General features: G+C 66.3%; 43 protein-coding genes, 6 pseudogenes and 1 other annotated feature (1 of these 50 running past the window's edge). Of the genes and pseudogenes, 23 read left to right on the top strand and 26 right to left on the bottom strand.

Annotated features, from left to right (window positions below; genetic code table 11):
• The 5 genes in view from AC07U4_RS22595 to leuD are tightly spaced (at most 50 nt apart) and all read left to right on the top strand, a layout consistent with a single transcriptional unit that may run on beyond the window.
• On the top strand, positions 1-557 hold the end of the coding sequence (locus AC07U4_RS22595) for an aldehyde dehydrogenase family protein (RefSeq protein ID WP_495197202.1). 937 nt of this gene lie to the left of the window's left edge; 557 of the gene's 1,494 nt are visible here — the last part of the coding sequence; its start codon lies off the left edge, out of view; the stop codon is at positions 555-557.
• Positions 558-601: 44 nt separating this feature from the next.
• Positions 602-1,816, top strand: coding sequence for a CaiB/BaiF CoA transferase family protein (locus AC07U4_RS22590; RefSeq protein ID WP_495197201.1), 1,215 nt, complete (start codon positions 602-604; stop codon positions 1,814-1,816).
• Positions 1,817-1,866: 50 nt separating this feature from the next.
• Positions 1,867-2,403, top strand: coding sequence for a carboxymuconolactone decarboxylase family protein (locus AC07U4_RS22585; protein ID WP_495197200.1), 537 nt, complete (start codon positions 1,867-1,869; stop codon positions 2,401-2,403).
• Positions 2,393-3,799 (top strand): 3-isopropylmalate dehydratase large subunit, encoded by a 1,407-nt coding sequence (locus AC07U4_RS22580; RefSeq protein WP_495197199.1) that lies wholly within the window; start codon positions 2,393-2,395, stop codon positions 3,797-3,799. The genes AC07U4_RS22585 and AC07U4_RS22580 overlap by 11 nt, the downstream gene beginning before the upstream one ends.
• Before the next feature lies 1 nt (position 3,800).
• On the top strand, positions 3,801-4,421 hold the full coding sequence (gene leuD / locus AC07U4_RS22575; RefSeq protein WP_495197198.1) for a 3-isopropylmalate dehydratase small subunit: 621 nt from the start codon (positions 3,801-3,803) through the stop codon (positions 4,419-4,421).
• 21 nt (positions 4,422-4,442) lie between these two features.
• On the opposite strand, the gene AC07U4_RS22570 is transcribed toward leuD, so the two are convergent.
• The 4 genes from AC07U4_RS22570 to AC07U4_RS22555 are packed head-to-tail and all read right to left on the bottom strand — an operon-like array spanning position 4,443 to position 9,072.
• Positions 4,443-4,817, bottom strand: coding sequence for a carboxymuconolactone decarboxylase family protein (locus AC07U4_RS22570; protein ID WP_495197197.1), 375 nt, complete (start codon positions 4,815-4,817; stop codon positions 4,443-4,445).
• A 4-nt stretch (positions 4,818-4,821) separates the two neighbouring features.
• Complete coding sequence (locus tag AC07U4_RS22565; protein WP_495197196.1) at positions 4,822-5,727, bottom strand: NAD(P)-dependent oxidoreductase; 906 nt, start codon at positions 5,725-5,727, stop codon at positions 4,822-4,824.
• Positions 5,727-7,352 (bottom strand): GMC family oxidoreductase, encoded by a 1,626-nt coding sequence (locus AC07U4_RS22560; RefSeq protein ID WP_495197195.1) that lies wholly within the window; start codon positions 7,350-7,352, stop codon positions 5,727-5,729. Before AC07U4_RS22560 ends, AC07U4_RS22565 begins: the two co-directional genes overlap by 1 nt.
• 25 nt (positions 7,353-7,377) lie before the next feature.
• On the bottom strand, positions 7,378-9,072 hold the full coding sequence (locus AC07U4_RS22555) for an MFS transporter (RefSeq protein WP_495197194.1): 1,695 nt from the start codon (positions 9,070-9,072) through the stop codon (positions 7,378-7,380).
• 120 nt (positions 9,073-9,192) lie between these two features.
• On the opposite strand from AC07U4_RS22555, the gene AC07U4_RS22550 reads away from it, so the two are divergent.
• On the top strand, positions 9,193-10,269 hold the full coding sequence (locus AC07U4_RS22550) for an NAD(P)-dependent oxidoreductase (protein WP_495197193.1): 1,077 nt from the start codon (positions 9,193-9,195) through the stop codon (positions 10,267-10,269).
• A gap of 283 nt (positions 10,270-10,552) precedes the next feature.
• Positions 10,553-12,535, top strand: a complete 1,983-nt coding sequence (locus tag AC07U4_RS22545) for a glycoside hydrolase family 3 protein (RefSeq protein ID WP_495197192.1) — start codon at positions 10,553-10,555, stop codon at positions 12,533-12,535.
• A 156-nt stretch (positions 12,536-12,691) separates the two neighbouring features.
• On the opposite strand, the gene AC07U4_RS22540 is transcribed toward AC07U4_RS22545, so the two are convergent.
• From AC07U4_RS22540 to AC07U4_RS22490, 11 genes are all read right to left on the bottom strand, one after another.
• Positions 12,692-15,736, bottom strand: a complete 3,045-nt coding sequence (locus AC07U4_RS22540; protein WP_495197191.1) for a TonB-dependent receptor domain-containing protein — start codon at positions 15,734-15,736, stop codon at positions 12,692-12,694.
• 246 nt (positions 15,737-15,982) lie between these two features.
• Positions 15,983-17,011 carry an amidohydrolase family protein gene (locus AC07U4_RS22535; RefSeq protein WP_495197190.1) on the bottom strand — a complete coding sequence of 343 codons (1,029 nt, stop codon included), beginning with the start codon at positions 17,009-17,011 and terminating at the stop codon, positions 15,983-15,985.
• Between the two features lie 19 nt (positions 17,012-17,030).
• On the bottom strand, positions 17,031-18,509 hold the full coding sequence (locus AC07U4_RS22530; protein WP_495197189.1) for an NAD-dependent succinate-semialdehyde dehydrogenase: 1,479 nt from the start codon (positions 18,507-18,509) through the stop codon (positions 17,031-17,033).
• A gap of 7 nt (positions 18,510-18,516) precedes the next feature.
• Positions 18,517-20,034, bottom strand: coding sequence for a 3-hydroxyacyl-CoA dehydrogenase NAD-binding domain-containing protein (locus AC07U4_RS22525; protein WP_495197188.1), 1,518 nt, complete (start codon positions 20,032-20,034; stop codon positions 18,517-18,519).
• Positions 20,031-21,542: a 3-hydroxyacyl-CoA dehydrogenase family protein gene (locus AC07U4_RS22520; protein WP_495197187.1), complete on the bottom strand. Its 1,512-nt coding sequence runs from the start codon at positions 21,540-21,542 to the stop codon at positions 20,031-20,033. Before AC07U4_RS22520 ends, AC07U4_RS22525 begins: the two co-directional genes overlap by 4 nt.
• Positions 21,539-22,705: an acyl-CoA dehydrogenase family protein gene (locus tag AC07U4_RS22515; RefSeq protein ID WP_495197186.1), complete on the bottom strand. Its 1,167-nt coding sequence runs from the start codon at positions 22,703-22,705 to the stop codon at positions 21,539-21,541. The genes AC07U4_RS22520 and AC07U4_RS22515 overlap by 4 nt, the downstream gene beginning before the upstream one ends.
• On the bottom strand, positions 22,705-23,412 hold the full coding sequence (locus AC07U4_RS22510) for an SDR family NAD(P)-dependent oxidoreductase (RefSeq protein ID WP_495197185.1): 708 nt from the start codon (positions 23,410-23,412) through the stop codon (positions 22,705-22,707). The genes AC07U4_RS22515 and AC07U4_RS22510 overlap by 1 nt, the downstream gene beginning before the upstream one ends.
• Positions 23,405-24,175, bottom strand: coding sequence for an enoyl-CoA hydratase/isomerase family protein (locus AC07U4_RS22505; RefSeq protein ID WP_495197184.1), 771 nt, complete (start codon positions 24,173-24,175; stop codon positions 23,405-23,407). The genes AC07U4_RS22510 and AC07U4_RS22505 overlap by 8 nt, the downstream gene beginning before the upstream one ends.
• A complete protein-coding gene (locus AC07U4_RS22500) occupies positions 24,165-25,796 on the bottom strand; it encodes a class I adenylate-forming enzyme family protein (protein ID WP_495197183.1) in 1,632 nt (543 codons plus the stop codon). The genes AC07U4_RS22505 and AC07U4_RS22500 overlap by 11 nt, the downstream gene beginning before the upstream one ends.
• 8 nt (positions 25,797-25,804) lie before the next feature.
• Entirely contained in the window at positions 25,805-26,584 is a 780-nt protein-coding gene (locus tag AC07U4_RS22495) for an enoyl-CoA hydratase-related protein (RefSeq protein ID WP_495197182.1), read from the bottom strand.
• A complete protein-coding gene (locus AC07U4_RS22490) occupies positions 26,581-27,825 on the bottom strand; it encodes a CaiB/BaiF CoA transferase family protein (protein ID WP_495197181.1) in 1,245 nt (414 codons plus the stop codon). The genes AC07U4_RS22495 and AC07U4_RS22490 overlap by 4 nt, the downstream gene beginning before the upstream one ends.
• A 322-nt stretch (positions 27,826-28,147) precedes the next feature.
• On the opposite strand from AC07U4_RS22490, the gene AC07U4_RS22485 reads away from it, so the two are divergent.
• From AC07U4_RS22485 to pcaF, 5 genes are read left to right on the top strand one after another with little or no spacing between them, the layout of a single operon-like run.
• On the top strand, positions 28,148-28,969 hold the full coding sequence (locus AC07U4_RS22485) for an SDR family oxidoreductase (protein ID WP_495197180.1): 822 nt from the start codon (positions 28,148-28,150) through the stop codon (positions 28,967-28,969).
• Positions 28,966-29,817 carry an enoyl-CoA hydratase/isomerase family protein gene (locus AC07U4_RS22480; protein ID WP_495197179.1) on the top strand — a complete coding sequence of 284 codons (852 nt, stop codon included), beginning with the start codon at positions 28,966-28,968 and terminating at the stop codon, positions 29,815-29,817. The genes AC07U4_RS22485 and AC07U4_RS22480 overlap by 4 nt, the downstream gene beginning before the upstream one ends.
• Positions 29,814-30,980 carry a thiolase C-terminal domain-containing protein gene (locus AC07U4_RS22475; RefSeq protein ID WP_495197178.1) on the top strand — a complete coding sequence of 389 codons (1,167 nt, stop codon included), beginning with the start codon at positions 29,814-29,816 and terminating at the stop codon, positions 30,978-30,980. Before AC07U4_RS22480 ends, AC07U4_RS22475 begins: the two co-directional genes overlap by 4 nt.
• Positions 30,981-30,990: 10 nt before the next feature.
• On the top strand, positions 30,991-31,455 hold the full coding sequence (locus AC07U4_RS22470; protein WP_495197177.1) for a MaoC/PaaZ C-terminal domain-containing protein: 465 nt from the start codon (positions 30,991-30,993) through the stop codon (positions 31,453-31,455).
• A gap of 16 nt (positions 31,456-31,471) precedes the next feature.
• A complete protein-coding gene (gene pcaF, locus AC07U4_RS22465; RefSeq protein WP_495197176.1) occupies positions 31,472-32,671 on the top strand; it encodes a 3-oxoadipyl-CoA thiolase in 1,200 nt (399 codons plus the stop codon).
• A 43-nt stretch (positions 32,672-32,714) separates the two neighbouring features.
• On the opposite strand, the gene tcuA is transcribed toward pcaF, so the two are convergent.
• The gene (gene tcuA, locus AC07U4_RS22460; protein ID WP_495197175.1) at positions 32,715-34,214 is read right to left on the bottom strand and encodes an FAD-dependent tricarballylate dehydrogenase TcuA; all 1,500 of its coding nucleotides are present in this window, start codon (positions 34,212-34,214) and stop codon (positions 32,715-32,717) included.
• 109 nt (positions 34,215-34,323) lie between these two features.
• Positions 34,324-34,980, bottom strand: coding sequence for a Zn-ribbon domain-containing OB-fold protein (locus AC07U4_RS22455; protein WP_495197174.1), 657 nt, complete (start codon positions 34,978-34,980; stop codon positions 34,324-34,326).
• Here AC07U4_RS22455 and AC07U4_RS22450 point away from each other — a divergent pair.
• The 5 genes from AC07U4_RS22450 to AC07U4_RS22430 all read left to right on the top strand — a co-directional run bounded on the left by AC07U4_RS22450 (position 34,909) and on the right by AC07U4_RS22430 (position 43,607).
• Positions 34,909-36,585 (top strand): sigma-54 interaction domain-containing protein, encoded by a 1,677-nt coding sequence (locus AC07U4_RS22450; RefSeq protein WP_495197173.1) that lies wholly within the window; start codon positions 34,909-34,911, stop codon positions 36,583-36,585. The two genes, AC07U4_RS22455 and AC07U4_RS22450, sit on opposite strands and share 72 nt — an antisense overlap.
• 186 nt (positions 36,586-36,771) lie before the next feature.
• A complete protein-coding gene (locus AC07U4_RS22445; RefSeq protein ID WP_495197172.1) occupies positions 36,772-38,154 on the top strand; it encodes an MFS transporter in 1,383 nt (460 codons plus the stop codon).
• Between the two features lie 205 nt (positions 38,155-38,359).
• On the top strand, positions 38,360-40,666 hold the full coding sequence (locus AC07U4_RS22440; RefSeq protein WP_495197171.1) for a TonB-dependent receptor: 2,307 nt from the start codon (positions 38,360-38,362) through the stop codon (positions 40,664-40,666).
• Positions 40,667-40,833: 167 nt separating this feature from the next.
• Positions 40,834-43,227 carry a membrane-bound PQQ-dependent dehydrogenase, glucose/quinate/shikimate family gene (locus AC07U4_RS22435; RefSeq protein ID WP_495197170.1) on the top strand — a complete coding sequence of 798 codons (2,394 nt, stop codon included), beginning with the start codon at positions 40,834-40,836 and terminating at the stop codon, positions 43,225-43,227.
• 17 nt (positions 43,228-43,244) lie between these two features.
• Positions 43,245-43,607 carry a (R)-mandelonitrile lyase gene (locus AC07U4_RS22430; RefSeq protein WP_495197169.1) on the top strand — a complete coding sequence of 121 codons (363 nt, stop codon included), beginning with the start codon at positions 43,245-43,247 and terminating at the stop codon, positions 43,605-43,607.
• A 7-nt stretch (positions 43,608-43,614) separates the two neighbouring features.
• Here the strand turns inward: AC07U4_RS22430 and AC07U4_RS22425 are convergent.
• Together AC07U4_RS22425 and AC07U4_RS22420 are read right to left on the bottom strand one after the other, a co-directional pair.
• Positions 43,615-44,405 (bottom strand): annotated as a pseudogene (locus AC07U4_RS22425) (Tn3 family transposase); the annotation flags it as partial.
• A pseudogene (locus AC07U4_RS22420) lies at positions 44,394-45,102 on the bottom strand (IS3 family transposase); the annotation flags it as partial. The pseudogenes AC07U4_RS22425 and AC07U4_RS22420, both read right to left, overlap by 12 nt.
• Positions 44,649-44,821, bottom strand: a sequence feature (AL1L pseudoknot). Its footprint overlaps the pseudogene before it by 173 nt.
• Before the next feature lie 244 nt (positions 45,103-45,346).
• Between AC07U4_RS22420 and AC07U4_RS22415 the strand changes: the two are divergent.
• Positions 45,347-45,865, top strand: a pseudogene (locus AC07U4_RS22415) (transposase); the annotation flags it as partial.
• 329 nt (positions 45,866-46,194) lie between these two features.
• On the opposite strand, the gene AC07U4_RS22410 reads toward AC07U4_RS22415, so the two are convergent.
• Genes AC07U4_RS22410 through AC07U4_RS22400 form a run of 3 tightly spaced genes read right to left on the bottom strand, consistent with a single transcriptional unit; the run spans position 46,195 to position 52,157 of the window.
• On the bottom strand, positions 46,195-48,267 hold the full coding sequence (locus tag AC07U4_RS22410) for an MGH1-like glycoside hydrolase domain-containing protein (RefSeq protein WP_495197168.1): 2,073 nt from the start codon (positions 48,265-48,267) through the stop codon (positions 46,195-46,197).
• A complete protein-coding gene (locus AC07U4_RS22405) occupies positions 48,264-49,280 on the bottom strand; it encodes a glycoside hydrolase family 43 protein (RefSeq protein ID WP_495197167.1) in 1,017 nt (338 codons plus the stop codon). Before AC07U4_RS22405 ends, AC07U4_RS22410 begins: the two co-directional genes overlap by 4 nt.
• A 30-nt stretch (positions 49,281-49,310) precedes the next feature.
• Positions 49,311-52,157: a TonB-dependent receptor gene (locus tag AC07U4_RS22400; RefSeq protein WP_495197166.1), complete on the bottom strand. Its 2,847-nt coding sequence runs from the start codon at positions 52,155-52,157 to the stop codon at positions 49,311-49,313.
• Positions 52,158-52,358: 201 nt separating this feature from the next.
• Here AC07U4_RS22400 and AC07U4_RS22395 point away from each other — a divergent pair, with 201 nt between their 5' ends.
• The gene (locus AC07U4_RS22395) at positions 52,359-53,291 is read left to right on the top strand and encodes a ferritin-like domain-containing protein (protein ID WP_495197165.1); all 933 of its coding nucleotides are present in this window, start codon (positions 52,359-52,361) and stop codon (positions 53,289-53,291) included.
• 26 nt (positions 53,292-53,317) lie between these two features.
• Positions 53,318-54,310, top strand: a complete 993-nt coding sequence (locus AC07U4_RS22390) for a ferritin-like domain-containing protein (RefSeq protein ID WP_495197164.1) — start codon at positions 53,318-53,320, stop codon at positions 54,308-54,310.
• Between the two features lie 65 nt (positions 54,311-54,375).
• On the opposite strand, the pseudogene AC07U4_RS22385 reads toward AC07U4_RS22390, so the two are convergent.
• The 4 genes and pseudogenes from AC07U4_RS22385 to AC07U4_RS22370 form a co-directional block, all read right to left on the bottom strand.
• Positions 54,376-54,666: pseudogene (locus tag AC07U4_RS22385) on the bottom strand (hypothetical protein); the annotation flags it as partial.
• Between the two features lie 285 nt (positions 54,667-54,951).
• Positions 54,952-55,314 carry a hypothetical protein gene (locus AC07U4_RS22380; RefSeq protein ID WP_495197163.1) on the bottom strand — a complete coding sequence of 121 codons (363 nt, stop codon included), beginning with the start codon at positions 55,312-55,314 and terminating at the stop codon, positions 54,952-54,954.
• A complete protein-coding gene (locus tag AC07U4_RS22375; RefSeq protein ID WP_495197162.1) occupies positions 55,311-55,583 on the bottom strand; it encodes a hypothetical protein in 273 nt (90 codons plus the stop codon). The genes AC07U4_RS22380 and AC07U4_RS22375 overlap by 4 nt, the downstream gene beginning before the upstream one ends.
• Positions 55,584-55,635: 52 nt before the next feature.
• Positions 55,636-55,875: pseudogene (locus AC07U4_RS22370) on the bottom strand (DUF4158 domain-containing protein); the annotation flags it as partial.
• A 137-nt stretch (positions 55,876-56,012) separates the two neighbouring features.
• Between AC07U4_RS22370 and AC07U4_RS22365 the strand changes: the two are divergent.
• The 3 genes and pseudogenes from AC07U4_RS22365 to AC07U4_RS22355 form a co-directional block, all read left to right on the top strand.
• Positions 56,013-56,602: pseudogene (locus AC07U4_RS22365) on the top strand (recombinase family protein).
• On the top strand, positions 56,599-56,868 hold the full coding sequence (locus tag AC07U4_RS22360; RefSeq protein ID WP_495197161.1) for a hypothetical protein: 270 nt from the start codon (positions 56,599-56,601) through the stop codon (positions 56,866-56,868). The pseudogene AC07U4_RS22365 and the gene AC07U4_RS22360 overlap by 4 nt, the downstream one beginning before the upstream one ends.
• Positions 56,869-56,876: 8 nt before the next feature.
• Positions 56,877-57,671 (top strand): AAA family ATPase (locus tag AC07U4_RS22355; RefSeq protein WP_495197160.1); only part of this gene is annotated, 795 nt, incomplete at its 3' end.

Genomic DNA, 57,671 nt, shown 5'->3' with positions numbered 1-57,671 from the left:
ACAGGGACCTCGTCGAGGAGGTGACCGAGCGCGTCGCCGCCGCGGCGACCGGCTGGAAGATGGGGTCGCCCCTCGATCCGGACGTCCAGCTCGGTCCCGTCATCTCCGACAAGCAGATGGCAAGCGTGCTTTCCTACGTGGACGTCGGCCGCGACGAGGGCGCCGAGCTGCGGCTTGGCGGCAATCGCGTCGGCGACGTGGGATATTTCGTGGCGCCGACCGTGTTCGGCGGCGTCTCCAACGGCATGCGCATCGCGCAGGAGGAGATATTCGGCCCCGTCCTGGTCGTCATCCCATTCGACGACGAGGCGGATGCGGTGAAACAGGCTAACGCGTCGATCTACGGCCTGGCGGCGGCGGTGTGGACGCGGGATGTCGGCCGCGCACACCGCGTCGCCCGTGCGCTTCAGTCGGGGCGGGTGTGGATCAACACCTATGCGGAGGTCGATGCCGCGATGTCGATGGGCGGCTACAAGCAGTCGGGCATCGGCCGCGAGATGGGCGCCGAGTCGATCGAGGCCTATACCCAGTCCAAGTCCGTGCTGATGCGGCTGTGAACGGAACCGAGCGCGCATCGGCGCGGACAACCGAGGGATTATCGATGGAAAGCACGTCTCCGCGCAGGAGCGGACCGCTGGCGGGGATCAAGGTGGTCGACCTGACCGCGGTCGTGATGGGTCCCTATGCCACCCAGATCATGGCCGACCTCGGTGCGGAGGTCATCAAGGTCGAATCGCCCGAAGGCGACATCATGCGCTGGGTCGGTCGGGACGGATCGAGGGGGATGGGGCCGATCCACCTCAACCTGAACCGCGGCAAGGAGCATGTCGCCCTCGACCTCAAGCGGCCCGAGGCGCTCGCGCTTCTCCTCGACCTCGTCCGCGATGCCGACGTGTTCGTGCATGCGATGCGGCCGAAGGCGATCGAGCGTCTCGGCCTCGGCTACGACGCAGTCCGCTCGGTGAAGCCCGACATCGTCTATTGCGGCGCCTATGGCTACGGCGCCGACGGGCCCTATGGCGACGATCCGGCTTATGACGACCTCATCCAGGGATTGTCCGGCTTCGCGGCGCTGGGAACCCAGCTTGCGGGCGAGCCGCGCTTCTTTCCCACCCTGGTCGCCGACAAGGTATGTGGGCTGACGCTCGCCTACGCGGTGCTGGCGGCGCTGCTGCATCGCGAACGCTCGGGAGAGGGGCAGAAGGTCGAGGTCCCGATGCTGGAGACCATGGTGCAGTTCATGATGATCGAGCATCTCGGCGACCGCACGTTCGGCCCGCAGTTTCCGGTCGGTTACGCGCGCGTCATGTCGCAGCTACGCAAGCCGCACCGTACGAAGGACGGCTTCGTCTGCGCGCTGCCCTATCACAACAGAAACTGGCGCGACTTCTTCGCGATCGTGGGCCGACCGGAACTGATCGACGACGAGCGTTTCTGCAGCCAGAGCGCGCGGAGCCAGAATTACGAGGTGCTCTACCGGATGCTCGGGGAGTTCATCGGCGAGGAGACGACTGCTTACTGGCTGGAGAAGCTGAAGGCGGCGCACATCCCCGTCGCGCCCGTAACGCCGCTCGACGAATTGCAGGCCGATCCCCATCTGGCCGCGGTCGGCCTGTTCAGCCAGGTGCCGCACCACGACGCCGGCGAGATCACGGCCATCCGCTCGCCGATCGGCTTCTCCGCGACGCCGGCGGCGATGGGCAAGCCGGCGGCGCCGGTCGGCAGCGATACGACCGCGGTGCTGCGGCGGCACGGACTGACCGAGGAGCAGATCGCGGACCTCGTCGCGGACGGCGTCGTCGTCGCCGCGGCCTGAGCGGAAAACCGAGAGACCAAGAGGAGGCAGCCTTGCCGTTCTTCCCTTCGATGCCGGACGACGCGGGACCCCGGACCGTCTTCAAGAGCCGTCCCGACATCTATCGGCACTGGTCCGAGATGAGCCAGGCGCTGATGAAGGGTGACAGTCCGCTCAGCGACGCCGAGCGCGAGCTAGTTCTCGCCTACGCCGCGGGCGTGGCGGAGTGCGAGTTCGTCGCCGGCGCGCACGCCCAGGTCGCCTACCAGCTCGGTATCGAGGAAGGACTTGTCGAGCGGGCGGTCGACGACCTGGAGGCCGCACCGGTGTCCGCGAAGCTGCGTCCGCTCCTCGCCTTTGTTCGCCGTCTGATGCTCGAACCCGGCACCGTCTCGCAGGCGGATGCCGACGCGGTGTTTGCCGCGGGATGGAACGAGACCGCGCTGCACGACGCGATCGCCGTCACCGCGCGCGCCGCCTTCATGCAGCGGATCGTCCAGGGCCACGGTTTCGTGCCGCTGTCAAAGGAGGAGGCGGAACATCGGGCAAAGGAGCGGGCGGCGCTCGGCTACGTCAAGATCTTCCCGGAGTTCGGCAATGGCGGCTGACGGCGGTCCGAGGACGATCGTCGAGAAGATACTGGACGCGCATACCGTCCATGAGGAGGGCGGCCGGCGCCTGATCTACATCGACCGCCTGCTCGTCGCCGACACCGCGCTCTCCGCCTTCCGTGCCCTGGCAGCGAGGGGCGAGACCATGCGGCGGCCCGGCCAGGCGCTGCTCGTCCCCGACCATTATGTGCCGAGCGGGTCGGACACGGCGGATCGGCTGGACGCGGGCGCCAGACGGCAGCTCGAGGACGTTCAGGACGCAGGCGAGAAGCTCGGTGTCGGCGTCGTCCGGCTCGGCGATCCGCGGCGCGGCATCCAGCACGTCACCGCCGCCGAGCAGGCGTTCGCGCAGCCGGGCATCGTGCTCGCGGCGGTCGATTCGCATACCACGACGCAAGGCGCGCTCGGCGCGTTCGCCTTCAGCCTGGGCACCGACCTGCCGCATGCGCTCGCCACTCAGTGCGCGTGGCTGAAGCCGCCGCGCATGATGCTGGTACGGCTGGAGGGCCGGCTTCGTCCCGGCGTCGTCGCCAAGGACGTCGCCCTCGCCCTGGTGGCGATGCTGGGTGCCGGCGGGGCGACGGGTCACGCCGTCGAGTTCGGCGGAACCGCGATCGCCGACATGTCGCCAGAGGCGCGCGCCACGATCTGCAACATGTCGGTGGAGATGGGAGCCGCCGTCGGCATCGTCGCCCCCGACGCGCGCACGGAGGCCTATCTGAAGGGCAGGCCGATGGCGCCCAATGGAGCCGACTGGGATCGCGCGACGGCGCAGTGGCGGACGCTGCCGTCGGACGAGGGCGCCTCCTACGACATCGTACACGTGCTCGACGTCGGCGACGTGGCGCCGATGGTTACCTGGGGCAACAGCGCGGACACGGCGCTGCCCGTCACCGGTCGAGTCCCCGATCCAGCCGACGAGCCGATCGAGGAACGACGCGTGTCGATGCTGCGATCGCTCGCCTATATGGGTCTTGCGGCGGGCGCCCCCCTCGACGGCATGCCGGTCGATCAGGTGTTCATCGGGTCCTGTACCAACGCCCGGATCGAGGATCTGCGCGCGGCCGCGTCGGTCCTGCGCGGCCGGCGCGTCGCGGTGCCGACACTGGTCGTGCCCGGATCGGGCCTCGTGCGCGAGGCGGCGGAGCGGGAGGGCATCGCCGATGTCTTCCTTTCGGCGGGTGCGCGCTGGGGCGAAGCGGGCTGCTCGATGTGCGTCTCGATGAACGGCGACATCGTCGCGCCCGGTGCCAGGTGCGCGTCGACGTCGAACCGGAACCACATGGGGCGTCAGGGCAGGGGCAGCCGCACGCACCTCGTGTCGCCGCCCATGGCGGCGGCGGCCGCCGTCGCGGGTCGCATCGTTGACGTGCGCACCGTGTCGGCAGCCTGACATGGAGCCGTTCGGCCGTCTCGACGCCGTCGCCGCGCCGCTCGGCGTCGACGATCTCGACACCGACCAAGTGTTTCCCGCGCGCTTCTTCAGTCGCGATCGACGGGACGGCGGCTATGGCCAATACTTTCTGCACGATCTGCGGTTCGATCGGGAAGGAAGGAAGCAGGCGGACTTCGTCCTCAATGACCCGAATTACGCCGGCACCCGCATCCTGGTGGCGGCGGCCAATTATGGCTGCGGGTCGGGCCGACCGGGCGCGGTGTTCTCGCATCTCGACTTCGGGATCAGGGCGGTCGTCGCGGAGAGCTTCGGGCCGGTGTTCTCGGCGGTCGCCTACAAGTCCGGCCTGCTCGCGATCGCTCTCGATCACGACGTGGTCGCCGCGCTGAGGGACGAGGTGGAAACGGCGCCCGGCTCCCGGCTGACGATCGACCTGCCGGCGCAACGCATCGCCAGTCCCGGCGGCATCGACGTCCGCTTCCAGGTCGATCCCTTCGTCAAGCGCATCGTCGCCGACGGCGTCACCGAGGTCGAACTGACCCTTGGCATGGCCGACGCCATCGCGACGATGGAGGCCAGACGCCGCGCCGAGGCGCCCTGGCTGTTCGGCCGGGACTGACGACCCGGCCGAGGCCGGATCCTAGATGCCGTCCTCCTCGAAGACCTTCTTGGCGACCCTGAAGCAGCCAAACGCCGCCGGCACGCCGAGATAGATCGCCACCTGCAGGAAGCATTCCCGCAGCTCGACCTTGGAGACGCCGTTCTTCAGGGCGCCGCGGATATGCGCGGCGAGCTCGTCCGGCCGGTTCGCGCCGGCCAGCATGCCGATGTTGAGGAGGCTGCGGCTGCGTCGATCGAGCTCGTCGCGGCTCCAGATCGTGCCCCAGCAATATTCGGTCACCAGCTCCTGCATCGGCATGGTGAAGTCGTCGGCGTTCTTGACGAGGTCGAGGACGTGGTCGCCCACCACCTCGCGCCGCACCTGCATGCCCTTGTCGAAGAGTTCCTTGTTCATGTCGTTATACTCCCTTGCTGACGGGCCGGGCGTGCAGGTCGATGCCCGCCTGCCTGCCGATCACGTTCACGATGTCGTCCAAATTGGCCTCCGGCCCCTCCTCGTTGAGGGCGGTCTGCAGCATGCCGCGCGTGAGTTGGCCGAACGCGAGCGGAACGCCGCTCTCGATTGCGAGCGTGTTCGCGAGGTTCACATCCTTCAGCATAAGCGCGAGCGCGAACCGCGCGTGGACCTCGCCGCGGACCAGGGCGGGCAGCATGTTCTCGCTGGTCCGCGTTCGGGCGCCGCCGGCATTCAGCACGTCCGTGATGACGGCGAGATCGAGACCGTTGCGCATGCCCAGCGCCGCCGCCTCGAGCGTCGCGAAGCGCGCGCCCATGGTCACGGTGTTGTTGACGAGCTTCATGACCTGGCCCGAGCCGAGCGGGCCGCAGCGGAAGATGTTGGGGCTAATCGCGCGCAGGATCGGCTCCGCCACCTCCAGGTCGTGATCCGAACCGCCCGTCATGATCGCAATGGTGCCGGCGGCGGCGCCGCCGGGCCCCCCGGACACCGGCGCGTCGACCATCGCCGCGCCGCGCTCCCGAAGCTCGGCGGCCATCAGGCGGGTTTCGCGGGGGTCGCCGCTGGTCTGGTCGATCAAGAGGGCGCCGGATCGGAGCGCGTCGGCGACGCCGCCCCCGTCCAGCAACACCGACCGCACGTCGGCCGACCGCGGCAGGCAGATCATGACGACGTCGCATTCCGCCGCGAGCGCCACCGCCGAGGAGGCGACGGTGGCGCCCAGCTCCGCGAGCGCATGGCAGGCGCCGTCGCTCCGATCGTAGACCAGCAGGGGGTGCGACGTCAGCAGGCGTCCGGCGAGCGCACCGCCCATCGCGCCGAGACCGATATAGCCGACCCGCGGCATTAGCGCAGGGCCTCGTCCGGGCGCGCCGGCATCGCGTCCTCGATGACCATGGCGGCTCCCTTCTCGCCGATCATCACCGTCGGGGCGGCGGTGTTGCCCGAGGTGACGACGGGCATGATCGAGGCGTCGATCACGCGCAGGCGCCGCATGCCGCGCACGCGCAGGCGCTCGTCGACCACCGCCATGTCGTCCGTGCCCATCTTGCAGCTTCCGGCAGGATGAAAGGCACAGTTGCCCTCCCGCTCCATATAGTCGACGAGTTGGGCGTCCGTGGTCGCGTTCGCTCCGGGCACGATCTCGCCGGTCAAGGTCGAGGCCAGCGGCTCACTGGCCATGATCCTGCGCAGGGTCCGCACGCCGGAGAGACTGGCTTCGATATCCTCCGGATCGCTGAGGAAGTTCGGCTGGAATGCGGGCGCCTCCAGCGGGTCGGGCGTGCGCAGCGTCACGGTACCGCGCGACTTGGGGCGAACGCGGTAGACCGAGGCGCTGACCGCGTCGAAGGCGTCGATCGCGGGCTCGCCGGATTGCGTGAAGCCGAAGGTCATCGGGCGGAAGCTGATCTCGAGGTCCGCATAGGCCATGGCCGCGCTGCTCTTCACAAATGCCGCAGCGGTCGACGATCCCAGCGTCAGGTAGCCGCGCCGCATGAACAGATATTGCGCGCCTTGCCAATATTTGCGCAGGCCCGACAGCGAGCGGTTGTAGGAGGCGCTGCGGGTGGACTTCGACTGCACGCGCACGACGAAGTGATCCTGCAGGTTGCGGCCAACGCCGGGCAGATGCGCAACCGTCGGGACACCCATGCGCCTCAGCGCATCGCCATCGCCTATGCCGGACAGGAGAAGGATGTGGGGCGAGCTCAGCGCCCCGCCCGCGATGATGACCTCCCGCCTTGCGCCAAGACGGGTCGCGGCGGCGTCGGCCAGTTCCACACCGGTCGCCTCGTTGCCGTCGAAGGTCACGCGGGCGACGTGCGCGCCGGTCCGGATGACGAGATTGGGCCGGTGGCGGATCGGCGCGACGAAGGCGTCGAAGGCGGTCTGGCGCCGGCCGCCGCGGATGTTGAACTGGAGCAGCCCCACCCCGTCCTGATCGCCGCCGTTCAGGTCGTCGACATGGGGCAGACCGATCGTTTCGGCGGCCTTCACGAATCGGCGGATCGAGGGATGGATCACGACCGGGTCGCTCACCGTCATGGGTCCGTCGCGTCCGTGCAGCGCGTCGGTACCGCGCGCGTTGCTTTCGGAGCGGATGAAATAGGGAAGGACGTCGTTCCAGCTCCAGCCGGGATTGCCGAGTTCGGCCCAGTGGTCGAAATCGCGGCGATCGCCGCGGATGTAGACCATGCCGTTGATCGCGCTGCTGCCGCCCAGCACCTTGCCGCGCGGCCAGTAGAGCCGCCGGTCGCGCAGCGCCGGCACCGGCTCCGTGGTGAAGTTCCAGTTGAACCGCTCGTGGCGGAACATGCGCGCCATCCCCGCGGGCGCGCGGATCCAGAAGTCCTTCGCCTCGGGTCCCGCCTCGATGAGGAGGACGCGCGTGCCCGCATCCTCGGTTAGCCGACGCGCCAGCACGCAACCCGCCGAGCCCGCTCCCACGATGATATAGTCGTAGCTGTCCATGTCTCTCCTGACGCGCCGTGCCGCGCTACGCCGATATGTCGCGGCGGAAGGTCTCCGGCAGGAGCAGGAGGCCGATGATCGCAGCACCTCCCGCGACGACCACGGCGTACCAGAGCCCGAAATAGATGTTGCCCGTCGCCGCGACCATGGCGAATGCCGTCGGCGGGAAGAAGCCGCCGATCCAGCCGTTACCGACATGGTAGGGCAGGGACATGGACGAATAGCGGATGCGGGCCGGGAAGAGTTCGACCAGCAGCGCCGCCAGCGGCCCGAACGCGGCCGCGACGAAAAGGCCGAGGGTCCACAGGATCAGAACGACCATCGGTTTGTTCATCGCGGCAGGGTCGGCCCGCTCGGGGTAGCCGGCGGCGAGCGCCGCGGCGTGAAATCGCTCGCCGAACGCCGCCGCGGCTGCCTTGCGAGCCGGGGCGTCGAGGCCGGAAAGCGGCGGCGTCGACAGCCTGACGCCGCCCACGCTCACCGTCGCCGCGGTGCCAGCGGGAGCGTCGACATTGTCATATGGCACACCCGCCCTGGCGAGCACGGTCTTGGCCACGTCGCAGCCGGTCTCGTCGAAGGTCTTGCGACCGATCGGATCGAATTGGAACGAGCACTCCCGGGGGTCCGCGACGACGACGACGCGCGACGATTGCTGCGCGCGCGCCAGCGCCGGGTTCGCCGCGGCGGTGAGTGCATGGTAGAGCGGGAAGTAGCTGATCGACGCCAGCGCGCAGGCGGTGACGATGATCGGCTTGCGGCCGATGCGGTCGGAGAGCCAGCCGAAGAACGCCATGAACGGTACGGCCAGCGAGAAGCCGATCGTGAACAGGAGGTTCGTGGTCTCGCCGTCCACCTTCAGCGTCTTTTCGAGGAAGAAGATCGCGTAGACCTGCCCGGTATAGCCGATCACCGCCTGCCCCGCGACGGCGCCGAACAGCACGATCAGCACCCATTTGAGGTTGCGCCACTGGCCGAACGATTCCGAGATGGGCGCCTTGGACGTTGTACCCTCGGCCTTCATGCGACGGAAAACCGGGCTTTCGTTCAGTTGCAGGCGGACCCACAGCGACAATGCGAGCATCGCGAGCGAGAGCAGGAAGGGGATGCGCCAGCCCCAGGCGGCGAAGCTCGCCTCGCCGAGCGTGAACCGCACGGAGATGGTGATCACCAGCGACAGGATGAAGCCTAGCGATGCGGTGATCTGGATGAATCCGGTGTAGAGGCCGCGCCGGTTGGCCGGCGCATATTCCGCCACATAGGTCGTGGCGCCGCCATACTCGCCGCCGACCGCCAGCCCCTGCAGCAGGCGCAGGAGCACGAGGATCACCGGTGAGGCGATCCCGATGTTCGCATAGGACGGCAGGATGCCGACGGCGAACGTCGCGATGCCGATGATCGACATCGTCACCAGAAAGGTGTGCTTGCGCCCGACGACATCGCCGATGCGCCCGAAGACGAGGGCGCCGAAGGGTCGGATCGCGAAGCCGGCCGAGAAGGTGGCGAGCGCGAGGATAAAGGCGGTCGTCTCGTTGACGCCGGAGAAGAACGACGCCGAGATGTAGGTGGCGAGCAGGCCGAACAGGTAGAAATCGTAGAATTCCAGCGCCGTGCCGAGCGAGGCGGCGGCGATGACGAGGCGCTGGCTCTGGACGACGTCGACGGATGACGGTTCATCGGCGGCCGCCGTCCGGATCAATGCGTCTTCGCTCGTCGTGGCCATCTTCCCTCCCGCGCGACGTTCCGCCGTCTGCTCCGTCCGACATACGCAAGCACCGTGCCACGCCTGCACGGACGGGCATACGCAGCCGGGGCCGATGAGCCGGCGACGTCGTTCCACCGGATGGTGTGTGCGGCGGGCACCTCGTGTCCATCCGGTGGACAGCAGAGGTCGCATGACGATCGATCGCCCCACCACCGCATCGATGGCATGTCTCTTGCGACACGGCCCTGTAGAAAGCGCCCCGGTCATGGTCCGCGGCCTCAAGGGAGATCGCGGATGCGGACGGGCTTTGTCGGACTTGGCAGGATGGGGGCCGGCATGGCGATGCGTCTGGTCGACGCGGGGATCGAGCTCGACGTGTTCGATCTCGACCAGGCGGCCGCCCAGCCTTTCGTCGAGCGGGGTGCGCGCCTGGCGGCCGACATTCCCGCGCTGGTGCGCGCATGCGACGTGGTGTTCACCTCGCTGCCGGGACCCGCGCAGGTAGAGGCGGTCGCGATGGGTCCAGGCGGGATACTGGAGCATGCGCGCGAGGGCTTCTGCCTGTTCGACCTGTCGACCAGCTCGCGATCGTTGGCGATCCGCATCGCCGCGGCGTTCGCCGAGCGCGGGGCGACCATGCTCGATGCGCCGGTGAGCGGCGGGCCGGCTGGAGCAGCCTCCGGCGAGCTGGTGATCTGGGTCGGCGGCGACCGCGCCGCCTATGACCGGCATCTCCACCTGCTTCGCGCGATCGCGCGGGATCCGGTCCATGTCGGGGACGTCGGCGCCGGGACGGTGATCAAGCTCGCCCACAACCTGCTCGGCTATTCGATCATGCTCGCCGAGGCCGAGGTCTTCTCGATGGCCGTGAAGGCGGGCGTGGACGCGCTCGACCTGTGGCAGGCGCTGCGGCTCGGCGTCGTCGGCCGCCAGTCCCCGCTCGACATGCTCGTCCGCCAGTTCCTGCCGGGCGACTACGACACGCCGGCGTTCGCGCTGAAGCTGGCGCGCAAGGACGTCGTGCTCGCGACCGAGCTGGCGCGCGAGCTGGAGGTGCCGATGCGCGTCGGTGGGCTGACGCTTGCCGAGATGACCGAGGCGATCGCATCCGGCATGTCGGAACGGGACTCGCGCGCCTATCTCGAGTTGCAGCTGAAGAGGTCGGGCGTGACCATCGCCGTCGAGCCCGCGCGCATAGCCGCCGCTGTCGCATAGACCCCAGGCGAAGCCGATCGGGCGAAGGTCGATCGGACGATCGTCACCGCGCGTCCGGCAGTTGGGGCTAGGCCGGGGCCGTCACGGCGGATTCAAGGCATTGCGAGCGGTCCACGCTGCACCCCGAAGACAAGCAGAGAGCTGGCATAAGGCTTGCTGTTCGAGGAAAACGTCTCGGGAAAGAGGGCCGCCGCCTTGGGTCGGCGGTCCGGGACGGTCGTGCTCTTGGTTCGGGAAGGAAGATGGCGGAATGACGATGACGTGCACGCGCAGGCGGGTGGGTATGATCTCGCTTGCGGCCATGGTCGTCGCGCAAGCGCCGATGACTCCGGCATTCGCGCGAACGCCGCGCATCGTCCAGCCCGTCCTCGGCAGCCGCGGCGTGCCCGTGATCGTGGTCGACGGGCTGAAATTCCGCGACCTGGACCGGGACGGCCGTCTGACCCCCTATGAGGATTGGCGGCGTAGCCCCGAGGCACGCGCGCAGGATCTAGTGTCGCGCATGACCCTGGCCGAGAAGGCCGGTGCGACGATGCACGAGAACCTGCCGGGGCTCGGCGGCGAGCGCGGCGTGTCGAGCGTGGGCTACGATCCCGATCGGGCGCCGCCGCTGATCCTCGACAAGGCGATCACCAGCTTCATCACCCGCTTAGCCGTGACTCCGTTCGTCATGGCCGAGCAGAACAACGCGATGCAGGAGCTGGCCGAGCGGGGACGGCTGGGCATCCCGATCACCTTCAGCTCCGATCCGCGGCATCACTTCCTCATGGTGCAGGGACAGAGCGTCAGCACCGTGGGCTATTCGCGCTGGCCCGAATCGCTCGGCTTCGCCGCCCTGCGCGACCCCGCCCTCATGCGTCGGTTCGCCGACATCGCCCGCCGCGAATACCGAGCGACCGGCATCCAGCAGGCGCTGTCGCCGCAGGCCGATCTGTTCACCGATCCGCGCTGGGCGCGTGGCTATGGCGGCTTCGGGGCCGACGCCGCGCTCTCCCGCGCCATGACGGAGGCCTATGTCGCCGGCTTCCAGGGCGGCACGGACGGGCTCCGATCTGACGGCGTGCTCGCCACCGTTAAGCATTGGGTGGCGTATGGCGCGTCCATCAATGGCCTGGACGGCCACAATTACTATGGCCGCCTGGCGAAGGTGGACGCGCGCTCGTTCCGGCAGCATATCGAGCCCTTCACGGGGGCCTTCGCGGCGCATGTCGGTGCCGTCATGCCCACCTACGACATCGTCGAGGGGGCGACCGTCGGCGGCAAGCCCGTCGAACCAGTCGGCGCGGGCTTCAACCGGCAGATCCTGACCGACCTGCTGCGGGGCACCTACCGCTTCAAGGGCATCATCCTGTCGGACTGGGCCATCACCAACGACTGCACGCCCGCATGCCTCGCGCCGACGGCGGCGGCGCCCCAGAAGGCGACGGACCTCGCTATGCCGTGGGGCGTCGAGAAGCTCACCAGGATCGAGCGCTTCGCCAAGGGCATGAACGCCGGCATCGACCAGTTCGGCGGCGTCGCCGAGCCCGAGCTGATCGTGCGCGCGGTGGAGCGGGGGCTCATCCCCGTCGCGCGTCTGGATGACGCGGTGACGCGGATCATGACCGCCAAGTTCCAGCTCGGGCTGTTCGACGATCCGTTCGTCGATCCCGCCGTCGCCCGGCGCGTCGTCAATCCGCCGGCGGTGCTGGCGGAATCGACCCGGCTCCAGGCCGAGGCTCAGGTCCTGCTCAAGGATGCCTCCCGCCTGTTGCCGCTGAAGCCGGGAACGCGCGTCTACCTGCGTGGCGTCGACCCGGCCGCCGTGCGCCGCGCGGGGCTGGTGCCCGTGGATGCGGTCGAGCAGGCGCAGGTGGCGCTATCGCGCGCCGCGACGCCGTTCGAGACGCTTCACCCCTATCATCGCATCGGTGCCAACCAGCATGAGGGGCGGCTCGACTTCCGCCCCGGAAATCCCGATCTCGACGCGGTGCAGCGCCTCTCGGCGAAGGTCCCCGTCGTGGTGGCGATCTTCTTGGACCGCCCGGCGGTTCTGGGGCCGATGCAGGACGCGGCCAGCGTCATCCTCGGCAATTTCGGCGTCTCCGACGACGGGCTGCTCGCCGCCGTGACGGGATCGGTGCCGCCGCGCGGGCGCCTGCCGTTCGAGATGCCGTCCTCGATGGCCGCCGTCGAGGCCCAGAACCCTGCCGTGCCGGACGACAGCGTCCATCCGCTCTACCGTTTCGGCGCGGGGATCATGCCGGGGCGCCGCCCGCGCCGCTGATCATGCGCGCCGCGGCGGCGCTGCCGGTCACGGCGGTGCAGCCTGCTGCGGCACAGCAGGTCGCCTGCCACCCCGTGCTCGCGCCGGTCGGCGGAGCCGCCGAGCCGACCATCGGGCGGGAGTGGCTTCGAAGCTCCTTCCGCCCCCCCGATCGGTTCAGAACCTGACGCGCACGCCGGTGGTGAACTGACGCCCGATGACGTCGTAGAGCGCCTTGTCGGTGGGAGCGACGTTATTCGTGGCCGTCGTGTTCGGAAGCACCGGCGGCTCCACATCGAACAGGTTCTGCACGTTGAAGAACAGCTGGACGCGGTTCTGGTCAAGGATGTCGTAGGTGATGTTGGTGTCGACATAGGTCCGGTTCGGCGACCGGGTGGGGACGCCGGGGCCGAAGACCTCCGTCGTGCCGCGATAGTAGCTCCCCGTGAACCGCTCGTTGAAGCCGATCGAGAAGCGGCCGTTCGTGTAGGTCTGGGTCAGCAGCCCCCGCCATTTGGGCAATCCCCCGAGCAGCGCCGCCGCCTGCACCTTGCCCGCGCGGTGGATCACTGCCTGTCCGGCCGACTGGGTGTCGTACTTGTCCAGATAGTTGACGAACGCGCGAAGCGCGAGGTTTCCGCCGATCGACGGCAGCAGCCCGTCGAGCGCCGTCGTGTAGCCGAGTTCGAAGTCGATACCCTGCGTCTCGAGCCTGGCGAGGTTTTCCGGCGATACCAGGATCTGGGTCGGGTAATTGCCCGCGGCGGTGCTCGTCGCGCTGATCGGGCGCACGAGCCGGCTGCAGATGTCGCCGGTCTGGTTGCTCGCCTGACAGGTGGAGGCGATCGATTCGACGCTGAGATCCTGGATCGCGTCCTTGATGTTGATCCGGTACGCATCGATCGTCATCGTCACCCCGGGCAGAAAACGCGGGGTCAGCACGATGCCGAGCACCGTCGTCCGCGCGCGTTCAGGATTGAGATTGGCGTTGCCCGAGGTGGTGACCAGGAGCGTGTTCGCGACGCCGGTGAGATAGTCGCTATAAGCGGCGGTGGCGACGTTCGCTCCGGCGAACAGGGAATAGAGCGACGGTGCGGCGATGTCGCGCGAATAGGTCCCGCGCAACCGGATGTCGCTGATCGGTGCCCAGACCAGACCTGCCTTGTAGGTCGTCACCCCGCCGCTGGTGCGGTAGTGCGTGTAGCGACCGGCCAGGTTCAATTCCAGGGTCTGGGCGAACGGCTGATCCTTGAAGATCGGGACAAGCAGTTCGCCATAGCCCTCCTTGACCGTCTGCGACCCCGATGCGAGGCCTACGTTGGTCACCAGATACGACAGCGCACCCGACGGCACACCGCGGACCGACGGATTGGCCGCGTTGGTGTTGCCGAAATAGGCGTCGCGGTAACCCGCCGCCGAAAAGACCGCGGGATCGGCGTTGCTGGTCTGATCGAGCTTCTGCTCGCGATACTCGCCGCCGAGCGCGATCGACACCGCGCCCGCTGGCAGCTGGAACAGCTCGCCGGTGACGTTGGCATTGGCGTACCATAGGCGGTTCAGGATCTGCGACTTCGAATCCTGCCGGACGAACGCGAACGCCTCGGGGCTGACATTGCCTTCGCCGAGGATGTTGATCGGAACGCAACCGGGCACCAGCGTCGGGTTCACGAGCGTGACGCGGCAGACGATCCGTCCGTTCGGTGTTCCGGTCGCGAACTGGCCGGCATCGACGGCGTCGACCGCGGCGAAGTAGTTGCGGCTGTTCAGCTCGTTGGCGGAAAGGTTGTACTTGGATCGACCGTTGACGTAGTTCACGTCCCATTTCCAGCTGCCGCCGAAGTCGCCCTTGAAGCCCGCCTCTATGTCGCGGAAGTTGACCACGGTCCGCTGCGTCATCTGTGGCAGGTCGGTAAAGGCCCGGCCCACGACGATGCCGGTCGCGGGGATGAGCGCGCGCTGAGCGGCGGTAAGATTGAGATAGGGATTGTCGGCGAAGATCGTCGCACGGCGGGCGGCGTTGCCGACCGGGTTGCTGCTGATCGAGGTGTTGCCGCTGGTCTCCGACCGGGCGTAGCTGCCCTGCGCGTAGAATTGCAGTCTGTCGGTGATGTCGATCAGGCCGCGACCGAACGCCTGGTCGGTCTTGAGGCGGGCGACGAGCGCGATCGTGTCGCGATCGCCGAACGTCGACCCGTCGCCGCCGATGTCGCGCGTGGCGTTGGCGGTCGCGGTGCCCCGCACGAAGGGGACGAGCGTCCCGTTCGGGGCGAACCGCGTGCGGGTATAGCCGGGAAAGATGGTCGAAAGCGGCCCGGCGGTCACGACGCCGCCCGACGTGGCATCGTTGGAACGCCCGTTGGGGATCAGCTGGATGGGATTCGCGGTCGACCCTGTCGCTGCGGTGAGGATCGGCGCATACGGCGCCCATCGGCGGGTGAAGAGATTGCGCAGGCCGTCCGAGTCGAACCGCTCGTAGCTGCCGATCAGGTGAATGCGCTCCCCGATCGCGCCGCCCGCGGCGACGCCGACGCGGTAGTTGAAATTGTCACCCTTGTCGGAAATGCCGTCCTGCACCACCGCCTTGATGCCCTTGAACCGCTCGTCGAGCACGAAGTTGACGACGCCAGTGACCGCGTCGGACCCGTAGGCGGCGGAGGCACCCCCGGTCACGACGTCGACGCGGCTGACGAGCAGGTTAGGAATGACGTTCGTGTCGACCGCGTTGCCGATCGTCGTCGGCGGCACGCGCGATCCGTTCAGCAGCACGAGCACGCGGTCGCTGCCGAGGCTGCGCAGGTTGAGGAAATTGCCCGTCCGGTTGGCGGTTCCCGCCGCCTGGAACGAAGCGCCGCTGGCCTGATTGCTGGAGTTCGCGAAGATCGGCAGCTTGTTGAGCGCGTCGGGGATGTTGCTGGGCGCGGTCTGCTGCAATGCCGCGGCGGTGACGACGGTGACGGGGGTGGGCGCCCGCGACCCGTCGCGGACGATGCGCGACCCGGTCACCACGATATCGGTGGCCGGCTGCGTATCGTCGCTGGCCTGGTCGCCGTGGACCGGCTGTTGCGGTGAGGATTCGGGCGTCGCGGACGCCGGTTGCAGCTGGTCCTCACCCGCGGTCGCCTGCGAGGGGGTGGACGTCCGCGCAGGCGCTGCCTGATCGGCGGCTACCTGCGCCTGTGCGATGCTGCCGTAGGAAACACATGCGGCCAGGACGGCCGTCAACTTCACGCTCTTCATCTATCAATTCCCCCAGTCCTCCGGATGTTTCCGGAAGTCGCGGGCGCTGATGCAAGCGACGGGCCAACGGACAGGAAGAGATAGTTCCGATGCGGTCTAAAGCGAAATGGCTGCCAAGTGTTCGTCAATGCGACAGCCGGTGTCCCTGCGCGCGACAACATATCGGCGTCGCGACGAGCGGCTGCCGCGCACGACACGGTCATGTACCGGTCGCACGGTGGCTAGGCGGGGTCAGGCTGGCGAAATGCCCAGGGCGCCCATGTCGATGCGATAGGTGCGCGCGGCGGTCGCGTGGAACAGGTCCGCCTTCTCCGACGGCGAGCAGCCGGCGACGATCAGCTTGAGCGCGTTCCACAGCGGAACGAAGCCGGCGGACCTGGCGTCCGGCGGATAGTTGCTCTCCATCATGCAACGCTTCGACCCGAACAGCTCGATCGCGGTCTCGACATAGGGCCGCCATGTCGCGGCGAGTTCCCGATGGTCGTTCGGGTCCGATCGGGTATCCAGGCCCAGGCCCCAGAACGGCATGCCGAGACCGCCCACCTTGCACTGGATGTTCGGCCTTCTCGCGGCCTCCGCGAGCCGCTCGCGCCATGACGCGAACAGCGCCGATCTCTCCTCGCGATCCATGTCGAGCCCCATCGCGACGGTCATGTGGTTGAGGATGATCGTCGTGTCGGGGAACGCGTCGGCCAGCTCCATGATCGCCGGAAGCTGGAGGTGGAACCCGCTGGCGTCGAAGCTGAGGCCGTTGGGCGCCAGCCGGCCGAACCCCTCCCGGAACAGCGGATGCTCGTAGGTGCCCGTCGGCGGTCGTCCCGCCATGAAGAACTTCCAGGGAGCGTCGCTCGGATGCTCCATGACGCTCTGCCGGATGCCGCGGAAGCGTTCGGGCGCGGTGTCGCGCGCGCGCTGGAGCAGTTCGTCGACCGCCGCGCCGAGGCGGAGGTCGGCATGGCCGACGATGGCGGCGCAGGCATGCAGATCGCCGTAGTGGCCGCTGGCGCTCATTGCCGCCACGCCGTTGGCGAACTCGATCTCGCCGAGCGGGCGCAGGACCTCGGGACCGTCCGGGCGCATGAAGCTGCGCGTCTCGACGTAGACGGACGCGACGATCCGATGGCCGGCGGTGGCGTCCTCCAGATAGTCCTCGAACATGTAGCGCAGCTGCGGAAGATCGAAGAGGTGGAAGTGGGCGTCGATGATCGGCAGCTCGGGTTCGAGGATCGTCTCGTCACGGCCCTCCAGTCGCTTCGTCACGCGCTAGCTCCCTTCCCCGTCATGCCCGCCCGCCGCGGCGGAAGACCGTCTTGGTGACCAGATAGCTGTCGAGCGACTCCTCTCCGCCCTCGGTGCCGACGCCGCTCTCGCGATGGCCGCCGAAAGGCGCCTCGGCACCCGGCGTCTGAATGACGTTGATCGATACCGATCCGGCGACCAGTTCCCGCTCCAGCCGGTCGGCGCGATCGGGATCGTTGGTGAAGGCGTAGGCGGCCAGGCCGAGCGGCAGCCCGTTTGCGATCGCCGTGGCCTCGTCCATGTCGTCGACGGCGACGCACGCGGCGACGGGCCCGAACGGCTCGTCGTGCATGATCCTGGCCTCCGGCGGCACGTCGGCGAGCACGGTGGGCGCGTAGAAGAAGCCCGCATTGCCCAGGCGCTCGCCGCCCGTTGCCACCCTCGCGCCGTGCGACACCGCGTCCTTGACGAGCGCGTCGACCGACGCGAGCCGCCGTGCGTTGATGACCGGTCCCATGAAGACGCCGTCGGCGAAGCCGTCCCCGACCGGCAATGCGGCGGCACCGGCGGCAAACCGCTCGACGAAGTCGCCATAGACCTCGCGATGGACGAGGAAGCGCGAGGGCGAGACGCATATCTGCCCTGCCATGCGGAAGGCCCATTCCGCCGACGTTCGCGCGACGGCCTCGACGTCGACATCGCGGTCGACGAGCACGGGGGCATGCCCGCCCAGTTCCATGAGGACCGGCTTCATGCCGTCGGCAGCGAGACGGGTGAGATGCTTGCCGACCGCCACCGATCCGGTGAGCGTGACCATCCGGATGATCGGGGAGGCGAGGAGGTGCGCCGAGATCGTCGCCGGGTCGCCGAACACGATGTTTAGCACCCCGGCGGGCAGGCCGGCGTCCATGAAGCATTGCGCGAACAGGCAGGTCGTCGCCGGCGTCTCCTCGGCGGGCTTCATCACGACCGAGCAGCCGGCGGCCAGCGCGCCGCTGAGCTTGCGCGAGGGCGAGCTGATGGGCACGTTCCACGGCGTGAACGCCGCCACGGGCCCGACCGGCTCGCGCACGACCGTCTGCGTGACCGGCGGATCGGTCGGCACCACCCGCCCATAGGTCCGTCGCGCCTGCTCGGCGTCCCAGTCGAGGAACGTCGCCGCCCGCATCACCTCGCCGGTCGCGTCGGCGACGGACTTGCCCTGCTCCATCGAGAGGACCGGCGCGATCTCGGAGACGCGGTCGCGCACCAAGGAAGCCGCGCGATGCAGAATCGCGGCGCGCGCGCTCGCGGGCGTGTTGCGCCAGACCGCAAACCCGCCCTCGGCGGCGTCGAGCGCGCGGTCGAGGTCCGCGATGGTGGCGCCCGGCACCGGGCCGAGCACGGTCTCGTCGCTGGGATTGACCACCAGGTGGCACGGCGCCCGGTCGCGGACCCATTCGCCATCGATCAGGAGCCCGACCAGCGGGTAAGGGGGGCGCGAAAATCCCTCGGGAGCGCGCAGGAGGGGTTTTTCCATCATCGTCTCAATCCGCCATTCCCAATTCAGCTGCCGTGTCCACGCCGCTCGTCTCGCCATCGGCCCCTACCGTTTCGGCCGCCATGCCGGCCTCCTCGGCGTGGTCCGCCGCAAGGCGGAGCGCGAACGACGCTCTGTAGCGCGGATCCCCGGTGGCGGCGTGGATCTGGTCCAGCGTGGCGAGGACCCGCGGCAGGCCGATCTCCCGCGCCCACTCGATCGGGCCTTGCGGGTAGTTGACGCCGTGCCGCATCGCCGCATCGACGTCGGTCTCGCTCGCCACCCCCTGCATGCTCGCCTCGAAGCCTTCGTTCGCGAGCATCGCCACGGTGCGCAGCGCGACCAGTCCGGGCCAGTCCGGGAGCCGCGTGGCGGCGATGCCCCGTCGCGCCAGCGTCGCGACGAAGCGGTCGACGGTCGCGTCGGGCACGCCCGGGGAGGTCGCGAACGCCACCCGGCGGGCGTCGGCGGGAAGAAGGTCGTGGACGATGGTCGGGGAGCCGCCGCGCGCGCGGCTCCGGGCGGTGCGACCGTCGCTCGCCGCGACGACGACGCCATCGACAATCGTCGGCTCGTCCGCCCGCCACGCGAACGGGGCTGCGCCGGGGTCGGGGGGCACGGTCGATGGCGGGGGCGTCTCGCTCCCGGCGGCATGGTCGTAGAAGCCGCGCCCGGTCTTGCGCCCGAGCCGCCCGGCGTCGACGAGCTCCCTCTGGAGGATCGAGGGGCGGTAGCGCGGATCCTGGTAATAGGCGTCGAAGACGGAACGGCTGACCGCGTAGTTCACGTCGTGTCCGATGAGGTCCATGAGCGCGAACGGACCCATGCGGAAGCCCGCGCCCTGGACCAGGAGCGCGTCCAGCGTGGCGGGATCGGCCACGCCCTCTTCGAGGAGCCTGAGCGCTTCGGCATAATAAGGGCGCGCGACACGATTGACGATGAAGCCGGGCGTCGAGCGCGCGTGGACAGGCACCTTTCCCCATTTCGCCGCGGTGGCGTGGAGGCGCGCCGCGACGTCCGGATCGGTTCCGACGCCGGAGACGATCTCGACCAGCCGCATGACGGGCGCGGGGTTGAAGAAGTGGAGCCCGGCGATCCGTTGCGGATGCCTGGCATCGCGCGCGACCGCGGTGATCGAGATCGACGAGGTGTTTGTGGCGATCACGGCGTCGTCGGCGACGATCGCCTCCAGTCGGGCGACGAGGTCGCGCTTCACGTCGGCGTCCTCGACGATCGCCTCCACGACGAGGCCTGCCCCGGCCAGATCGTCGAGCGCATCGACCGCCTTGATGCGGGCGATCAGCGCGTCCGCGTCGGTCCGCTCCATCCGTCCGCGCGCCACCATGCCGTCGAGGCCCGCCGCCGTTCTCGCGATCCCCCGCGCCGACGCTCCCGATTGCGCGTCGTGGAGCAGCACCCGGTGCCCGGCCGCGGCGGCCACCTGCGCGATGCCGGCACCCATGGTGCCGGCGCCGATGACGCCGACGACGACGGACGCGTCAAAGGGGAGGGCGACCGCGCTCATGCCGTGGCCGACCGATGCTTCGCCACGACCGCGCGCCGCGCCGGGGCGTAGCCGCCCTGTCCGGTCATCGCATGGATCGAGGACGTCACGTCGAAGTGGCGGGCAAGTCCCCCGCGTGTCACCCGCTCGACCGGGCCGTCGGGATAGCCGAGGCCGAGGCGGCAGGTCTTATCCATGTCGGCGGCGCTGGCGAGCCCTTCGTCGAGGAAACGCAACGCGTCGTTATATTTCGGCCGGACCAGCCGGTCGACGATCCGGCCGGGCAGGTCGGCGCAGACGACCGTCTTCAGCCCCGCGGCGGTGAAGACCGCGCGCGCGGCGGCAAGCGCGTCGGGCGACGTGCGCGGCTGGCGGACCAGCTCGACGAGCGGTGAGGGCGCGTCGTCGCCGTTGCGGTAGCGGGCGAAGCCGACGACGTTCGACCCCTCCTCGCCGCTGTCCTCGCCGGTATGCTCGCCGAGACATTCGAGATCGAGCTCGACAAGGACGGCGCGCCTGACCGGGTCGGCCGCGAAGCCGCCGCCGAGATGGACGGTGACCGCCGCTTCGCCGTCTACAGCCCGATCGAGGAACGGGTCGCCGGCGGGGAACGACCGGCTGTCGCCGCCCGTAACGATCGCGAAGCCCGGCGCGTCGCCGACCGGCGCCGCCGGCGCCTGGCCGAGCAGCCCCGACCCGGACTTGTTGCCCAGTCTGCCGGCCGCGACCATCCGGCGGCAGAGGGGCGGCACCGCCGCGCGCGGGTCCAACGTGATCGGGAAGAACGCCTCGCCGAGGCGCGCCTGCGTGTCGAGGCCGATCAGGTCGAGGAGGGTGCAGGGCCCCATCTTGTAGCCGAGGCCGGCGGTGATCGCGAGATCGATGTCCTCCGGCGTCGTCAGTCCCGCCTCGATGGCGCGGATGACGTCGTTGTTGAACGGCACGAGGAGGGCGTTGAGGATGAAGCCGGGCTTGTCCTGCGTTTCGACCGGCAACTGGCCTGCCGCCTCCGTCCAGCTCCACGCGGCGGCGAACGTCGCGTCGGCGGTGTTGAGGCCGCGCGACATCTCGACCAGCTTCATGAGCTGTGCCGGCAGGCAGAAGTGCATGCCCACGACGCGGTCCTCGCGTCCGCAGCCGCCGGCGATCTGCGTGATCGACAGCGTCGAGGTGTTCGACGCGAAGATCGTCTCCGCTTTGCAGGTCGCGTGCAGTTCGGCGTAGAACGCCTGCTTGATCGCGAGATCCTCGAAGATCGCCTCGATCACCAGGTCGCAGTCGGCGAGGTCGGCGAGGTCGGTGCTGTCGGTCATCCGCGCCAGCACCGCGTCGCGTTCGGCCGCGTCCATCCGGCCCCGCTCCACCGACTTGGCGAAGAACGACTCCGTCGAGCGGCGCGAGCGGGCCAAGCCGTCCGCGGAGCGGTCGAAGCAGATCGTCTCATAGCCGGCGCGCGCGGCCACGATCGCGATGCCGGCGCCCATCGTGCCGCCGGCGCCGCAGATGGCGACCTTCCTGATATCGTTCATCTGCTCCTGAAGCTCCGTCCGATGAGTTGCCGGTGGATCTGGTTGGTGCCCTCCCAGATCTGGGTGATCTTGGCGTCGCGCATTAGCCGCTCGGCGCGATAGTCGCGGCAATAGCCATAGCCGCCGTGGAACTGGACGCATTCGGTCGCCATCCGCATCGCCAGGTCGCTGGCGCGCAGCTTGGCAAGGCTCGCCTCCAGCCCGAAATCTCTCTCGCCGCCGTCGACGAGTTCCGCGACATAGTCGACCCAGCGTTCCAGCATCAGCAGCTCGCCGGCGAGATCGGCGATGGTGAACTGGTTGCCCTGGAAATCGAGCACCGCCTTGCCCGACTGGTGCCGCTCGCTGCCGTAGCTGACCATGTCGCGGAACGCGGCGCGGGCGATGCCGCGCGCGTGCGCCGCGACCGAGGGGCGGGACTTGTTGAGCGAGGCGAGCAGGATGCGCAGCCCGTCGCCGGGTTCACCGAGAAGATTCGCGCGCGGCACCCGCACGCCGTCGAAGGCGAGCGCGCAAGTCGACGAGCCGTGATGGCCCATCTTCTTCTCCTTGGAGATCACCGAGAAACCCTCGGCGCCCTTTTCCAGGATCAGCGCGGAGATCGCCTGCTTGGGATCGTCGATGCCCGCCCACTTCCCGAACACCAGATAGAGGTCGGCGACGTCGCCGTTGGAGATGAAGATCTTGGAGCCGTTCACGACGATGTCGTCGCCGTCCTCCTTGAAGCTCGTCTTCATGCCGGTCGCATCGGAGCCGGCGCTCGGCTCGGTGATCGCCAGCGCGCCCAGCCCCCCTTCCGCGATGCGCGGCAACAGCCTCCCGCGCTGCTCGTCGCTGCCGAAGTCGATCAGCGGCTTCATGCCGTGATAGTTGGTGGCGTAGATGATCCCGGTCGATGCGCACGCCTCCGAGATCAACGTCACGATTTCCAGGTACAGCGCATAGCGCATCGGCGTGCCGCCAAACGCCTCCGGCACGAAGATGGCGTTGAGGCCGAGTTCATTGAGCGCCGCGACGTTGGACCAGGGAAACTCGCCCGTCGCGTCGACATGCTCGGCATTGGGGGCGATCACCTCGTCGACCACGCGTTGCACCGCGTCCAGCACCATCCGCTCGTCGTCGCTCCAGTCGCGCGCGGCGAGGACCCGGTCCAGCATCTTCATCAGTGATTTATCCCTTGGCCGCCGTCCACGTAGATCGTCTCGCCGGTAAGAAAGCCGAAATCCTCCGCCACGATCGCCGCCACCAGGCGTGCGACCTGATCGGGGGAGCCGGGCCGGCCGGCCGGTATGCGCTGCGCCATCCAGGCGCGGACCTTGTCGCGTGCCAGCCAGTCGCGGTTGAGGTCCGTCTCGATATAGCCGGGCGCGACGTTGACCGTGCGGATGCCGTCGCGCGCCCACTCCACCGCCATGCAGCGCGTCATCGCCGCCACCGCCGCCTTGGATGCGCAATAGGCAAGGTTGTCGGGCACGCCGAGCTTGTCGAAGAACGAGCCGATGTTGACGATCGTGCCGCCGCCGTTCGCCTTCAGCAGCGGGTAGACCTCGCGCGCGGTGACCATCACCGCGGTCGCGTTCAGCGCCATGGTGCGCTCATAATCGGCGGTCGCCAGCGTGGCGATCGATCCGCCGACATGGACGCCGGCGTTGTTGACGAGCCCCGCGACCCGCCCGGCCTCGCCGATCGCGCGCATCGTCGCGGCCACCGCGGCCTCGTCGGTCATGTCGCAGGCGACGCCGCGGCCCGCCGGCGCGTCGCCCGAGCGGGACAGGCACACCACTGCCAGCCCGCGCCGGTCGAGCTTGGCGGCGATCGCCGCGCCGATCCCGCGCGAGGCGCCGGTGACGAGGATCTGGCCCTCATTCATCGCGGAACTCCGGCCGGCGCTTCTCTTCGAAGGCGGCCATGCCCTCCTCGGCGTCGGTGGTGCGGTAAGCCAGCGTCGACAGCTCGGCCTCGACGCGCAGCCCCTCGGCGAGCGGCAGGTCGCCGGCACGCTGGATCGCGCGCCGGGCGAATTCGAGCGCGGGCAGCCCGTAGCGCGTGAACCGGCCGGCGAACGCCAGTCCCTCTTCGCGCAGGTCGCCCTCGGTCACGGCGTTCACCAGCCCGATACGCTCGGCCTCGTCCGCCTTGACGGTGCGGCCGGTCAAAATGATCTCCAGCGCGCGGCCCTCGCCGATGAGCCGCGGCAGCCGCTGCGTGCCGCCATAGCCTGGGATCAGCCCAAGCTTGATCTCGGGAAGGCCGAAGGCGGCGGCGGGCGAGGCGAGGCGGAAGGTGCAGGCGAGCGCCAGCTCGCAGCCGCCGCCGAATGCATAGCCGTTCACCAGCGCGACCGACGCGATCGGCAGCGCGTCGAGCTTCGCGAACACCGCCTGCCCCAGCTCGGCGCCGCGCTTCTGGTCGACAAGGCCGCGCCCGCGCAGTTCCTTGATATCAGCGCCGGCGCAGAACGCCCGGTCGCCGGCCCCTGCGACCAGCAGCGCGCGCGCCGTGCGGTCGCCGGCGACCTGATCGATCGCGGCGCCGATCTCGCGCAGGATGTCGAAGCTGAGCGCGTTCAGCGCCTCCGGCCGGTTCAGCGTCAGGAGCGCGCAGTTGCCCAGGCGCGAGAGTTCAATGGGCATCGACGGGCCCCTTTTTCTGGACGTAGCGGACCGGCTGCGGCTCGATCTCGCGATGTTCCGCCATCGCGACGAGCTCGCGCTTCAGGATCTTGCCGCTGGCGGTGAGCGGCATGGCGTCGAGACGGACGAACCATTCGGGCATGTCGAACTTAGATAGGTTCTCGGCGGCGAGATGGTCCAGCATCGCGTCGGGCTCGACATCGCCGATCACCGCCAGGCATACGCGCTCGCCGAGCCGCTCGTCCGGGACGCCGAACGCGGCGGCACGCTCGACCGCCGGATGGGTCAGCGCCAGCGCCTCGATACGCGCGGGATAGATGTTGTGGCCGCCGCGGATGATGAGGTCCTTGATCCGCCCCTCGATGCGAAGGTTGCCGTCCTCGTCGAACGAGCCGAGATCACCGGAGAGCATGTAGCCGTGGCGGTTGAAGCTGCGTTCGGTCGCAGCCTGGTTGCCAAAGTAACCTAGCATCAGGCACGCGCCACGACCGCCGATCTCCCCCGTCTCGCCGCGCTGCAGCTCGCGGTCGGGCTGCTCCGGATCCCAGATGCGTGTCTCGTAGGCAGGCCCGCCGCGCCCGCAGGTGGTCGTCCATACCCGGATGGCGTCGTCCGGATGCGTGTACTGGTGCGACGAGCACTCGGTCATGCCGTAGATGTTCTGAGGCGCCACGCCCTGATCGACGAACGCCTGCGAGACGATTTCCGGGATCGGCGAACCTGCCATGTAGAAGGTCTGTACGGCGCCCATCGACGTCATATCCCGTCGCTTCTGTTCGGCCAAGATCTCCATGGCGTGGGTCGGAACCCCCAGGACGTATGTCGCGCCCGTTTCGAGAATCCAGTCCAAGCGGCTGAGGCCGGCGGGCGGATCGTCCGTCACGAATTCGCCGCCGCAGACGAGCCACTGGCCGATGCCGACCCATGCGATGTGATGCGACAGGGGGCTGAGTGAGAGAATTGTCGCCTTCTCGTCCAGCCTCCAATCGCGAGCGAGATCCCGCGCATTGGCGAGCAGGGTGTTGCTCGAGTGCATGACGCACTTCGGACGGCCGGTCGTCCCGGAGGTGAAGGCGAGGTAGACGACCGAGTCGGGGTTCGCATGCGCGCGTCGGCCGATGCCTGTAATGTGAAGGGGCGGACGGTCGGGCGAATAGATGCGCCGCAGGAAGGGCAGCGTCCGGAGCAGTGCGGGAAGGTCCTTCTGGGCACGGTCGGCACCCCAGCCATCCTCCGTCAGCAACGCTTTCGACTGCAGCTCGACGAGCAGCTCGACGACTTCGCCGCAGGTGTGCGTGCGGTGCAGCGACGGGTTGCACGCCATGCCCTCGCGGGCGCAGGCGAGGAGGGCGATCACCGCCTCCGCCCTGTTCGACATCCAGACGGAGATTCGGTCGCCGGGCGCGAGCCCGGCGTTCACGAGGTCGTCGGCCATCGCATCAACCCTCGCCTTGAGGGTGCGCCAGTCCAGCCGCTGGCGACCGTCCCGCAGGGCGTTCGCGTCCGGCGCGCGGGCGGCGTGATCGGCCAGCAGCGTATATAACGTGTCGTCGCGCCACAACCCCGCGGCGTAGTGCGCGCGGGCTGTGGCCGGATCGTGCAGGGTCAGGATCGGACGCATCGCTTCGCTCAGGATCCGATCAGGTCGGCGTCTGGCTTGCGTCGCTCGGCGAAGCTCGCGCTCAGCTCCTTGGCCTCGGGCGTGCCAAGATAGCTGCGGAGCAGCAGGTCGTGCGTCACCCGGGATAGGCCGCCCACACCGCCGTGGCGGGCGTTGAAGGCGCCCTTGATGGATGCGAGCGCGAAGGCGCCACGATCGGCAACCTCGAGCGCGTATTCGCGAGTGCGTTCCGCGAGCTCGGCGTCCGGAACGACGCGGTTGATGAGGCCTATCTCCTTCGCCTCCGCCGCCGTCATCTTCGGATTGGTGTACCAGATCTCCTTCGCGCGCTTCTTGCCGACGAGGTCCTCTAGATACCAAGTGCCGTAGCCGGCGTCGAAGGATCCCATCATGGGACCGACCTGCCGGAAGACGGCGCTCTCCTTGGAGATGGTCAGATCGCAGACCACTTGGAGCACGTTGCCGCCGCCAACCGCAAAGCCGTTTACGCTGGCGATGACGGGCTTCTGTAGACGGTCGATGGCTTCGTACATTTCGAGCGTCGGCAGGACGCCGGCATAGAGCCTGGTGTCCTGCATCCCTTCCTTACGGCCGCCGATGCAGAAGAAGCGGTCGCCCGCCCCGGTCAGCACGACGACCCGGGTGCGCGTTTCGCGCCTGATCGCCTCGATGCAGTCGCGCACCTCGTGGCACATGGTCTCAGTGAACATGTTGCCGTCCTGCGGCCGGTTCAGCGTAATCGTTCCGACCGGACCGTCCTCCTCGTAGAGGATCTCGGTGAACGTCATCGTCTCTCTCCTGCTCGGACGGCAGTGCCGCCAATGTTGTCCTCGGCGAGGACCGCTTCGGTGTGCTCGCCGAGCCTCGGGGGCAGTCCGCGGGGGACGCTCCACTCGCCGTCGATCTGGATACCCAGGCCAACCTGGGGGACTGCCCGCCCGCCCTCGCCGCAGAGGGTGAAGAACAGGCCGCGCTGGTGGAGCGCCTCGTCCGCCACGACCTCGTCGACCCGGTTGATGGGTCCGGCCGGAATGCGCGCCTCCGCGAAGGTCGCAAGCCACTCGGCGCGGGTGCGGCCGAGGAGGACGGCCTGTATCCTGTCCACGATGTCGGACCGGTGGAGCCGTCGGTCGGCGTTCGAGCCGAACTCGGCCTGGGTCCCGTAGTCCGGATCGCCCACCGCCGACCAGAAGCGCCGCCAGATTGCGTCGGATCCGAGACCGAGGTTCAGCGGCAGGTCGGCCGTCTCAAACGGCTGGTAAATAGCGATAACGCTGTCGGTGCCGCCCGATCGGCGCGGCACGGTCCCCGAACCCATGTATGAGGACAGCCGGCAGGTGAGGAACCGTGTCATGCTCTCGACCAGGCTGACGTCGATCCGCGCGCCGCGGCCGTGCCGGCCGCGGCGCACCAGCGCGGCCATCGTGGCCATGGCGGCATCTTGTCCCGCGAGCATGTCGGCGGCGGGAGCGCCGATTTTCTGGGGCGGCCCCGAGGCGTCGCCGGTTATGTCCATGATGCCCGAATAACCCTCGGCGATCAGGTCGTAACAGGTGAGGTCGGCTCGATCCCCCGTGAGCCCAAAGCCGGATATCGATACGAAGATCAGGTCCTCCCGGCCCGCGCTCAGAGCCGCATGATCCAGCCCCAGCTTCCGCTGAACGTCGGGCGGCTGGTTGGTGACGACGACGTCGGCGTCGCGGATCAGCGCCATGAGCCGCGAGCGATCGTCGTCCGACCGCAGATCCAAGACCACGCTTCGCTTGTTGCGGTTGATCGCGGTGAACCAGAGCGCCTCGCCATCGAGGAACGGAGGTCCCCAGTGACGCGCGTCGTCGCCTTCCGGCCGCTCGACCTTCACGATCTCAGCGCCGAAGTCCGACAGCAGCATCGTCGCGTAGGGACCTGCGACCGAGGTGGTCAGGTCGACGACCCTCACGCCGGAGAGCATGTCGAACGATCTGCCGGGTTCCGTGCCCGGTAGCGCGGCGAACGGCAGGGCATGCGGTTCTGCTTCGATCGTCTCCATTGCACCAATCCCTCCCGTCTCGTTGACAGTCGGGTTGCAAGCGCCGTGCCATCGATTGATCGAAGCACTTCGCGGCCCTTGGCGACTTTCGGCCGGGTGCCTGACGGGCTGCGGCTGTCGGCGGGATTGTCCGCGCGGCTGACAAGGTGTTCTCGCGGGGCACAATCCCGCTCGGGCGCGTCGCGGCCGTCCTCGGAGATGGACGGGGCGATGCGATCCTGAGCCGGATGGCACGGTGATTGCAGCTAGCGGGGGATGGACGCGTCGCAGCGTCCGCGGGATCCGGCTCGACGCTGCCGGACGATAGGGGATGAAGCCGGGGATGACCTTCACGTCAGATGCACTTGCGGGGCGGGTCGCCCTCATCACCGGGGGCGGCAGCGGGATCGGCCTTGGGATCGCTAAGGCGTTCGCCCAGGCGGGAGCAAGGCTCGTCCTCGCCAGCCGCAACCAGGAGAGGCTTGACGTCGCCGTCGCGGAGATCGAGGCCGCCGGGGGAGAGGCAATCGCGGTGCGCATCGACGTGCGTTCCTACGAGGACGTGGAGCGCGCCGTAGCGGCAGCCGTAGAGAGGTTCGGCTCGTTGGACGTCATGATCGCGAACGCGGCGGGTAACTTCGTCGTGCCCGCCGCGACCATGTCGCCCAACGCCTGGCGGACGGTCGTGGACATCGACCTGAACGGCACTTTCTTCTGCGCGCGCGCCGCCTACGAGGCGCTGAGGGCGTCCAAGTTCGGCGGGCGGCTCATCGCCATCTCCACCACCCGCGCGCTGGAGGGCTGGCCCGGCTGCGCGCACGCCGGTGCGGCCAAGGCGGGCATCATGTCCCTGATCCGCACCCTGTCCAGCGAGTGGGGCCCCGACGGCATCCGCTGCAACACCATTGCGCCCGGCGCCATCGGGGACACGGAGGGCGTCAAGCGCATCTACGAGGACGTGGGCGCCGCTGCGGCGCAGCTCTCTTCGGTTCCACTTGGGGAGTTCGGCCGGACCGCCGACATTGCGGCGGCGGCGGTCTACCTCTGCTCCGACGCGGGCGGCTACGTGACGGGAGCCGACCTGGTGGTCGACGGCGGCCGCAATCGCAGCCGCGCAGGGACGGGTACGCCGAAGGTCGCTCCCCGCGAAGAGAAGGCCGCATGACCGTTCGCCAACTGCCCCACCTCGAGACGGAGAGGCAGGGTCCCGTCCTGATCGTCCGCCTCGCTAACGAGGCGGCCCGCAACGCGCTGACCCGGGAGATGCGCTTTTCGCTCCGCGACGTGACCCGGGAGATCCAGGACGACCGAACGATCCGCGCCGTCTACCTGACGGGGAAGGGGCGCGGGTTCTGCGCGGGCGGCGATCTGCAGATGCTCACGAAGGCCGCCGATCCCTGGCCGGTGCATCGCCGCTTCCGGCACGCCGCGACGCTCTTCCCGCCGCTGCTCACCCTGGATCGGCCGGTGGTCTGCGGCGTCCGCGGGCACGCGGTCGGCGGCGGCATGGGCATGGCGCTCATGGCCGACCTCGTCATCGTCGGCGAGAGCGCCAAGTTCACGGCCGGCTTCTTCCGCCTCGGCGTCGTCCCAGACTGCCTGGCCCTCTTCACCCTGCCGCGATTGGTGGGCCTCGCGAAGGCGAGGAACTTCCTCTACACGGACGCGACCTGGGACGCTCGGACGGCGGAGGAGCTCGGAATCGCCCTGAAGGTAGTCCCCGACGACGAGGTGGACGCCGAGGGTCTGGCGCTGGCGCACAGGCTCGCCGCGGGGCCGGCGGAGGTGATGGGTCTCGCCAAGACGCTCCTCCTCAAGTCGTTCGAGACCAGCGTTGCTGACATGATGGAGCAGGAGGGGCTGGGCCAGGCGCTCGCCATGTCCAGCGCGGAGTTCCGGGAGGGGCTGGCTGCGCTTCTCGAGAAGCGGCAGCCCGACTACGTCGGCGCGGCGGAGCGCGGCTTCGGTTCGGACGGACTGCCCGCGTCGATCGCAGCGGAGGCCGCCGAGTGACGCTCCGCAACAAGGCGGTCATTGTCGGCGTCGGCGAGAGCGACATCGGCCGCCTCCCGCACATGACCGGTCTCGGCCTGAACGCGCAGGCCGCCAAGCGGGCGCTCGACGACGCCGGACTGAGTCCCCGCGACGTGGACGGACTGCTGACGGCATACTCCTTCACCGAGCCCTACTTTATGCTCGGCTCTGTCCTCGCGGAGTATCTGGGTCTCCAGCCACGGCTCTGCGCCTCGCTCGTCGTCGGAGGGGCGTCGCCCCTGGTCATGCTGCACCACGCCGCGCAGGCGATCGCGGCAGGGAGCGCCGAGGTCGTGCTCGTGTGCGCGGGCGAGAACCGCGCTACCGGCATGTCGCGGGACGAGGCGGTGGCCGCGCTCACCGCGGTCGGGCACCCATACTTCGAGGCTCCATACGGCGTCGGCATCCCGTCGCTCTACGCCATGGTCGCCAACGCCTACATGCGGAAGTACGGCACTCTGCGGGAGGAGATGGCCGCCGTCGCAGTGAACACGCGCGCGCACGCCATCCTGCATCCTTCCGCGCAGATGCGGATGCCGATCACCGTCGAGGAGGTGCTCTCCTCGAAGCCCATCTCAGATCCGCTGAACATGCTGGACTGCTGCCTGATCTCGGACGCGGGAGGAGCCTTCGTAGTCACCTCGCCGGAGCGGGCGCGAAACTTGCCCGGGCGCGCGGTGCATCTCGCGGGCATCGGCGAGGCGCACACCCACGAGCACCTCACGAACGCGCCTAGCCTGACCGAGTTCGGGGCTGCGAGGTCCGGGCAGCACGCCTACGCTATGGCCGGTCTCGGACCATCCGACATGGACATCGCGCTTCTCTACGACTGCTTCAGCATCGTCCCGATCATCGAGATGGAGGAGTTGGGTCTGGCCCCGCGCGGGGAGGGGGGCGCGCTGTTTGCCTCAGGCGGCGCGACGCTCGGCGGGCGGCTGCCCGTAAACACGCACGGAGGCATGCTCAGCCACGCCCATGCCGGCGCGGTCGGCGGCCTGATGGGCGTCGTCGAGGCCGTCCGCCAGCTACGCGGAGAGGCTGTCGGCCGGCAAGTCGAGGGCGCCGCCGCCGCGATCGTTCACGGCGAGGGGGGGATCCTCTCCTCGCACTGCACGGCGGTACTCACCGCCGAACCGCGTTGAGGAGCCTGTCATGACCGACGCCGCGAGAGGCATGTTCTGGGACGACTTCGAGGCGGGACAGCGCATCGAGACGCCCAGAAGGACGATCACCAGCACCGACATTGTGAACTTCGCCTGCCTGTCGGGCGACTTCAACGGCGTGCACACCGACTTCGAATACTGCCGCACCACTCCGTTTGGGGAGCCGATCGCCCACGCTCCTCTCGTCTACGCCGTGATGGGCGGGCTCCAGTATGCTAGCGGGGTCAACGACGGCACGCTCCTAGCTGTGCTCGGCATCGACGAGTGGCGGATGCATCTGCCGGTGAAGCACGGCGACACGCTCCACATGCGTTCGACCGTCCTCGACAAGCGAGAGACGTCGAAGCCCGACCGCGGGGTGGTCAGCTTCAAGCGCGAGTTCGTCAATCAGCGCGGCGAGAGCGTGCAGACGATGAACGCCACATTCATGTATCGCCGCCGACCGGCGGCCTGAGGATCGGACCACCACGATGGAAGCCTTCGTCTGCGACGCCATCCGGACCCCAATAGGCCGCTACGGCGGTGCGCTCTCGTCGGTCCGCGCCGATGATCTGGCGGCGATACCCATCCGGGCGCTGATCGATCGCAATACCGGCGTGGACTGGGACGCGGTGGATGAAGTCGTGTTCGGCGCAGCCAACCAGGCCGGGGAGGACAACCGCAACGTCGCCCGGATGGCTGCGCTCCTGGCGGGCCTGCCGACGTCGGTGCCGGGCGTAACGGTCAACCGGCTCTGCGCATCGGGCATGGACGCCGTCGGGGTCGCGGCGCGTGCGATCCGAAGCGGGGATCAGGAGCTGGCGATCGCCGGCGGCGTCGAGAGCATGAGCCGGGCGCCGTTCGTGATGCCCAAGGCGACCAGCGCGTTCGACCGGTCGCCGGCCATCTACGACACGACGATCGGCTGGCGGTTCCCCAATCCCGTCATGCACGCGCGCCACGGCACGGACTCGATGCCGCAGACCGCCGACAACGTCGCAGAGGACTACGGCGTCGGCCGGGCGGACCAGGACGCCTTCGCCTTGCGATCGCAGGAGCGCTGGGCGGCGGCGCAGGCGGCCGGCGTGTTCGCCGACGAAATCGTGCCCGTGACGGTGGCGAGAGCCAAGGGGCCGCCGCTGCTCGTCGAGATCGACGAGCATCCGCGGGCGACGACCATGGAGCGGCTCGTGGCCCTCCGAGGGGTGAATGGACCCGACAGGACCGTCACGGCCGGCAACTCGTCGGGCGTGAACGACGGCGCGGCCGCGATGGTCGTCGCCAGCGAGGCGGCGTTGCGCACGCACGGCCTGACGCCGCTGGCGCGCATCGTGGCGATGGCGTCTGCGGGGGTGGCGCCCCGGGTCATGGGCGTCGGGCCCGTGCCGGCGGTTCGGAAGGTGCTCGGACGGACCGGTCTGGCGATCGGCGACTTTGACGTCGTCGAGTTGAACGAGGCGTTCGCGTCGCAGGCCTTGGCGACGCTTCGCGAGCTTGGCCTGGACGACGACGCAGAACATGTGAACCGCCACGGAGGAGCGATCGCCCTTGGGCATCCACTAGGCATGTCGGGCGCGCGGCTCGTCATGGCCGCAGCAAGGCAGCTGGCGCAGGGCGGTGGCCGTTACGCGCTGTGCACCATGTGCGTCGGAGTCGGACAGGGGACGGCGATCGTGCTGGAGCGCGTCTAGGGCGCATCGCGGCCGACATCGCTGCGGATGCTCGGACCGGCTATCATGTTTGGCCAGCAGCGGCGGCGAAGCGCGCGGCTGCGGTGCCCGCCTTGCGGCCGAACACGACGCCCGAGGTGAGTCCCGCCCCACCGGGATAGCCGCCGTGGAAGACGCCACCGACCATCTCGCCGCAGGCGTAAAGGCCCGGGATCGGATCGCCGCCCTGCCGGAGGACCGCAGCGTCTTCGGAGACGCCAACGCCGCCATAGGTGAAGGTGACGCCACCCGTTACCGGGTAGGCGCGGAACGGCGGGGTGGCGAGTCGGCGCGCCCAGTTCAAGCGCGGCGGCTCCAGCCCCGGAGCGCCGCGGCCGTCCTTGATCGACAGGTCGAAGGGTGTTCGGTCGTCCACCGCGGCGTTGTAGGCGTGGATGGTGCGGAGCAGCGCCCGCGCGTCCAGGAGGTTGCTCAACGCAGTCGCGAGTCCGTCCAAATCGTCGGCCTCAACGAAATGGGCGCCCTCAAACCAGTAATCCTCGGGCAGCTGAGCCACAGCTTCGGCGTCGAAAATCTGCCACGCGCGGTGATCGGGCTGGGCCATGATAGCACGACCTACCTGCGCGTAGGTGAAGTTGCGCAAGTCGGAACCTTCGTCGACGAACCTCGCGCCAGCGGTGTTGACCATGACGCCCAGATGATACCAGATCTTGCGGTAAAGCTTCCGCCGCCTATGCGGGATGGATAGGTTTCCGAAGTCTGGTCCTTCGTGATCCGTCGGCGAGGAGTGGCAGTTCGCGAACGATCCCCGCGGTTCGGCGCCGGCACGCAGCGCCATCTCAAGGCCGTCGCCCGTATTGTGCGGCGTTCCCCTAACCCGCGCCGCGCCCCACGAAGGGCCTAGATGGCGCTCGCGCGCTTCGCGGCTCGCCTCGAAGCCGCCACACGCGAGGACCACCGCGCCCGCGACCACCGATCCTGCCGGCGTGGTCGCGCCAATCACCCGTCCGTCGGCAATGAGGAGATCGAGGACGGGGGTGTCGTAGCGGATCTCCCCGCCGAGCCGTTGAAAGATAGCCATCTCCGCGTCGATCAGCCCGACGCCCTCGCCTGACGACTGCAGCGGGAGCCCACCCCAGAAGACGTGCCGGCCATCGATCAGCGAGGATTGATGCGCATAGTTCGGGGCGAACCGGATACCATGCGCGCCCAGCCAACGGACCGCGGCGTAGCTGCCGTCGACGACGGCGAGCTGCTCCGCGCTCAAAGGGCGGCCTTGGTTGAAGCGCAGCAGATCCTCGCCGAACTGCGCCGCGACATAGCTGCCGAAATCGGTGCTCGCGAGCCTTGCGTCCGAAGGATCCTCGAGAAGCGGCAGCAGGTCGCCTCCGTTCTCATAGCAGAACCGCATCGCACCGGCGGTGTAGCGGCTGTTGCCGCCGCCCAGCTGCGCTCCGGCCTTCTCAAGCAGCAGCACCGATCTTCCCGCCTCCAGCGCGGCGATGCCGGCGCACAGGGCCGCATTGCCCGATCCTGCGACGAGTACGTCCACACGATCGGTCATCGCTTATCGGTCCCCGCGACCATGGCGACGACGCTTGCCATGGCTCCCGGCTTCAGCAAGGACCACGGGAACCCCTCCGCCTTCCACTGCTGGCGATCGGATCGCGACATCACCGGGCATCGTGTGCCGCCAGCCTGAACTGCGGCAGCGTCGTGCCTCCGTCGTCCGCGACGAAGGTGACCTCCACCCGGTCGTCAGGCTTTGCGTCGGTGGCAGCATCGCCGAGAAGGTTGGCGATCATCCTGGGCCCCTCGTCCATGGCGACGGCGACCACGACGTAGGGCACCCTTCCCCTGAAGGCCGCAGTCGGCGCGCGACGCACGACGGTGAGGCTCTCGATCGATCCCCGCCCGGCGCTGTCGACCTCCTCCAGCTGATCGCTCCAGCATATTGCGCATTGGTGTCTCGGGGGATGCTGCACGTGTCCACAAGGAGCGCACCGCTGGAAGACGAGTCTACCTTCGGCCGCAGCTCGCCAGAAGGATCTCGTGTCTCCCGTCTCCAGATTGCCCACGCCTTCCACTGCCGTTCTCCATGCGATCCGGCAGAAGCGTCGCAAAATGCGGGCCAGAACCGAGAGTGTGCGGCAGGGAAGGGCACCGATGATCACTCGATTGACCAAGCTGTTGTCGGGGCGTACACATAGAAGGCGATAATGACCACCTGGAGAACAGGGGGGCGTAGGAGAGTAGGTATGGAACAGGCTGGCGCGCAGAAGTTGGCGGGAGTGCTGATGATTCAGGACGGCGTGGTGACGACGTCTCATGGTGTCGGCACGGACAAACGGGTGCAGCGGCTCGCGACAAATTCAGGTTGGCTTGAGGATGCGCTCGACAAGCGGATGGTCCCGATCCTGCTCGAGGACGGTGCGCTCATCGCCTACGTCAGCCGCGTATCGGACGGCCACTTGCTCCTCCTGGTCGACGAGCCTTCGGACACCCTGCTCCGCTTCCTGATGACAGTCGACTTCTCCCACGACATTGTCGACCTCATTCTTACCGACCCCTATGACGCGATGGTCGTCATCGACGCCGACGAGCGCATTGTCTTCATCTCCCCGGTGCACGAGCGGTTCTTTGGCTTGGGGCCAGGGGAGGGGAGCGGACGCCCCATTCGCGAGGTAATTCCGAACTCTAGGCTCCCCGAGGTGGTGCACACCGGTGTGGCGGAGGTAGGACAGATCCTTCGGATGAAGGGTAGCGATCGCGTCGTGTCCCGTCACCCAATCAGGCACAACGGCGAAATCGCAGGCGCCATCGGTCGCGTGATGTTCAAGGGTCCCGAGCAGGTCGAGGAGCTTTCGCGTCGGGTCAACGATCTTGAGAAGGAGATCGCGCAATATCGCGCCGAGTCGCTGGAGACGAGCCGCGGCGAACGCTTCCTCGACGCAATTATCGGGCAGAGTCTCGCCATCCAGTCGGTCCGGCAGCAGATACGCAAGGTCGCGCCGCTTGACGTCCCCGTGCTCATCCAGGGCGAGAGCGGCACCGGGAAGGAGCTAGTGGCGCGTGCGCTGCACATGATGAGTCCACGCCGCGACGGGCGCCTCGTCACGGTCAACGCAGCCGCGTTGCCAGCGACGCTCGTCGAGAGCGAGCTGTTCGGCTACGCAGCCGGGTCCTTCACCGGCGCGGACAGAAAGGGACGTGCGGGCAAGTTCGAGCTCGCGGACGGTGGGACGATCTTCCTCGATGAAATCGGTGACATGCCCATCGAGGTGCAATCCAAGCTCCTGCGCGTCCTGCAGGACAGGGTGGTGGAGCGGGTTGGCGGCGATAAGCCGACGCGCGTCGACTTTCGGCTGTGCAGCGCCACTAACAGGGACCTCGAGGCGTTCATTGAGCAGAACAAGTTCAGGTTGGACCTCTTCTACCGGATCAGCCCAGTGACGATCGTCCTGCCAACGCTGGAGGAGCGGCTTGAGGATCTGCCGCTGCTCCTTCACCATTTTGTGGCCGAGATGGCCGACAAGTACGGCCGGCCGGTGCCGGAGGTGGCACTGAACGTGCCCGGACACCTGATGGAGCGTCGCTGGCCGGGCAACGTGCGCCAGCTCCGGCACGAGGTCGAGCGTGCATTTGTCTTCGCGGAGAACGGCAGGCTGACCGTCGACGACTTCGCGCACGAGGACGCCTTCGCCTCGTCGCGCCCGGCAATCGGTCCCAAACCTGCGGCGACGAGGCCGGGTGGCACGATCAAGGATGCGGTCGACCAACTCGAGCGAGACATGATCGCTGATGCGATGGTTCGCTTTAAAGGCAACAAGAAGCGTGTCGCCGAAATGCTCGGCGTATCTCGATCCTACCTCTACAAAAAGCTCGGCGAAGACATGTCCGAGCAGGATGAAGATCTCGAGGAAGCGGTCGCCTAACCGTTCTCCGTTCAAACGCCGCGCATGCGGCACGATTGTCGAGGCGCGCGTGCCGTGGCCGGGCCAAGGCGCGATCGCCGACCTCAACTGTGGCACGCAGCTTGCTGCTGACCTCAGGCAATGTGCCATCGTCCGGCTCGGCCATAGGGTCGCGTCTGCGCGGCGCCGGACGAGAGGAAGACGACTTTGGCGCATTTCCAGACTACCAAGCTTACAACAGAGCCTCAAAGCTCGCCTCCAGATGATGTCGGATCGGACTATGACGCCCCGCAATCGTGGTACGTCCTTGCTCTCCTGACGCTGACCTACGCGCTTGCCTACGTCGACAGGCAGCTCCTAAACTTAGTCGTTGATCCGGTGAAACGTTCGCTGGACATCACGGACACCCAATTCAGCTTCATCCAGGGTGCCGCCTTCATCTTCGCCTACGTCGCTGCCGCGCCTCTATTCGGAAGGCTCGTCGACGTGGCGAACCGCCGAAACATCCTGGTCTTCGGCGTGTGCGCCTGGAGCACCTGTACGGTGCTATGCGGCTTGTCCGACAGCTACTGGGAATTAGCGATAGCTCGCTTCGGCGTCGGGGTCAGCGAGGCATGCGTCTTCCCTGTCGCCATGTCCGTCATCCCTGAAATTTTCTCCACGCGTCGGTTGCCCAGGGCGCTGAGCCTATTCGCGCTGGGCACTCAAATCGGCGGCGGCTTCTCACTGCTCGCCGGCGGCGCGGTGATCGCCTTCGCCGCCACCGTAGCGCTTGCGATCCCGCTGTTGGCCTCGCTCCAGGTCTGGCAGCTCTCGTTCGTACTGATCGGCGTCCCCGGGTTCCTCCTTGCTGCCTTGCTGCTCACGGTCCGCGAGCCTGAGAGGCGTCGTGCGGCCGGTGCCGATGTCTCCGCTGCCTGGCCCTTCCGGCAGACACTGGCACGGATTTGGGAGGGTCGTGCTTTCTACGGCCGCATCTACCTGTTTAACTGCGGCAGCGGCACCGTCTTCCTAAGCATACCGGCGTGGTATCCGACCTTCCTGATCCGAGTGCATGGCATGTCGCCAACAACGGTCGGCTTCCGCGTCGGCGTTATCACACTGCTCTTCGGTGCTGCGGGCACGCTGTTCGGTCCTTGGTTGTCACGAAGGCTGGAGGAGCGCGGCTACGAGGACGCGTCTCTGCGCGCAGCGGCGATTGCATCATTCGGCAGCCTGCTATTCTGCTTCGCCATTCCCTACGCTCCCGACGCGGCATCCGCCCTCGCCGTGATCGCTGGAATTATTTTCTGCTGCGCTGTGCCGACCAGCTTGGTAGCCTTCTCCCTCCAGCGTGCAACGCCGGGGCGAATGCGTGGAACGGTTGCTTCGCTCTACACCCTCATCGGCCAGAGCGTCGGTTACGGCATCGGCCCAACCGCCATCGCGCTGGTTACAGATCGCGTGTTTGGCGATCCGTTGCGGATCGGCAGCTCTCTCCAGATCGTCTGCTCCGTGGCCGCGATCGTCATCATCGTGGCGCTGGTATCCAACTTTCGTCCGTATCGCCGCTTTCTCGCCGCAGCCGCGTCTGAGATACGGCTGACGTAAACAGTCTGTCTTCGCTGTCGGCACTCTGTCGACCGTGACGACACTTGGCGGCTGATGCGTCGGTGAACGGCTCAAACGCAATCCATGGACGATCCCATCTCACGTTGGCACGCGGCTTGCGAAGTCAGGATTATGCGATGCGGAGAGATAACCGTGCGCACTGCCGAGCCCGATCGCCCCGGTCGCGGCCGCTTTGGGGAGGTTGATGATGAAGGTTCTTCTGCTAGCCGGTTCCTGCTCAATCCTCGCTATGACGGTCGCCGCGCCGGCCGTTGCGCAGACGGCTGCGACGCCGCCAGTCGCGGATGCCTCACCCGCGCAGGAGACGCCGGCCAGCACGGCCGACCTCAATCAGCCGGAGGCAGGCGTAGAAGACATCGTCGTCACCGCCAACCGGCGCCAAGAGCGCCAGCAGGACGTGCCAATCGCGATCACGACGCTGACCGCGGCTGCGGCCGAGAAGCAAGGGATCGGCGGCACGGAGCAGCTCGGCCTCGCCGTGCCGTCGCTGCAGTTCTCCAGGCAGAGCGCGAACGGTGGCGTCCCGTTCCTCCGCGGCGTCGGCGCGACGCAGGCGAGCGCCGGCGGCGAGTCGCCTGTCGCGCTCTACGTGGACGACGTCTACATCGGCGCACCAGCCGGCAACCTTTTTCAGTTCAACAACATCGACAGCATAGCCGTATTGAAAGGACCACAGGGAACCCTGTTCGGACGCAACGCCACTGGCGGCGTCATTCAGATCACGACCAGGAAGCCCAGCCACGACACGTCTGTCGACGCGCTCGCGGGCTATGGCAACTTCGATACCTACTTCGGCAGCGCCTATGCGACGACCGGCATCACCGACACTGTGGCGATAAACTTTTCGGCGACCGGTCAGGACCAGCGCAACGGCTACGGGCGGAACCTCGTCACCGGAGCCGAGACGCTGAAGGGCTGGAACTACGGTTTCCGCGGCCAGCTGCTTTGGGAGCCGGACAACGATACGGCCCTACTCCTCAGCGGCGACTACACCAAGCAGCGCGGCGACTTCGGCCAAAGCGTCGTGCTCCTGCCGGGTTCGGTCGGCGTCGGCGGCGGCACGTTCCGCGACAAGTTCGGCACCTACGACACGCCCGGCGGCGTGGTGAACGGACAGGGGAGGAACGACTTCTCCACGTTCGAGGTGAGGGGCGGCAGCGGCAAACTCACCCATGACTTCGGCGCGTTTAATATCGCGATCATCAGCGCGCTGCGACAGGCCGACAATTACTCGCTTCTGGACATCGACGGCTCTGGAACCGGCGCGAACCTCACTGCCGCCCGGGTGCATTCACGCGTCAGGACGTTTTCGCAAGAGCTCCAAATCCTTTCCCCGTCCGGTGGACCGTTCAACTGGATCGCGGGTGCCTTTTACTACCGTTCGGATGTGCGCTACCTTCCGCACTTTACGTTTGGCTCGTCACAGGCTGCGCTTGGTGGGTCACGCAGCATCTTTTCGACGCAGAAGCTCGACTCATATGCAGCGTTTGGCGAAGCTTCCTACGAGTTCCTTCCGAGAACAAAGCTGACGCTGGGTCTTCGCTATACAAGTGATAACTACGACTTCAAAGTAACCGAGATCACTGGCTTTGGAACAATACGGCCTGGCACTCCGGCACAGGACGACTCCACGTTCAACAAGTTGACATACCGCGCAATCCTAGATCATAAATTCACTGACGATATCTTGGGCTATGCGTCCTACAGCCGCGGGTTCAAGAGCGGCGGGTACAATCTGATCGCTCCGACCTTCGCGGGTGCGGGCGGCGTGCTCCAGCTGAACCCCGTCGTGCGACCGGAGGTGATCGACGCCTACGAGGTCGGCTTCAAGAGCGAAGCCTTCAACCACATGGTGCGCGTCAACGCGGCGGCCTACCACTACGACTACTCCAACCTGCAGGTGACCATCTTCCGCGGGATCACTGCGCAGATCACCAACGCCGCGTCCGCGAAGATGGACGGCGTCGACATGGACGTGAACTTCGTTCCCAGCCGCTACTTCAGCCTGACCGGCGGCGCGTCGTTCTTGGACAGCCGCTTCAGCAGCTTCCCCGACGGCCTCGTCACGGTGCCGAACCCGTCCACGTGCACGCCGACCCCCCGTGTCCTCGGTCCTGCTACCGGCGGGAACCAGACTTGCACGGTGGACCTGACGGGGAACCGTACGTCTCGCGCGCCGGTCTTCACTCTCAGCATTGGCGCGACGGCGACGCTCCCGACGTCCGCCGGCGACTTCTCGCTGAACGCGTCACTCTACCACAATCCAGGCTTCTACTGGGAAGCGGACAACCGCTACCGACAGCCGGAATACAACCTCGTGAACGCGACCCTGTCGTGGTTCCTACCAAACAAGAGGTACGAGGTGCGAATCTACGGCAAGAATCTCCTGAACGAATATTACTACAGCTTCCTGTCAACGAGCACGCTGCGGGACGCAGCGTCGCCCGAGTCGCCTCGGACCTACGGCGCCGCATTGGCTGTCCACTTCTGAACTCTGCGGTTCCGCCTCGCTCAGCCACGGACGGGATCGGGACGAGCGAGGTTGAATGCCGCTTATGCCGGCAATGAATCGGCCTCATGCTCCTCCGGCGTGCCAGCCGGACTATGTTGGGACAGATCGAGGTAGTTCGCGACGACGGCCGTCCGATGGAGACTTGAATGCCGAACGCTACACCGGTGCAGACCCGCTCTTCCTGGCTAACGCGGCTTTACGCGCTCGTCCTAGCGGTCGTTGGCCTGACGCTGCTGGCGGGCGGCGCAGTCCTCGTGGCAGAGGGCGGATCGCTCTACTACGTCGTCGCCGGGCTCGTGCTAACGACGTCAGCGGTGCTCGTATGGCGGGCGGATCGGCGCGGAGCCTGGCTGTTCGCCGCGCTCCTCGTTGCGACCGTAACCTGGTCGCTGTGGGAGATCGGCTTCGACTTCTGGCGACTTGTTCCGCGTCTCGTCGCGCCGTTCGTGCTCGCTCTGGGGCTGCTGCTGCCGGGCGTTCGTCAGGCTCCGCACGGCGCGCCGGTGAGCAGACGGATCGCCGGCTGGCCTGCGTTCGGCGGAGGCCTCGTGGTCGCCGTCGTGATCGGTGCGCTCCTGCATCTGGCTGGGGCCGGCGATCCTGTGGATCCGGTCTGGCAGACCGGCGGGGCGATTGGCGTGCCGGGGCAGCTCGCGCAGCCGCTGGCCAGCATCCCCAACGGAGAGTGGGGCGCCTATGGCAACGACCAAGGCGGAACGCGTTTCAGCCCGCTCGACCAGATTAACGCGGGCAACGTTGGGCGGCTCGCCGTTGCGTGGGAGGCGGACACGGGTCCGAAGCCGAAGGGCGCGTCGACCGGCGGGCTTGAAGTTACGCCGATCATGGTCGGCGACAGCCTCTACATTTGCAACAACTACGACGCCGTGATCTCCTACGACGCGGAGAGCGGTGCGCGCCGCTGGGCCTTCCAGATGACGGACTCCTCGTCGGGTAAACCGTGCCGTGGTGTAGCCTACTACCGCGTTCCGGGTGCAACTGGACCCTGCGCGGAGCGGATCTACGCCGCGAGCCAGGTCCCGGAGATCGTCGCGCTGGACGCGCGCACGGGTCGTCCATGCTCCGACTTCGGCGTGAACGGCCGCGTTGACCTCCGCCGCGGCATGAGCCCCGCTCCGTTCGGCATCTACTACGTCAGCTCCGCGCCGCAGATCGTGCGCGGTCGCGTCATCGTCGGCGGCGGCATCCTCGACAACCAGTTCTGGGGCGCTCCGTCGGGGGTGGTGCGGGCATACGACGGCGTCACTGGACGGATGGCATGGGCCTACGACATGGGTCGGCCGGATCGGCGCGGCGAACCGGCGGCCGGCGAGACGTACACGCCCTCCACGCCGAACAGCTGGGCCCCGATGAGCGGCGACGAGCGTCTCGGGCTCGTGTATCTTCCGATCGGCAACTCGACACCCGATCTCTACGCCGCGCAGCGTCGTCCGTTCGACGACGCCAACGGCAGCTCGATCATCGCGGTAGACGTGACCACCGGGCTGCCGCGTTGGCGCTTCCAGACGGTGCATCACGACCTCTGGGACTACGACATGCCGTCGCAGCCGACGCTGGTGGATCTGCAGACGCCACAGGGCGTCCGGCCGGCGCTCATCGCGCCGACGAAGCGGGGCGAGATCTTCGTCCTCGACCGCACGAACGGGCGGCCGCTGAAGACAGTGAAGGAGATGCCTGTCCCGCAAGGCGGCAACGGCCCCGGCGACCGCCTTTCGCGCACCCAGCCATTTTCGGTCGGAATGCCCTCGTTCCGAGGACCCAATCTGCGCGAGGTGGACATGTGGGGGCTCACGCCCATCGACCAGATGCTCTGTCGCATCAAGTTCGCGCAGTCCCGCTACGAGGGGACGATGACTCCGATCGGGCTCGACAAGCCGACCATCGTGCAGCCCGGCTACGGCGGCGGGGTGAACTGGGGCAGCGTGTCGGTGGACGCGGACCGCGGCATCATGGTTGTCTCGTCCATGAATCTTCCGACGCGTTCGCAGCTGCTGACCAGGGCGGCTGCGGACAAGGCCGGGCTGGCTGTGCGACCGGTTCACGGCCCGGTGAACAAGGGCAATCCGATGGCGAATACGCCTTACGGCGCCAACAACGGCCCGTTCACTTCCCCGCTCGGCGTGCCCTGCACTTCGCCCGCCTACGCGAGCATGACGGCGGTGGACCTGACCAGTGGACGGGTGATCTGGACGAAACCGTTCGGCACGGCGGCGGACACCGGACCGCTCGGCATACGGTCGCACCTTCCTGTCACGATGGGCGTCCCCTTCTCGGGCGGCGGCATCGCGACAAGGGGCGGTGTGACCTTCATTGCCGCCTCCGTCGAGCAGGCAATCAGGGCCTATGACGTCGCGACTGGCCGTGAGCTGTGGAAGTCCCGTCTGCCCGCGGGCGGGCAAGCGACGCCGATGACGTACCGTTCGCCCAGCGGTCGCCAATTCGTCGTTATCGCCACCGGCGGCAAACCGACGCTCAAGACGACGCAGGGCACCAAGCTCGTAGCCTACGCCCTGCCTAACTGAAGCCGAAAGGACCTGTCATGAAGATCACTCGCAATGCATCCTCCCCGTCGAAGCCTGGTTCGACGCCCGACAACTTCACGGGCACCGTTCGCGTCGACAACGGCGCCATGCCGGATGCGCCGGGCCGCGCCTCGACCGCAAGCGTCACCTTCTCCCCCGGTGCGCGCACGGTGTGGCATACGCACCCGGCCGGGCAGACGATCGTCATCACCGCCGGCAAAGGCTGGGTCCAGCGCGACGGTGGCCCCGTCGAGGAAGTCAATCCAGGCGACACCGTGTTCTTCCCGGCCGACGAAAAGCATTGGCATGGTGCCACGGCTACCACTGGCATGACGCACATCGCGGTGACGGAGATGGGTCATCGCAGAATGTCTTTCTGAGCGTACGCTAAGGGCGGACAACTGATCCCGTCGTCCGCAGCGGCCTGAACCGCTCGCGGGGCTTGTCGATCTCGCTCCACAGATAGTCGCCGGTGAGGCTGATATGCTCCCAGCCCAGCGGGGTAACATGGGCGAGCAGGGCGTCGGGCACGTCGATACCGCGTTCGCGCAAGTGGCGGGCGGCGCGATCAAGATAGACGGTGTTCCACAGGATGATGGCCGAGACGATCAGGTTGAGGCCGGAGGCGCGGTGCCGTTGGTTCTCGAAGGTGCGATCGCGCAATTCGCCAAGCCGGTTGAAGAAGACGGCGCGGGCGAGCGCGTTGCGGGCTTCTCCCTTGTTGAGGTTGGCGTTGGTGCGTCGGCGCAGATCGGCATCGTCGAGCCAGTCGAGCATGAACAGGGTGCGTTCCACCCGACCGATCTCGCGCAAGGCGCGGGCGACGGGGTTCTGGCGCGGATAGCCGGCGAGCTTGCGCAGCATTACCGATGCGCGGACGGTGCCGGCACGGATGGAGGCGGCGAGCCGCAGCGTCTCGTCCCAGTCCTCCTCAATGGCGCGAACGTTGACCGACCCTGCGATGAGCGGTCGCAACGTCGGCCAGGGTGCCAGGGTGCCAGGTCGCTCATGGCGTAGAGGCGGCGTTCGCCGAGGTCGCGGATGCGCGGTGCGAAGCGGAAGCCGAGCAGGTGGCACAGGCCGAAGACATGATCGACGGCGCCGGCGGTATCGGTCGCATGTTCGCGGATCGCAATCCCGCTCTCATGGTCGAGCACGCCGTCGACGCTGATGGTCGTGCGCACCGGCTTGCCCCGGATCACCCCTGCCAGGCCCATTTCGCGCATCAGCCGCTCCACGGTGCAGCGCGCAACCGCAAAGCCCTCGCGCATCATCTGCCGCCAGACCTTGCGCACGCCGTAGACCGCGAAGTTCTCAGCGAACACACGGGCTATCTCGGGCTTGAGGGCCAGATCTTCCCGAGCACGAGCCGACAGGCGCGTAGCATCCTGCCGCTGTGCGACATGCTTGTGATAGGTGGATGGGGCGATCGGCAGCACCTTGCAGATCGGCTCGACCCCGTAGGCTTCCCGATGCTCGTCGATGAAGCCGGTCATCGCTTGAACGGGCGGAGCCTGCCTACAAGGTTCCGGCGATGCGAAGCATCGTTGGAAGGCAGGCGGAGGGGGCGAGCTCCGCCTGAGCAAAATATGCTGACGCCTTGCGCAGGATTTCGTTGGCCTGGCGCAACTCCCGGTTCTCCCGCTCCAGCGCCTTGAGCTTGTCCGCCACCTCGGTGGGCACGCCGGCGCGCTTGCCGCTGTCGACCTCGGTCTTCTTCAGCCACTCATGCAGCGTCTGTGGCGCGCAGCCGATCTTCTCCGCAATCGAAACCACCGCCGCCCATCGCGACGGATGGTCGCGCTCGTGATCCAGCACCATCCGTACCGCTCGCTCGCGGACCTCCGGCGCAAACTTGTTCGTCGTCTTGCTCATACAGGCTCCACCTTCTCAGGAGTTGGAGCCTCCGACAAACGCGGGGCGGTTCATACCGTACACGCCTACGACCCCTCCGACGGATCCAAAGTCGAGACGCGTGTGGAGGACGGCAGTGGAGTCGCAAGTGCGGTGGCGCACTTTAAGTACGACCCAGTTGGTCGATTGCAGTGCGTGGCGCAGCGGATGAACTCCGCTGAGTGGGGCACCCGCACGAATGCGTGCGTTGCACAGAACGTCGGGGCGCAAGGCCGAGCCGACCGCCGCGATCATCGATAGTCGGACGCTGCGGTCCACGCCCGAGAGCGGCGAGCGGGCCGGCTATGACGGTGGAAAACGCAAGAAGGGCTCGAAGATTCACATGGCCGTCGATACGCTGGGTCATCTGCTGGCACTCCACGTCACGCCGGCCAGCGCGGAGGATCGCGGCGAGGTGGAACGGCTCGCGCGGACCGTACAGGCCGTCACCGACGATGCCGTCGAACTGGCCTGGGTCGACCAAGGCTATACCGGCGAGCGAGCCGCCAACGCCGCGGCCAGACACGGCATCGCACTTGAGGTCGTCAAACTGCCTGAGGCCAAGCGCGGCTTCGTCCTCTTGCCGCGCCGCTGGGTCGTTGAACGGTCATTCGCATGGGCGACACGCTTCAGGCGCCTCGTCAAAGATTACGAGCGGTATGCCGAAACACTCGCTGGACTTCATGTCGTCGCCTTCGCCTGCCTCATGATGAAGAAGGCCGCGACGCTCGCCGCAGGTTCATAACAGCCTCTAAGCGCCAGCGTCCTTAAGTGAGAGTATTTCCGGTAAGGAGGATTTCTTCCCATTCGACAGAACACCTCCACTACCAACGTCCTCGGTTTGCCTCGTATTCTTCATGTCCCAGATACTCGCCCGCTGATTGCATAGGGCCGAAAAACTCCCATTTAAAGTTGATGAGAACACAGTGGCATTACCGGATTCGCGCCAGACAATAGTGAAGTCGGCTAATTATTTATTGCATCAGTGCGGTAATTTGCATTATTCAAACAGACAGAATCGATCTTTTCTTGCGCTTAAATCAGACTCCTTATAGAAGGTACATAAGCTTCCTATCAAAAAAGCTTTACTTCGACGAGGCGGATCGCGCGATTGGGTGCCAGATCGAAGAGGATGCGCACACGCGTTGTAGTAAAGTCCGTCCACCGCGCGTTTGTTATACCATTGGGGATAGGAGCGTCCTGAGTACCGCCTAGATCGTGCCAGCCAGTGCCGTTCCAAGCTTGTATTCGGTAGCCCTGCGGTGCGGCATATCGACCGCCATCAGCGAAGAACGCCAGTTCGGCACGCTTTAGTCTTACGGGTTCCCCGAAGTCGATGGCGTACCACTGCCGAGAGGGTGAAGGGGCAGACGACCAGCCATTGCCGAGTTCAGGCATGAACCAGACACGGCCATCGATCGCGTCATGCACGTTTTCGGCGTCGGTCGCGGTAGAAGCGCTGCCCATTGGATATTTCCCGCGCACCAGTTGCACCGAGCGGGCGCGTGGACGATCGATCTTGGGTAATGCTGCGCGCGCCAACGGTATGGTGATGCGGCCCGCTGTAGCTTCGTGTGCCACTTCGTGTCCGTCGATCTCCACAGAGAAGCCGGCTCGTCCATAACGCGAACCGTCAGCGTCCCACATCACCGCTATACGGTGACCGTGATAGGGTACATCCTGTACGCGGAACCAGGATAATGCCTGCGGGTCTCCCGTAGGAGGTATGAGCGGATTGACCTCGAGGATATCGTCGGCATGTGGACGGATGCCAACAAGACCGCCTAGAACAACGTCGTTGAAGCCGGAATGAAAATAGTGGTGGCTGCGCGCCAAGCCTACGATTGGACGGCCGGTATCCGGCTCGTAATCCTCCTCCAGATCGAGCTGGTCGCCCTGAAAATGAAGTGCGGCATATTGTCGCAGCAGCCGAACATAATCACTGCGGGAGACCACATCCTGATGGTAATGATCGAGCAGGTTGGCCATCCCGAGGAGCACCTGGGTAGTCTGGTATGGCCAGCTTGGCCCGTTCCACTGGCATTCGCGTCGTCCGCCGTCATGACCGCCGCCATCGTAGCGATACTGGTGCATGTAATATTCGTAGGCCGGTTCGGCGGTACGTGGGCCGGCCGCGCCGCCCAATTCCTGCGACGACAGGACGTGCCTCCACGCTGCGACATGGATGGGATCGTCGCGAGCCATGTCGAAGGTCCACGGTAGGTAGCCTACCAGCTCGCGCCCGCGGGTGGGTTCCCAATAGCGCACGAACGGCGTGGTTTTCTGATGGCGGTCGATGAAGTGTGTAAGCCCCCCGCTCCACAGTGCATCGTGCATCCGCGTGGACAAAGCGTCGGCTCGCGCATCGTATGCGGCAGAACCTGGATCGTTCGCCAGCCGCGACAGCTGCGCCAGTGCACGCGCATTCGCGTACATGTAGGCGTTTACCGAAGGCCGAAACGCCTGCCCCCCGCCGAAGCCGTCGAAGCCGCCCGAGGCGTCGATCGACGAGATGGTGTACTCGGTAGCATCAAGAAGCGGCTCGACCCAATAGAGCCCCTTGGTCGCGTCGAAATGGTCATCCCATGCCGTAAAGAGCTGACGCATCGCGGGCAGGTGGCGTATCGCGGCCCCGCGATCGCCGTCGACGAGGTAGCGGCCCCACACCGAGTCTGCCATATAGTCGGTGAAATGGCGATCATTGCCGCCGGTATACATGTGCGTGATGTAGTCGTCGGCGTAGCGACGATCACGCAACCAGCGCCCTTCCGCGATATGGAAGCCGGTGGCATCGTTCAGGCTCGCCCATGGTTCGAGTTGCCAGCCCACATCATCGAGAAATTCGGTGGAGATGAAGCCGCGTTCGCCCAAGTCGCGCTGATGCGCGCGAAAGAGCATCCAGCGATAGTAATAGACCGCGTCGAGTTTCGTATCGGATGACTCGAAGAAAGGTATGCGATCTTCGTACCACGGCGCGTCGTTGCCGAATCGTGCGACCGCGATACGATGGGCATCGAGCGATGGTACGTCCGGCTCATGGCCTGCGGCGAACGAGGCCGTGCTGAGCGCGAACAGCGCAGCCGCTACGAGCCGGGTGGCGGAAGCGGCCCGGCCCCTGCGTTTTCCGAGTGACTTTGCCCCGCTCACCGCCCATTGCGCCGACTGCGGATTCCCGTGCCGTCCGAAGAGATCGTGACGCCTTCGCGCGTCTGCACGACGGGAAGCATCGCCCCGTCCTTGCCATAGCGCAGCCGCTCCACTGCGACCGAACGGCGATATTCACCACCGTGCTCTTTCCCGATGTTCAGGGTGCCATCATGGTAGAAGAAGTACCATTGCCCTTTGAACTTCTCGATACCGGCATGGATGGTGAAGCTGTTCGTCGCCTCGCCGGTCAGTTCACCGCGATACGTCCATGGCCCGGCCATCGCGGTAGCCGTCGCATAAGAAATGCGCTCGTTCTTCTGCTCGGGTTCCTTGATCGAGGCATAGGTCAGGTAATACACGCTTCCTCGCTTGTGCAGCCATGGCCCTTCCAGATAATTGGTGACCTTGAGTTCGCGCGCTTCGCCTTCGATCTCGGTCATGTTCGGCTTCAGCTTGGCCACGTACAGGTTGGAATTGCCCCAGGCGATCCAGCTTGTGCCGTCGTCATCGGTGAACACGGTGGGATCGATGTCGCTCCACGCGCGCCACGTCGCCTTATTGTCCGTCACCAGCGCCGAGCCCCGCGCATCGCGGAACGGGCCGAGCGGCGTATCGCCGACGGCCACGCCGATCGCCTTGCCGGGGTGCGTCGCGTCGTGCTCGACCGTTACATAGAAGTAGAACTTGCCGTTCTTTTCCACCATCTGCGAAGCCCATGCTTCACCCTTGGCCCATTTGAAATCAGTCGGCCGCATGACCGGACCATGTTTGATCCAGTGCTTCATGTCGGTGGTAGAGTAGGCGAGCCATTCGTTCATGGTGAAGCGCTGGTCGCCCTTTGCTTCGTCATGCCCAACGTAGAGGTATAGCGTGTCACCCACGGTCAGCGGCGCGGGATCAGCGGTGAATGCATCGCGGATGATCGGGTTCGATCCGGTCAAGGGCGCCTGTGCGGACGCCGGAATGGTAGCGATTGCCAAAAGGGTGGCGAGAATTTTATAAGGATGGTCCATTTTGTCTCCGTGTGGGACTAGGCTGCCGAATTAGAAGCGCACGCGTGCCGATAGGCTATAGTTGCGAGCATAATAGGCAATGTCGCGCGGCAGCGACTTTGATCCCCAATACCATTGCTCCCCGGCTCGGGTTAAGTTCGAAGCCTCAAGAGCCACGGTAATATTTTTACTGATATCGTAATTGATAGAGGCATCTAGCCTCTCGACTGGATCAATGTACTGGTTATTATATGGATTGAAGGCGTCTCGCGAAACCTCTCGCCTTGAGCGCCAATTATAGGCAACCCGAATATTAAGTCCTCCACGCTCGAAGAAGCCGACTAGGTTGTAAACGTACTTCGACACGAAGAAATAGGGGCCGTAGGTCAAAGTCACGTCCCCGGTCGGGCTGAAGCTCGGCGTACCTTGACGTGTTTCATTGTAGGTGAAATTTGCCGAGCCGCCAAATGACTTCAGGGCGCCCGGCAAGAAGGTAAAGAAGGTTGTTGCCGACGCTTCAATCCCCTTGTGCCGTCCCTTGCCCGCATTCACCGGGCGATTGACAAAGACCGGCGTGTCGATGCCGGGAATGGTCTCCGGCGCCTCACGACGAAACACAAAGCCGTCCTGGTACCATTGCCACGCCGCCAAGCTGACCGACCCGGTCGAGCCGAAGTAATATTCCAGCGACAGGTCGTATTTTGTAAGCTTCACAGGACCCAGGTCGGCGTTCCCGCCAAAGGCAGTGGGGCGAACCGTGTTCGTCGTATTGAGCGCCAACGACGGATTAAGATCGTAGGCGCTTGGTCGACCTACGTCATAGGTGTAGGAACCCCTGAGTTGCAGCTTCGGGGTGAAGTGCACGATCGCGTTCAGGCTTGGCAGAATATCGATGTAATTGGCATCAGATGTGACGGGTTTGGCTGTAACGACGACACCTGGACGGCCATCGACGATGCCGTTGGCGGTGTCGATCTGCTGGGCGTTCAGGTTGGTCACGCTGTTGACGATGCGCACGCCGACCGTTCCCTCGATGGGGAAGATAAGACGGAAGCTATAATGCGCCATGCTGTAATAGGCGTAGCTCCCGTCGCTACCCGAGAAGTATCGGAGCGGATCATAATCGGGATAGTAGGAGGCTGCCAGCGATGGCGAGATCGAGGAGGCAAGGGCGCGAAAAGCGTTCCAGTTCTTGCGGAGCGCATTGCTATCTGCGGCCAGCCAGTCCGCATTGCTGACTGCGTTAGTGCCTTGAAAGCCCTTGCCGACTGGGCTTAGCGTATAATCCGGAAGCAAGGCGATCGGGATCTGCATGCCGCCTTGCGAGCGGTTGCCGATCTGGCGGTCATAGCTGCGCATCGCATAGCGAAAGCCGATCTTGAAATAGTCGATCAGGTTTCCGAACGTGTTCAGCTTCAGGTCGAATTTCGCCTCCTTTTCATCGCTGTGCGTGAATTGCTTCGACTGGTCGTAACCGTCGATGAAGCGATACGTCGACGCCGCCAACAGATCGACATTCTTGAACGTCAGGTTCTGCCCGCCGCGCGGATCCTTGTCGGTGTTGAACTCGACATCGAAAGAGGGCTGCTGGGAGAAGCGCGTCCAGTGAAAGATGTTGTTCGAATCATTGTTCGACCGGACGTAGTTGACCCAGCCACCAAGCTCGAAACGATCACTGACGTATTCTACTTGAAGACGGCCGGAGTAATTCTCGGTCTCATGAAGCCACGACTGCTTGCCCGGGCCGAACGGATCGAGCGATTCGACCGATGCCGAGGCAACCTGCCGCCCGTCCGGCCCGATCACGACATTGGTAAGGCGAGGCGGAGGCGCGGCGGTCGTCGAATAGGTAAGCGGGATGACGAACTGATCGTCCAGCCACGCCATCTTCTGATTGCTGTATCCTCCCTCCAGGGTCACCGTCCAATGGTCGTCGGGACGCCACTGCGCGGAGGTTGCGAGCGCCGCGCGCTTCGACCAGCCCCGTCGGTAGGTGAAGCCTACCTCAGCAGGCATGAAAATCCCCGATGGGACCGTGCCTGGGTCGATGATCTGCCGCGGGTCTGCGGGCCGCACGGGGAAGCCGTTCCACCGGATCGACTCGTTGTAGTGCAGGTCGTTGTATGTGCCGTTGACCGAGAAGCCGAGCAGGCCGATCGGCGTCTCGGCGTTATACGCCACCAGCGCGCTGCCATAGGGGTTCCAGCGCTTTACCTGGTCGTTGTAGTCGCCCTTGATGTTGAGCGCATAGGTGGCACCCAGCTTGAAGTCGGTCGGACGACGCAGCGTCAGGTTTACTACGCCGGTCTGGCTGCCTTCCACCTGATCCGGGGTCCGCGTCTTGTAGACCTCGATACCCGCCACAAGATCGGACGATATGTCGTTCAGATAAGTGGTGCGATCGCCTGCCGAGAAGGTGGGAGAACCATTCACCGTGGTCATCACGCCTGTGAGACCGCGGATACGGATCGTCCCGCCCTCGCCACGCTCGCGATCGAGCTGGACGCCGGGTACACGCGCGAGCGCCTCGGGCACGTTCTTGTCTGGCAACTTGCCGATATCCTGCGCCACCACGACGTCGACGATCTGCTGCGCGCGGCGCTTCGCGTTCCGTGCCGTCTTCACGTTCTCGCGCAACCCTGTGACGATGATGTCACCTTCCAAGCGGCCGCTTTCCCCGCTTAGCTGTGGTCCAGCGTCCGCGTCGGCGGCATTCTTGCCAACCCGATTACCTGATTTCCCAGCCTTTTTCTTCGTCTCATCGGCCTTGGCAGGTTTACGGGTCAGTACCGACTCGGCCTTCGCAGTCGCGCTCGACTGCTGGGCTTGGGCTTCGGCCGAGACGAGTGCAATCAACGCCACTCCAGCGAGCAGCCTGTACGACGTGGCCAAGATCAAGCCCCCCTCCTCTGGCGCCACAAAAATTGTGGTCGACGGACAACCGATACTTGCCCTTTTAATGTCCTACAATAGTATTAAAGACCGATATGCTAATCCGCCGTTTTCCAATGCTGCAATGCAACGCGGCAGGCGAGATCGACACGGCTCGGCACATAGTAAGAAGTGTAGCTGCCAAAAAGGCAGATCAGGGAGGGGATAATGACCGATTACGATCAGACCTTGGATATCGAGGTATCCATGAGACGGCGTATGATGGCGGCTGCCGTTGTCGGCACAGTGCTGGCAGGAGTGATGCCAGTTCGTGCAACAGCGCAAGTCACATCGATAGATACAGCCGCTCTGAACCTTTCTCTTAATCTGCAATATTTGTGCGGCCAATTTCTCTGTCTCGGATTGTACGGCAGTACGCTTGACCCGAATCAAACTCGTGGCTTCGGTTTTGGCGGGACATTGACAGGTTCCGTCACCGGGGGGCGTAAGGTAACGTTTTCCGATCGGGCTATTGAACTGCCGCTTCAAGAAATCGGCGATGAGACGTTTCGTAACATCAACGTACTACGCGGCATCCTAAGGGGAGATCTTGTCTCCCAGCCGGCGCTAGATATTTCAAGTGCGCCTTTTACTGAGTTCATGCAGGCGGCAAAAGCGATCGAGTCAACGCAAACCTTTGATCCGTTTGAAAACCCGGACAGTTTTTTACTCGGAGCATATCTGATTTGCGACACCATGGTGTCGGCCTACCGTGGCTTGCTGGTCACGATCAGCGATCCAACCATCCTCACCACCATGTCCGGTCTGCTGACCACCCGCGCGGCCCATGCCGCAACCATCCGCCAGCTGCTGTATCGTCGCTCGTCCGCCAGGCCCGACCTTCTGACGATCAGTGAGCGGATTTCGGATTATCGTGATCGGCTGGATGGACCGAACGAATGCGATCAGGGGATTTCCCCTGTGACCGTGGCAGGCCGGGCCGTCAGCAACGTGACCTCCGCCGATGCAAACGGAGAGGCATTCGGCCGCAACGGGATGCAAGTGCTCAACATCCTGTACGCATCCACGTCGGCGGTCACCCGTGGCGGCTTCTTCCCGCAAGGCGTGGGCGGAACCCTCGCCACAAGCGCTGCCAACTGACCGCGACGACGAAAGGGGTACGTACCATGACCATCCATTCCCTCGGCACCGCCCTGGAAGGGCGCCGTCGCTTTCTTCAACTGGCGGGTGTGGCAGGAACGCTGAGTGGGCTGGCCCTCCTGTCGGGATGCGGTGGTGAAAAAGGCGACACACCGACCACCGGCACAACGCCGAGCCCGACGCCCACGCCAAGCCCGACTCCCTCGCCGGGACCGGCCTATTCCGCCACGGACGGCGATCGTCTGAACTTTCTGCTGCAGGTCAACTATCTGGTCGGCGGTTTTTTTGCGCGGGGCATTCTGGGGGAGGCACTGCCCGCAACGATGACCAACGGCACGGGATCGCCCGGAAGCCTGACGGGCGGCGCGCAGGTGATCTTTGCCGATGGTGCCGAGGCCGCGATGATGCGCGAGATCGCCTATGATCTGCAGGCGCAGATCATGAGACTTCGGACGGTGTTGGGTGCCTCTGCCACGGCGCAGCCCGCGATCACCATCGCTGGTGGTACTGCCGGTCCGTTCCAGGCCATCGCATCGGTCGATGTCTTCCCAGCCGCCAATTCCATTGATCCCTATGCGTCGTCCGAGCTGTTCCTAGTCGCGGCGGTTGCGCTGACCAGCGTGCGCGCCTCCATGTTCACGGACATGGTGCGCCTGATGACGGATCGTACCAACATGGGCATCGCCGCTGGCATGTCGGCGGTAGCGTCACAGCACGACGCCATGATCCGCCAGATTCTCTGGCTGCGCGGCCGCTCGCAGGAGGCGCTGTTCGGGCGCCTTGATCGCATGAGCGATGCGCGCGAACCCTTCGATGGTGTCCGCGACCTGGATCAGGGAATCGGCTGGATCAATGGCGCCAACTTTGCGGTGACCGATGCAGAAGGAGTCTCACTGCGTCGTACTCCCGAACAAGCGTTGAACATATTATATGCCAGCCAAGCGGCGGTATCATCAGGTGGCTTCTTCCCAGCTGGGATCAATGGTCTCATCCGCTTCAGCGGTGCCAATACAGCCTGACGCAGGACTGTCTGAAGACCACAAAGTACCAGTTACGCACTTGGAGCAGGACAAACACCCTAGTACTACTTTGGCAGAGTTGATTCGTTATCGTTCAGCAACCACTTATGACAGTGGGGCGGTGCGTCAGGAGCGGTCGTGCCAAGCGGTCGAGGATCGCTTGCTGGATGGCTGGCAAGGTCCGTTGCGGGGGCGGTCCACCGACTTTTTTCCCGTCCCGCGGCCTTGAGGCGGCGGAATTGCAGGAAGGCATAGGCGAGCATCGTCATCAAGACATGTCGATGTAGTCCCGGCCACGATCGTCCTTCGAAAAGGTCTAGGCCGAGTTGCTCCTTGATCGGTTGATGAGCTTGGTCGTCGGGAACGGTCGACAACCTTAATGGCGTGCCCCGACAGAACGGAATTGGTGATGGCGACACCGGCTGGTCGTCGGTCTTGATCGCACATTTCCTCATTCACGAGCAGCACAAACAGTGTCGCTGCGACCTTCAGGCCGAGGTTGCAAGCGGCAAAGTCCGGTCATATCTCGGTGAGATCCTCGGGGTAACGCCCACCGCGCTGGCAGAACAGTAGCCACGTTTCCCGTCCCCGCTCGGTCAGGAGCAGGTGCTGCGGCGGATCGGCGACGTAATAGAGCAGGTTCAGGCGAACGAGCGGCCTGATGCTGCGTTCGGTGAGCGCAGGGGCCAGATGCCCGTCGCGAGACCGGCTGCCATCGCCGCCCAGCAAGCGAGGCAGATGCTCCAGAATCCTTCACGGGGTCGCGGCGGGATCAGCGCCCATTTGACCGGATCGGTCTCCGATTGCTCCGGCACCGGGGCGAGCGCTGCCGGACCGTCCCGCACGCCGTCACGATATGCACGTTCCAACGCTTGGGCGATGGCACCGCTGGTATCGACCGTGAGACCGTACTTCCGGTGGGAACGGTCCTTCGCGACGATACCGCGCGCGATCTCGCGGAAACGCGCCTTGCGCCGTGGATCGGGTGGAAACTGTCTGGTCATACCGCCCCCTCGACATGAGGCGCATCCTCTCGCGCCCGTCCTACGATCGCGGCGACGGTATTCTTGCTGAGACCGAGGTCGCGCGCGATCCAGCGATAACTGCGGCCCTCGGCGACGAGCGCCAGCACCTTGGGGGCGAGCCGGTCGGACTTGGGGCGATCGCCTGTCTGCCGTCCAAGCTTGCGACCCCGCCCCCGTGCTGCCGCCAGACCGGATCGAACCCGCTCGCTAAGCATATCGCGTTCGAACTGCGCGATGCGGGCGAGCATGGTCGCCATCATCCGTCCGTGCGGCGTGTCGACCTCGAAGGTCATACCGCTTATCGCGACGACGGGCGACAAACGACAGGACCGGGACGGGCAGCGTCTCTTCCGCGCCGAGTACCCGCCCGGAAAGGAGCGTCATGGCGTAACCGAGCTGCGATGCAGGGCCACGTCGGCTCGAGACCCAATCGAGATCCTCGCGCGTCAGGGTGAAGTGCCGCGCGATCTCGCGTTCGTCGGTCGGGGCATCGAGCTGACGCGCCAGCGCTTCGCGGGTGAGCAGGCGTCGTCTCGCCATGAACCCTGAACCTCCATGAAGCTGTCCGTTAGACGGTGATTGGACGGCCAGCGTGAATGTGTCCGTCAACTCTGGACCTTCGACGGCGATTCGGACAAGATCGCGTCGATGGGAAAACGGACACTTCGAACCTCCGCATGGCGCTGATCGGCTATGCGCGCGTCTCCACCGCCGACCGGAAGCTGGCGCTCCAGCATGACGCGCTGATGCGTGCCGGTTGCGAGCGCACCTTCGACGACCATGCGTCAGGGGCCAGGGCTGACCGGCCGGGGCTCGCCGAAACGCTCGCCTATCTACGGACCGGCGACACGCTGGTTGTGTGGAAGCTCGACCGGCTCGGCCGCTCGATGCGTCATCTGATCGCGCAGGTCGGCGATCTGGCGGCGCGCGGGATCGGGTTTGCTCGCTGACCGAGAATATCGACACGACGACGCCGGGCGGGATGCTGGTGTTCAACATCTTCGGCAGCTTGGCCCAGTTCGAGCGCGACCTGATCCGCGAGCGCACCCAAGCCGGATTGCGCGCCGCTCGCGAGCGCGGGGCGCAGGGTGGGCGGCGTCCGGTCGTCACCCCCGACAAGCTGCGCAAGGCGCGTGCACATATTGCTGCGGGCCTGACGGTGCGCGAGGCGGCCGCGCGGCTGAAGATCGGCAAGACAGCGCTTTACAAGGCGCTGGAAGGTGCGGGCGCACAGCGTTCCGGCGAAACGACAAGGACAGCTGCATGACAAGCGAACGTGATCCGAACATCGTCACATCTGGCCTGTCCGGCACCGTCACCGAGCAGGACATCACGGTCGAGGTCCATATCATCCGCCTTGAGGACGAGCCGGGCTGGACGCTGGAGGTAGTGAACCACAGCGGCACCTCGACGGTGTGGGACGATCCTTTCGCCACCGACGATGCCGCATGGGCCGCCTTCCGACGCACCGTCGAGGAAGAGGGCATGCGCGCCTTTCTCGACCAGGCCGTCGTCATCCCGTTTCGGCGTTGAGGCGAAGGATGCCGGTGATTTCGCAACTGGCCATCTCCGGCTATCGCTCCTTACGGGACATCAAGCTGCTGCTTGCCCCGCTGACGATCATCACTGGCGCCAACGGAACCGGGAAATCGAGCATCTACCGCGCCCTGCGCCTGCTCGCCGATGTGGCGCAAGGGCGTCTGATCAACTCCCTGGCGCGCGAAGGCGGCCTGCACTCGACGCTATGGGCCGGACCCGAGCGCATCAGCCACGAGATGCGGACCGGCAAGATCCCCATCCAGGGAACCGTCAGGTCCGGCCCGGTCAGCCTGCGCCTCGGTTTTTCCGGTGACGATCTGGGCTACGCCATCGATCTGGGGTTGCCCTCCCCGGGATCGGCCTTCGGCTTCGACCCGGAGATCAAGGTCGAGGCGATGTGGACGGGCGGCATTCTTGGCCGATCGAACCTGTTTGCGGAACGGCGCGGCCCGATGATCCGTGTCCGGCGGGTGGCGACAGGCGAATGGCGGACCGGGATGGAGAACCTCCACCCCTTCGACAGCATGGTCACCCATTCCTCCGATCGCGAGGACGGGCTGGAGATGCTCCTCATGCGCGAGCGCATGCGCAACTGGCGCTTCTACGACAACCTGCGCACCGACGTGGACGCACCAGCGCGAAAGGCCCAGATCGTCACCTACACACCGGCACTGGCCAATGACGGTGCCGACCTGGCCGCGGCCATCGCGACGATCCATGCCATCGGCGACGGCGGAGCATTCAATGACGCGATCGAGGACGCCTTTCCCGGATCGTCGGTCGGCAGCGGCGAGGAC

The sequence above is a fragment of the Sphingomonas sp. GW821-FHT02B09 genome, assembly GCF_059421875.1.
Note: the sequence above shows the minus strand (reverse complement) of the source record. Positions and strands in the feature narration are given on the sequence as shown.

Bases quoted from the DNA above. Each gene is read 5' to 3' on its own strand.
- AC07U4_RS22500 (WP_495197183.1), bottom strand. From the start codon at position 25,796: ATGCGTCCGATCCTGACCCTGCACGATCCGGCCACAGCCCGCGCGCAC.
- AC07U4_RS22510 (WP_495197185.1), bottom strand. From the start codon at position 23,412: ATGAATGAGGGCCAGATCCTCGTCACCGGCGCCTCGCGCGGGATCGGC.
- AC07U4_RS22395 (WP_495197165.1), top strand. From the start codon at position 52,359: ATGACCGATTACGATCAGACCTTGGATATCGAGGTATCCATGAGACGG.
- AC07U4_RS22495 (WP_495197182.1), bottom strand. From the start codon at position 26,584: ATGACGTTCACCGAGATCCTCTACGAGGAGGACGGTCCGGTCGGAACG.
- AC07U4_RS22555 (WP_495197194.1), bottom strand. From the start codon at position 9,072: ATGGCCACGACGAGCGAAGACGCATTGATCCGGACGGCGGCCGCCGAT.
- AC07U4_RS22455 (WP_495197174.1), bottom strand. From the start codon at position 34,980: ATGAGACGTCGTCACCACGCCGTCCTGAATCATCAGCACTCCCGCCAA.
- AC07U4_RS22390 (WP_495197164.1), top strand. From the start codon at position 53,318: ATGACCATCCATTCCCTCGGCACCGCCCTGGAAGGGCGCCGTCGCTTT.
- AC07U4_RS22450 (WP_495197173.1), top strand. From the start codon at position 34,909: ATGGAACAGGCTGGCGCGCAGAAGTTGGCGGGAGTGCTGATGATTCAG.
- AC07U4_RS22590 (WP_495197201.1), top strand. From the start codon at position 602: ATGGAAAGCACGTCTCCGCGCAGGAGCGGACCGCTGGCGGGGATCAAG.
- AC07U4_RS22550 (WP_495197193.1), top strand. From the start codon at position 9,193: ATGGTGTGTGCGGCGGGCACCTCGTGTCCATCCGGTGGACAGCAGAGG.
- pcaF (WP_495197176.1), top strand. From the start codon at position 31,472: ATGGAAGCCTTCGTCTGCGACGCCATCCGGACCCCAATAGGCCGCTAC.
- AC07U4_RS22435 (WP_495197170.1), top strand. From the start codon at position 40,834: ATGCCGAACGCTACACCGGTGCAGACCCGCTCTTCCTGGCTAACGCGG.
- AC07U4_RS22470 (WP_495197177.1), top strand. From the start codon at position 30,991: ATGACCGACGCCGCGAGAGGCATGTTCTGGGACGACTTCGAGGCGGGA.
- tcuA (WP_495197175.1), bottom strand. From the start codon at position 34,214: ATGACCGATCGTGTGGACGTACTCGTCGCAGGATCGGGCAATGCGGCC.
- AC07U4_RS22530 (WP_495197189.1), bottom strand. From the start codon at position 18,509: ATGGAAAAACCCCTCCTGCGCGCTCCCGAGGGATTTTCGCGCCCCCCT.
- AC07U4_RS22360 (WP_495197161.1), top strand. From the start codon at position 56,599: ATGACAAGCGAACGTGATCCGAACATCGTCACATCTGGCCTGTCCGGC.
- AC07U4_RS22565 (WP_495197196.1), bottom strand. From the start codon at position 5,727: ATGCCGCGGGTCGGCTATATCGGTCTCGGCGCGATGGGCGGTGCGCTC.
- AC07U4_RS22585 (WP_495197200.1), top strand. From the start codon at position 1,867: ATGCCGGACGACGCGGGACCCCGGACCGTCTTCAAGAGCCGTCCCGAC.
- AC07U4_RS22570 (WP_495197197.1), bottom strand. From the start codon at position 4,817: ATGAACAAGGAACTCTTCGACAAGGGCATGCAGGTGCGGCGCGAGGTG.
- AC07U4_RS22485 (WP_495197180.1), top strand. From the start codon at position 28,148: ATGACCTTCACGTCAGATGCACTTGCGGGGCGGGTCGCCCTCATCACC.
- AC07U4_RS22430 (WP_495197169.1), top strand. From the start codon at position 43,245: ATGAAGATCACTCGCAATGCATCCTCCCCGTCGAAGCCTGGTTCGACG.
- AC07U4_RS22490 (WP_495197181.1), bottom strand. From the start codon at position 27,825: ATGGAGACGATCGAAGCAGAACCGCATGCCCTGCCGTTCGCCGCGCTA.
- AC07U4_RS22440 (WP_495197171.1), top strand. From the start codon at position 38,360: ATGATGAAGGTTCTTCTGCTAGCCGGTTCCTGCTCAATCCTCGCTATG.
- AC07U4_RS22525 (WP_495197188.1), bottom strand. From the start codon at position 20,034: ATGAGCGCGGTCGCCCTCCCCTTTGACGCGTCCGTCGTCGTCGGCGTC.
- AC07U4_RS22380 (WP_495197163.1), bottom strand. From the start codon at position 55,314: ATGACCAGACAGTTTCCACCCGATCCACGGCGCAAGGCGCGTTTCCGC.
- AC07U4_RS22545 (WP_495197192.1), top strand. From the start codon at position 10,553: ATGATCTCGCTTGCGGCCATGGTCGTCGCGCAAGCGCCGATGACTCCG.
- leuD (WP_495197198.1), top strand. From the start codon at position 3,801: ATGGAGCCGTTCGGCCGTCTCGACGCCGTCGCCGCGCCGCTCGGCGTC.
- AC07U4_RS22375 (WP_495197162.1), bottom strand. From the start codon at position 55,583: ATGCTCGCCCGCATCGCGCAGTTCGAACGCGATATGCTTAGCGAGCGG.
- AC07U4_RS22505 (WP_495197184.1), bottom strand. From the start codon at position 24,175: ATGCCCATTGAACTCTCGCGCCTGGGCAACTGCGCGCTCCTGACGCTG.
- AC07U4_RS22520 (WP_495197187.1), bottom strand. From the start codon at position 21,542: ATGAACGATATCAGGAAGGTCGCCATCTGCGGCGCCGGCGGCACGATG.
- AC07U4_RS22560 (WP_495197195.1), bottom strand. From the start codon at position 7,352: ATGGACAGCTACGACTATATCATCGTGGGAGCGGGCTCGGCGGGTTGC.
- AC07U4_RS22405 (WP_495197167.1), bottom strand. From the start codon at position 49,280: ATGGACCATCCTTATAAAATTCTCGCCACCCTTTTGGCAATCGCTACC.
- AC07U4_RS22580 (WP_495197199.1), top strand. From the start codon at position 2,393: ATGGCGGCTGACGGCGGTCCGAGGACGATCGTCGAGAAGATACTGGAC.
- AC07U4_RS22480 (WP_495197179.1), top strand. From the start codon at position 28,966: ATGACCGTTCGCCAACTGCCCCACCTCGAGACGGAGAGGCAGGGTCCC.
- AC07U4_RS22515 (WP_495197186.1), bottom strand. From the start codon at position 22,705: ATGAAGATGCTGGACCGGGTCCTCGCCGCGCGCGACTGGAGCGACGAC.